Source organism: Pseudoalteromonas sp. SR41-1, from assembly GCF_014164015.1.
In the GTDB taxonomy this organism is placed as follows: domain Bacteria; phylum Pseudomonadota; class Gammaproteobacteria; order Enterobacterales; family Alteromonadaceae; genus Pseudoalteromonas; species Pseudoalteromonas distincta.
Map to the genome: position 1 here is coordinate 57672 of NZ_JACJEK010000003.1, position 57671 is coordinate 115342.

The 57671-nt window shown below is 38.2% G+C and carries 48 protein-coding genes, 2 tRNA genes and 1 pseudogene (2 of these 51 cut by a window edge); 12 read left to right on the plus strand and 39 right to left on the minus strand.

Going from position 1 to position 57671, the window contains the following annotated elements:
- The 7 genes from sucC to sdhC form a co-directional block, all read right to left on the minus strand.
- Window positions 1-1085 carry the 5' portion of an ADP-forming succinate--CoA ligase subunit beta gene (gene sucC / locus H5118_RS03200; protein WP_002961809.1) on the minus strand. It extends 82 nt beyond the left edge of the window, so the window shows 1085 of its 1167 coding nt (coding positions 1-1085); its start codon is at window positions 1083-1085; its stop codon lies beyond the left edge, outside the window.
- A 177-nt stretch (window positions 1086-1262) separates the two neighbouring features.
- Window positions 1263-2780: a 2-oxoglutarate dehydrogenase complex dihydrolipoyllysine-residue succinyltransferase gene (gene odhB / locus H5118_RS03205; RefSeq protein WP_182747778.1), complete on the minus strand. Its 1518-nt coding sequence runs from the start codon at window positions 2778-2780 to the stop codon at window positions 1263-1265.
- Window positions 2781-2783: 3 nt separating this feature from the next.
- The gene (gene sucA / locus H5118_RS03210) at window positions 2784-5603 is read right to left on the minus strand and encodes a 2-oxoglutarate dehydrogenase E1 component (protein WP_033021680.1); all 2820 of its coding nucleotides are present in this window, start codon (window positions 5601-5603) and stop codon (window positions 2784-2786) included.
- A 91-nt stretch (window positions 5604-5694) separates the two neighbouring features.
- Entirely contained in the window at window positions 5695-6411 is a 717-nt protein-coding gene (locus H5118_RS03215) for a succinate dehydrogenase iron-sulfur subunit (RefSeq protein WP_002961804.1), read from the minus strand.
- 10 nt (window positions 6412-6421) lie between these two features.
- Window positions 6422-8194: a succinate dehydrogenase flavoprotein subunit gene (gene sdhA, locus H5118_RS03220; RefSeq protein ID WP_002961801.1), complete on the minus strand. Its 1773-nt coding sequence runs from the start codon at window positions 8192-8194 to the stop codon at window positions 6422-6424.
- A complete protein-coding gene (gene sdhD / locus H5118_RS03225; protein ID WP_002961798.1) occupies window positions 8195-8542 on the minus strand; it encodes a succinate dehydrogenase, hydrophobic membrane anchor protein in 348 nt (115 codons plus the stop codon).
- The gene (sdhC, locus tag H5118_RS03230; protein ID WP_122975019.1) at window positions 8533-8910 is read right to left on the minus strand and encodes a succinate dehydrogenase, cytochrome b556 subunit; all 378 of its coding nucleotides are present in this window, start codon (window positions 8908-8910) and stop codon (window positions 8533-8535) included. Before sdhC ends, sdhD begins: the two co-directional genes overlap by 10 nt.
- A 420-nt stretch (window positions 8911-9330) precedes the next feature.
- On the opposite strand from sdhC, the gene H5118_RS03235 reads away from it, so the two are divergent.
- The 3 genes from H5118_RS03235 (at window position 9331) to H5118_RS03245 (ending at window position 12408) form a co-directional block, all read left to right on the plus strand.
- A complete protein-coding gene (locus tag H5118_RS03235) occupies window positions 9331-10617 on the plus strand; it encodes a citrate synthase (RefSeq protein WP_002961796.1) in 1287 nt (428 codons plus the stop codon).
- A 114-nt stretch (window positions 10618-10731) separates the two neighbouring features.
- Window positions 10732-11958, plus strand: coding sequence for a SufS family cysteine desulfurase (locus H5118_RS03240; RefSeq protein ID WP_182747780.1), 1227 nt, complete (start codon window positions 10732-10734; stop codon window positions 11956-11958).
- 33 nt (window positions 11959-11991) lie between these two features.
- Window positions 11992-12408: a SufE family protein gene (locus tag H5118_RS03245; RefSeq protein WP_182715527.1), complete on the plus strand. Its 417-nt coding sequence runs from the start codon at window positions 11992-11994 to the stop codon at window positions 12406-12408.
- Between the two features lie 6 nt (window positions 12409-12414).
- Here the strand turns inward: H5118_RS03245 and tcdA are convergent, their stop codons facing one another.
- Genes tcdA through H5118_RS03280 form a run of 7 tightly spaced genes read right to left on the minus strand, consistent with a single transcriptional unit; the run spans window position 12415 to window position 19876 of the window.
- Window positions 12415-13212 carry a tRNA cyclic N6-threonylcarbamoyladenosine(37) synthase TcdA gene (gene tcdA / locus H5118_RS03250; RefSeq protein WP_002961793.1) on the minus strand — a complete coding sequence of 266 codons (798 nt, stop codon included), beginning with the start codon at window positions 13210-13212 and terminating at the stop codon, window positions 12415-12417.
- Window positions 13213-13893, minus strand: coding sequence for a TIGR01621 family pseudouridine synthase (locus H5118_RS03255; RefSeq protein WP_182747782.1), 681 nt, complete (start codon window positions 13891-13893; stop codon window positions 13213-13215). It abuts the gene before it with no gap.
- A complete protein-coding gene (gene kdsB, locus H5118_RS03260; protein ID WP_182747783.1) occupies window positions 13890-14651 on the minus strand; it encodes a 3-deoxy-manno-octulosonate cytidylyltransferase in 762 nt (253 codons plus the stop codon). Before kdsB ends, H5118_RS03255 begins: the two co-directional genes overlap by 4 nt.
- The gene (locus tag H5118_RS03265) at window positions 14639-14836 is read right to left on the minus strand and encodes a Trm112 family protein (protein WP_002961789.1); all 198 of its coding nucleotides are present in this window, start codon (window positions 14834-14836) and stop codon (window positions 14639-14641) included. The genes kdsB and H5118_RS03265 overlap by 13 nt, the downstream gene beginning before the upstream one ends.
- Window positions 14826-15806, minus strand: coding sequence for a tetraacyldisaccharide 4'-kinase (lpxK, locus tag H5118_RS03270; RefSeq protein WP_182747785.1), 981 nt, complete (start codon window positions 15804-15806; stop codon window positions 14826-14828). The genes H5118_RS03265 and lpxK overlap by 11 nt, the downstream gene beginning before the upstream one ends.
- Complete coding sequence (msbA, locus tag H5118_RS03275; RefSeq protein ID WP_182715531.1) at window positions 15803-17548, minus strand: lipid A export permease/ATP-binding protein MsbA; 1746 nt, start codon at window positions 17546-17548, stop codon at window positions 15803-15805. The genes lpxK and msbA overlap by 4 nt, the downstream gene beginning before the upstream one ends.
- Window positions 17549-17608: 60 nt before the next feature.
- Window positions 17609-19876, minus strand: coding sequence for a DNA internalization-related competence protein ComEC/Rec2 (locus H5118_RS03280; RefSeq protein WP_182747787.1), 2268 nt, complete (start codon window positions 19874-19876; stop codon window positions 17609-17611).
- Between H5118_RS03280 and H5118_RS03285 the strand changes: the two genes are divergently transcribed.
- Entirely contained in the window at window positions 19856-20362 is a 507-nt protein-coding gene (locus H5118_RS03285; RefSeq protein WP_024595571.1) for a DUF2062 domain-containing protein, read from the plus strand. The two genes, H5118_RS03280 and H5118_RS03285, sit on opposite strands and share 21 nt — an antisense overlap.
- Before the next feature lie 102 nt (window positions 20363-20464).
- On the opposite strand, the gene H5118_RS03290 is transcribed toward H5118_RS03285, so the two are convergent.
- From H5118_RS03290 to H5118_RS03405, 24 genes are all read right to left on the minus strand, one after another.
- Window positions 20465-22222 carry a DUF3466 family protein gene (locus tag H5118_RS03290; protein WP_182747789.1) on the minus strand — a complete coding sequence of 586 codons (1758 nt, stop codon included), beginning with the start codon at window positions 22220-22222 and terminating at the stop codon, window positions 20465-20467.
- Between the two features lie 11 nt (window positions 22223-22233).
- Complete coding sequence (locus H5118_RS03295) at window positions 22234-24147, minus strand: ABC transporter ATP-binding protein (RefSeq protein ID WP_024595573.1); 1914 nt, start codon at window positions 24145-24147, stop codon at window positions 22234-22236.
- A 15-nt stretch (window positions 24148-24162) separates the two neighbouring features.
- A complete protein-coding gene (locus tag H5118_RS03300; protein WP_182715534.1) occupies window positions 24163-24402 on the minus strand; it encodes a glutaredoxin family protein in 240 nt (79 codons plus the stop codon).
- Window positions 24395-26512, minus strand: coding sequence for a bifunctional 23S rRNA (guanine(2069)-N(7))-methyltransferase RlmK/23S rRNA (guanine(2445)-N(2))-methyltransferase RlmL (gene rlmKL, locus H5118_RS03305; protein WP_008133692.1), 2118 nt, complete (start codon window positions 26510-26512; stop codon window positions 24395-24397). The genes H5118_RS03300 and rlmKL overlap by 8 nt, the downstream gene beginning before the upstream one ends.
- Before the next feature lie 91 nt (window positions 26513-26603).
- Complete coding sequence (locus H5118_RS03310) at window positions 26604-27134, minus strand: cell division protein ZapC domain-containing protein (RefSeq protein WP_182695653.1); 531 nt, start codon at window positions 27132-27134, stop codon at window positions 26604-26606.
- Window positions 27135-27251: 117 nt separating this feature from the next.
- Window positions 27252-28262, minus strand: coding sequence for a quinone-dependent dihydroorotate dehydrogenase (gene pyrD / locus H5118_RS03315; protein WP_182695652.1), 1011 nt, complete (start codon window positions 28260-28262; stop codon window positions 27252-27254).
- A 120-nt stretch (window positions 28263-28382) separates the two neighbouring features.
- Window positions 28383-33224 carry an NAD-glutamate dehydrogenase gene (locus H5118_RS03320; RefSeq protein ID WP_002961899.1) on the minus strand — a complete coding sequence of 1614 codons (4842 nt, stop codon included), beginning with the start codon at window positions 33222-33224 and terminating at the stop codon, window positions 28383-28385.
- A gap of 208 nt (window positions 33225-33432) precedes the next feature.
- Window positions 33433-35754 (minus strand): RND family transporter, encoded by a 2322-nt coding sequence (locus tag H5118_RS03325; protein WP_182747790.1) that lies wholly within the window; start codon window positions 35752-35754, stop codon window positions 33433-33435.
- A complete protein-coding gene (locus tag H5118_RS03330; RefSeq protein WP_182747792.1) occupies window positions 35754-36749 on the minus strand; it encodes a YCF48-related protein in 996 nt (331 codons plus the stop codon). Before H5118_RS03330 ends, H5118_RS03325 begins: the two co-directional genes overlap by 1 nt.
- Before the next feature lie 126 nt (window positions 36750-36875).
- Complete coding sequence (locus H5118_RS03335; RefSeq protein WP_182747794.1) at window positions 36876-38240, minus strand: DUF1329 domain-containing protein; 1365 nt, start codon at window positions 38238-38240, stop codon at window positions 36876-36878.
- A gap of 13 nt (window positions 38241-38253) precedes the next feature.
- Complete coding sequence (locus H5118_RS03340) at window positions 38254-40353, minus strand: DUF1302 domain-containing protein (RefSeq protein WP_182674349.1); 2100 nt, start codon at window positions 40351-40353, stop codon at window positions 38254-38256.
- 252 nt (window positions 40354-40605) lie between these two features.
- The gene (locus H5118_RS03345) at window positions 40606-40827 is read right to left on the minus strand and encodes a DUF2835 family protein (RefSeq protein ID WP_010552655.1); all 222 of its coding nucleotides are present in this window, start codon (window positions 40825-40827) and stop codon (window positions 40606-40608) included.
- Window positions 40828-43422, minus strand: coding sequence for an aminopeptidase N (gene pepN / locus H5118_RS03350; protein WP_182747796.1), 2595 nt, complete (start codon window positions 43420-43422; stop codon window positions 40828-40830).
- A gap of 47 nt (window positions 43423-43469) precedes the next feature.
- Entirely contained in the window at window positions 43470-44933 is a 1464-nt protein-coding gene (nhaC, locus tag H5118_RS03355) for a Na+/H+ antiporter NhaC (protein WP_002961908.1), read from the minus strand.
- 181 nt (window positions 44934-45114) lie between these two features.
- The gene (gene prc / locus H5118_RS03360) at window positions 45115-47139 is read right to left on the minus strand and encodes a carboxy terminal-processing peptidase (protein ID WP_165723491.1); all 2025 of its coding nucleotides are present in this window, start codon (window positions 47137-47139) and stop codon (window positions 45115-45117) included.
- 26 nt (window positions 47140-47165) lie between these two features.
- Complete coding sequence (proQ, locus tag H5118_RS03365) at window positions 47166-47816, minus strand: RNA chaperone ProQ (RefSeq protein ID WP_002961909.1); 651 nt, start codon at window positions 47814-47816, stop codon at window positions 47166-47168.
- Between the two features lie 15 nt (window positions 47817-47831).
- Window positions 47832-48110, minus strand: coding sequence for a hypothetical protein (locus H5118_RS03370; protein ID WP_002961910.1), 279 nt, complete (start codon window positions 48108-48110; stop codon window positions 47832-47834).
- Window positions 48110-48568, minus strand: coding sequence for a GAF domain-containing protein (locus tag H5118_RS03375; protein WP_002961911.1), 459 nt, complete (start codon window positions 48566-48568; stop codon window positions 48110-48112). The genes H5118_RS03370 and H5118_RS03375 overlap by 1 nt, the downstream gene beginning before the upstream one ends.
- A 128-nt stretch (window positions 48569-48696) precedes the next feature.
- Window positions 48697-49077: a hypothetical protein gene (locus H5118_RS03380; RefSeq protein ID WP_002961912.1), complete on the minus strand. Its 381-nt coding sequence runs from the start codon at window positions 49075-49077 to the stop codon at window positions 48697-48699.
- Window positions 49078-49250: 173 nt separating this feature from the next.
- Window positions 49251-49496 (minus strand): hypothetical protein, encoded by a 246-nt coding sequence (locus tag H5118_RS03385; RefSeq protein WP_182747798.1) that lies wholly within the window; start codon window positions 49494-49496, stop codon window positions 49251-49253.
- Between the two features lie 13 nt (window positions 49497-49509).
- Window positions 49510-50322 carry a CPBP family intramembrane glutamic endopeptidase gene (locus tag H5118_RS03390; RefSeq protein WP_182747799.1) on the minus strand — a complete coding sequence of 271 codons (813 nt, stop codon included), beginning with the start codon at window positions 50320-50322 and terminating at the stop codon, window positions 49510-49512.
- 119 nt (window positions 50323-50441) lie between these two features.
- Window positions 50442-51338 (minus strand): LytTR family DNA-binding domain-containing protein, encoded by an 897-nt coding sequence (locus H5118_RS03395; RefSeq protein ID WP_259397882.1) that lies wholly within the window; start codon window positions 51336-51338, stop codon window positions 50442-50444.
- A 371-nt stretch (window positions 51339-51709) separates the two neighbouring features.
- A tRNA-Ser gene (locus tag H5118_RS03400) sits at window positions 51710-51800 on the minus strand.
- A gap of 83 nt (window positions 51801-51883) precedes the next feature.
- Window positions 51884-51974: transfer RNA gene (locus tag H5118_RS03405), tRNA-Ser, on the minus strand.
- 251 nt (window positions 51975-52225) lie between these two features.
- Here H5118_RS03405 and H5118_RS03410 point away from each other — a divergent pair.
- The 7 genes from H5118_RS03410 to H5118_RS03440 are packed head-to-tail and all read left to right on the plus strand — an operon-like array spanning window position 52226 to window position 55365.
- On the plus strand, window positions 52226-52891 hold the full coding sequence (locus H5118_RS03410) for a Bax inhibitor-1/YccA family protein (protein ID WP_008133668.1): 666 nt from the start codon (window positions 52226-52228) through the stop codon (window positions 52889-52891).
- 55 nt (window positions 52892-52946) lie between these two features.
- On the plus strand, window positions 52947-53300 hold the full coding sequence (gene tusD / locus H5118_RS03415; protein ID WP_024596911.1) for a sulfurtransferase complex subunit TusD: 354 nt from the start codon (window positions 52947-52949) through the stop codon (window positions 53298-53300).
- Window positions 53297-53653, plus strand: a complete 357-nt coding sequence (gene tusC, locus H5118_RS03420; protein ID WP_182696472.1) for a sulfurtransferase complex subunit TusC — start codon at window positions 53297-53299, stop codon at window positions 53651-53653. The genes tusD and tusC overlap by 4 nt, the downstream gene beginning before the upstream one ends.
- On the plus strand, window positions 53650-53916 hold the full coding sequence (locus H5118_RS03425) for a DsrH/TusB family sulfur metabolism protein (RefSeq protein ID WP_008133664.1): 267 nt from the start codon (window positions 53650-53652) through the stop codon (window positions 53914-53916). The genes tusC and H5118_RS03425 overlap by 4 nt, the downstream gene beginning before the upstream one ends.
- A gap of 3 nt (window positions 53917-53919) precedes the next feature.
- Entirely contained in the window at window positions 53920-54249 is a 330-nt protein-coding gene (locus H5118_RS03430; RefSeq protein WP_007375712.1) for a TusE/DsrC/DsvC family sulfur relay protein, read from the plus strand.
- Entirely contained in the window at window positions 54249-54935 is a 687-nt protein-coding gene (locus tag H5118_RS03435) for a pseudouridine synthase (RefSeq protein ID WP_182747801.1), read from the plus strand. The genes H5118_RS03430 and H5118_RS03435 overlap by 1 nt, the downstream gene beginning before the upstream one ends.
- The gene (locus H5118_RS03440) at window positions 54928-55365 is read left to right on the plus strand and encodes an NUDIX hydrolase (RefSeq protein ID WP_033028398.1); all 438 of its coding nucleotides are present in this window, start codon (window positions 54928-54930) and stop codon (window positions 55363-55365) included. The genes H5118_RS03435 and H5118_RS03440 overlap by 8 nt, the downstream gene beginning before the upstream one ends.
- 1 nt (window position 55366) lies before the next feature.
- On the opposite strand, the pseudogene H5118_RS03445 reads toward H5118_RS03440, so the two are convergent.
- A pseudogene (locus tag H5118_RS03445) lies at window positions 55367-56637 on the minus strand (diguanylate cyclase).
- Between the two features lie 361 nt (window positions 56638-56998).
- Between H5118_RS03445 and mnmA the strand changes: the two are divergent.
- Window positions 56999-57671, plus strand: partial view of a tRNA 2-thiouridine(34) synthase MnmA gene (gene mnmA / locus H5118_RS03450; RefSeq protein WP_002962705.1) — the 5' portion only. The gene runs 428 nt beyond the window's last position; the window shows 673 of its 1101 coding nt (coding positions 1-673); it begins with the start codon at window positions 56999-57001; the stop codon falls past the right edge of the window.

Sequence of the window (57671 nt, forward strand, 5' to 3'; positions counted from 1 at the left end):
TTAAGAACTTCACGACCTAATTCAGCATTAGTACCTTCTAAACGTACAACTACAGGTACATTTACGCCAACTTCTTTAACTGCGCCAATGATACCTTCAGCAATCATGTCACAACGTACGATACCGCCAAAGATGTTTACTAAAACAGCTTTAACATTGTCGTCAGAAAGGATGATTTTGAATGCTTCAGAAACACGTTCTTTAGTCGCGCCGCCGCCAACATCTAGGAAGTTAGCCGGTTTGCCGCCGTGTAGGTTTACGATGTCCATAGTACCCATTGCTAGGCCTGCACCGTTAACCATACAACCAACATTGCCATCTAGAGCAACGTAGTTAAGCTCGAAGCTTGCTGCGTGTGCTTCACGTGCATCTTCTTGAGATGGATCGTGGAACTCACGGATTTTAGGCTGACGGTAAAGTGCATTACCATCAATACCGATTTTTCCGTCAAGACAGTGAAGGTTACCTTCGTCTGTAATTACTAACGGGTTGATTTCAAGTAGTGCGAAATCAAAATCAGTAAACATGTTACCAAGACCCATAAAGATCTTAACAAACTGCTTCATTTGTACTGGGTTAAGACCCAATTTGAAGCCTAGTTCACGTGCTTGGTAAGCTTGAGGACCCACTAATGGATCAATTTCAGCTTTGTGGATAAGCTCTGGTGTTTCTTCTGCAACAGTTTCAATTTCAACGCCGCCTTCAGTAGACGCCATGAAAACTACTTTGCGAGATGCACGGTCAACTACTGCACCTAGGTACAATTCGTTAGCAATGTCAGTACAGCTTTCAACTAAAATTTTAGCTACTGGCTGACCTTTCTCGTCTGTTTGGTAAGTAACTAGGTTTTTACCCAACCAGTTAGCTGCAAACGCTTTTACTTCGTCGATAGTTTTTACTAGCTTTACACCGCCAGCTTTACCACGTCCACCTGCGTGAACCTGAGTTTTAACAACCCACATATCACCGCCGATTTTTTCAGCAGCTGCTGCAGCTTCTTCAGGTGTATCGCAAGCGAAACCCTGAGAAACTGGTAAACCATATTCGGCAAAAAGTTGTTTTGCCTGATACTCATGCAAATTCATGATGCTTTATCCAATTTTTTATACTAAAAGAGCTGAATATTTTTTCAAATAAACAACTATCCCAAATTGCGCACCTAGTATAGATCCCAAGGCTTAACATGAAAACCCCAGTAAGACCAAAGGCGCAAAAAAAAAGCTGTGAATGTTCATTCACAGCTTACATTTCATACAACTAGATTAAACATCTAGCAATAAGCGAGTTGGATCTTCAAGTAACTCTTTAATAGTCACTAAGAAACCAACTGATTCTTTACCATCAATGATACGGTGGTCATAAGAAAGAGCTAAATACATCATAGGAAGTATTTCTACTTTACCATTTACAGCCATCGGACGGTCTTGGATTTTATGCATACCCAAAATTGAAGACTGTGGCAAGTTAATGATAGGTGTAGATAGTAATGAACCAAATACGCCGCCATTAGTAATAGTGAAATTACCACCGGTCATATCTGCAAGCGTTAGCTTACCATCACGACCTTTAAGTGCTAATTCGCGAATACCCTTTTCGATTTCAGCAACAGATAGTTTGTCACAATCTTTAAGTACTGGAGTAACTAAACCACGTGGAGTAGATACTGCAATGCTGATATCAAAATAGTTATGGTAAACAATATCGTCACCATCAATTGATGCATTAACATCTGGGAAGCGTTTAAGTGCTTCAGTTACCGCTTTCACGTAGAAAGACATGAAACCTAAACGAATGCCATGACGCTTTTCAAATACTTCTTGGTACTGCTTACGAAGGCTCATGATTGGTTCCATGTTCACTTCGTTGAATGTTGTTAACATTGCAGTTGAATTTTTAGCTTCAAGAAGACGTGTAGCAATCGTTTTACGCAGGCGAGTCATAGGAACACGTTTTTGAGTACGATCGCCCATCGGTGCTGCAGGAGCAGAAGCTTCTGCTTTTTTAGCCGCTGGCGCTGGTGCTTTTAAGAACGTATCAACGTCTTCTTTAGTTACGCGGCCATTTTTACCCGTGCCGTTAATTTTAGAAGCGTCTAAGCCTTTCTCAGCAATTAAACGACGAACTGATGGTGTTAACACATCTGAACTTTCGCTAGAATCTGCTGCTGGCGTTTCGTCTGCTTTTGCAGCTGGAGCCGCTGGTGCACCGCCTGCTTTAACCGAACCAATTACTTGCTCGCCTAGTACAGTATCGCCTTCGCTGTGAATGATATCACCCATGATGCCATCTTCTTGAGCTACTACTTCAAGAACAACTTTATCTGTTTCAATATCTACCAAGTTTTGGTCGCGTGTTACTGCGTCACCTGGTTGTACATGCCATGTAGCAATTGTTGCGTCTGCAACTGATTCTGGAAGTACAGGTACTTTAATGTCCACTTCTTTACCTTCTGATGCTGGTGCTGATTGCGCCGCTGGCGCGTCTTCTGATTTAGCTGGTGCTGATTCTTCTTTAGATGAACCTTCACTTGCTGGCGCTGCATCAGCATCACCAAGTAAACCCATAACTTGATCGCCAAGTACGGTTGCACCTTCTTCTTGTGATATTTCTGTAATTACACCGTCATGCTGTGCAACAACTTCTAAAACCACTTTATCTGTTTCAATGTCTACTAAGTTTTGATCGCGAGTTACTTTGTCGCCAACACTTACATGCCATGTAGCAACGGTAGCATCTGCAACCGACTCAGGAAGAACAGGAACTTTAATTTCTGTGCTCATTGCTTATCCTTTATTTTCTATAGTAAGCGCGTCGGCAACGAGCGCTTGTTGTTCTTTAGTATGTACTGACATGTAACCACACGCTGGTGATGCAGACGCTTTACGTCCTGCATATTTTAATTTAGCACCTTGTGGGATTGCATCAATAAAGTGATGTTGTGAACAATACCATGCACCTTGGTTTTGTGGCTCTTCTTGACACCATACAAAATCAGTTACGTGTTGGTAACGCTCCATAATTGTTTGCATTTCGTCATGTGGGAACGGATATAACTGCTCAACACGAACAATAGCAATATTATCTTGCTCTAGCTTACGACGCTCTTGTAATAGTTCGTAATAAACTTTACCACTACAAAATACAACGCGTTCAACTTTCTCAGGGTTAATATCATCAACTTCGTCGATCATATTATGGAAAACACCATGCGATAGCTCTTCAAGCGATGAAGTTGCAAGAGGATGACGAAGCAACGACTTAGGCGTCATAACAATCAACGGACGACGTAGTGGTCGAACTGATTGACGACGAAGCATAGCGTAAACTTGTGCAGGAGTAGATGGAACACAGACTTGCATGTTGTGATCAGCACATAGTTGTAGGAAACGCTCTAAACGAGCTGAACTATGTTCTGGACCTTGTCCTTCGTAGCCATGTGGTAACAAAATTGTAAGACCACATAAACGGCCCCATTTTTGCTCACCAGAACTTAGGAATTGGTCAAATACAACTTGTGCACCGTTGGCGAAATCACCAAACTGTGCTTCCCAAAGTACTAATGAAGTAGGCTCTGCAGTTGCATAACCGTATTCAAAAGCAACAACAGCTTCTTCAGATAAAACAGAGTCAAATACTTCAAAAGTACCTTGATCTTCGCTTAAGTGCTGTAGAGGTGTATAAGTAGCGCCGTCTGATTGACTGTGAACAACAGCATGACGATGGAAGAATGTACCACGCCCTGAATCCTGACCAGTTAAACGAATGTCAGTGCCTTCAGTTGCAATTGTTGCATAAGCAAGTGTTTCTGCCATACCCCAATCTAGAGGTTTCTCACCAGAAGCCATTAATTTACGATCATCGTAAATCTTTTTAACGCGTGACTGTGCTTTATATTGCTCTGGGTAAGAAGCGATTTTCTCACCGAGTGCTTTGAGCTCTTCAACAGGTACGCTGGCATCGTAATCAACATCCCATTCATGGCCAACATACTTTGCCCAATCTGAAGAATGTGATGTCTCTGGTTGTATTTCTGAAACAACACAGTTGCCTTCGTCTAATGCATTACGGTACTCATCAGCAAGTGCTTTTATTTCTTGTTCAGAAAAAGAGCCTTCAGCTATAAGTTGATCTGCGTATATTAAACGTGGAACTGGGTGCTTTTTAATTTTTTGGTACATAACAGGCTGAGTTGCATTAGGCTCATCAGCTTCATTGTGACCATGGCGACGGTAACATACTAAATCGATTACTACGTCACGTTTAAACTGGTTTCTGAAATCAAGTGCAATTTGAGTAACAAATGCAACTGCTTCAGGGTCATCAGAGTTAACATGGAAGATAGGTGACTGAACCATTTTAGCAATGTCAGTACAGTAATCTGTAGAGCGTACATCGTCTTGTTTTGATGTAGTAAAACCAACTTGGTTATTTACAACAATACGAATACTACCACCACAACTAAACGCGTTAGTTTGTGATAAGTTAAACGTTTCTTGTACAACACCTTGGCCTGTAACCGCAGAATCACCATGAATTGTAATTGGTAAAGCTTTAATACCAGAACTGTCACCTAAGCGATCAAGACGAGCACGTACTGAGCCCATAACAACTGGGTTTACAATTTCAAGATGAGACGGGTTAAACGCAAGCGCCATATGAACATTGCCACCTTTAGTAGCAAAGTCAGATGAATAACCCATGTGGTATTTAACATCGCCAGAACTTAATGTTTCTTTATGTTTACCAGCAAACTCATCAAATAACTCTGATGGATTTTTACCAAGTACATTTACAAGAACATTTAAACGACCACGGTGAGCCATACCAATAACAGCTTCTTGTTGGCCGCTTTCACCAGCGCGGTGAATAAGCTCTTTTAACATTGGAACTAACGCATCGCCACCTTCAAGTGAGAAACGCTTAGCACCTGGGAACTTAGCCCCTAAATATTTTTCAAGTCCGTCAGCAGCAGTTAATCCTTTTAGGATACGCAGCTTTTCGTCTTTTTCGAATTTTGGCCTAGACTGGACAGATTCTAAACGCTGTTGTAACCAACGCTTTTCCTCTGTTGATGTGATGTGCATATACTCAGCGCCAATTGAACCACAATATGTAGTTTTTAGTGCTTGGTATAGTTCACCTAAAGGCATAGTATCGCGGCCTACGGCAAACGATCCTACGTTAAACTCGCGGTCAAAATCACTTGAAGATAAGTCGTGGTACTCTAGCTCTAAATCTCGTACACGCTCTCGTTGCCAAATACCTAATGGATCTAGGTTTGCATTTTGGTGTCCACGAAAACGGAAAGCATTAATAAGTTGTAGAACTTTAACCTGTTTAAGGTCTCCGCCACTACCCTCTGCTACCACTACTTCTCTATGCTTGTTTTTTGCAAGCTGTGCAAACTGCGTTCGAACTTCTGAATGTTTTACTTCAACATCCACACCATCAACTTTAGGTAATTGTTCGAACACTTCTCGCCATTCATCTGGCACAGAAGTCGCATCGTCTAAATACGCTTCATAAAGCTCTTCTACATAAGCAACGTTGCCGCCGTTTAAATGTGAAGATTCTAGCCATGCCTTCATCACACCTTCGTGCATTTATAAGCCCTTTTCTTTAGCGCAGAAATTAATAGTTATCATAACAAGATGGCTAATAATCTGTATTAGCCATCTTACGTTTACTAAGTAATCAAACCGCTCGGTTTAATAACATAGATTTGATTTGCCCAATTGCTTTAGTCGGGTTAAGACCCTTAGGACAAACGCTAACACAGTTCATGATACTGTGGCAACGGAACACACTGAAAGCATCGTCTAAATCCGCTAAACGTTCTTCAGTTGCTGTATCTCGGCTATCAGCTAAGAAACGGTAAGCATGAAGAAGGCCTGCTGGACCAATGAACTTGTCTGGATTCCACCAGAACGAAGGACACGATGTCGAACAACATGCACACAAAATACACTCATATAGCCCATCTAATTTATCACGTTCTTCAATAGATTGAAGACGCTCGCCTGCTGCAGGCTGATCATTAATTAAATAAGGTTTAACTTTTTCGTACTGAGTGTAGAACTGACTCATGTCAATAACAAGGTCACGAACCACAGGTAAGCCTGGTAATGGACGTACTACAATTTTACCTTTGCCATTTTTTTGTAGCGTAGATAAAGGAGTAATACATGCTAAACCATTTTTACCATTCATGTTAACACCATCAGATCCACACACACCTTCACGGCATGAACGACGAAAAGATAGTGTAGGATCTTGTTCTTTTAAAAGAATAAGTGCATCTAACACCATCATGTCGTGACCTTCCTCTGTTTGCAAGGTGTATTCTTGCATACGAGGAGCGTTGTCAACATCTGGATTATAACGATAAACTGAAAATTGTACTTGTGCCATCGTCTATCTCCTAGTAAACACGTGCTTTAGGTGGGAAAGCTTCACGCGTTTTAGGCGCATAGTTTACATCACGCTTACTCATTTCATCCGTTACAGGATTGAATACTGAGTGACATAACCAGTTTTCGTCATCACGATCTGGGTAGTCAAAGCGAGAATGTGCACCACGGCTTTCTGTACGGAAGTTTGCAGCTACTGCAGTTGAGTAAGCTGTTTCCATTAAGTTATCTAGTTCAAGACATTCGATACGCTGCGTATTGAAGTCTGACGATTTATCATCAAGACGAGCATGTTGCAGACGTTCACGAATTTCTTTAAGTTCTTGAAGACCTGAAGCCATTGAATCGCCTTCACGGAATACCGAGAAGTTAAGCTGCATACATTGTTGTAGGTCTTTTTTGATTTGAACTGGATCTTCACCTTGGCCAGCCGTTGAATTTTCCCAACGGTTGTAACGTGCAAGAGAAGCTTCTAAATCTGATTCTGAAGCTGCTTTTGATACTTCAACATCTTTAAGGTATTTACCTAAGAAGTTACCAGCAGCACGGCCAAATACAACTAAATCTAGTAATGAGTTACCACCTAGGCGGTTTGCACCGTGTACAGATACACATGCAATCTCACCAACAGCAAATAAACCTTCAACTACTTTTTCGTTGCCTTGAGCATCGATTTGTAGTGCTTGTCCATTTACGTTAGTAGGAACACCACCCATCATATAATGACAAGTAGGAATTACTGGAATTGGCTCTTTAGCTGGATCAACGTGAGCGAAAGTTTTAGCTAGGTCACATACGCCAGGAAGACGTAGGTTAAGCGTTTCTTCACCTAAATGGTCAAGTTTCAGCTTGATATGAGGACCCCAAGGACCATCACAACCACGACCTTCACGGATTTCAGTCATCATTGAACGCGCAACAACATCGCGAGACGCTAAGTCTTTTGCATTTGGTGCGTAACGTTCCATGAAGCGCTCGCCATCTTTATTTAAAAGATAACCGCCTTCACCACGACAACCTTCAGTTACTAGCGTACCAGCACCTGCAATACCCGTTGGGTGGAACTGCCACATTTCCATGTCTTGCATAGAAATACCAGCGCGTGTTGCCATACCAACACCGTCACCGGTGTTAATGTGAGCATTTGTTGTTGATGCGAATATACGACCAGCACCACCAGTGGCTAATACAACTGCTTTAGATTTGAAGAAAGTGATTTCACCTGTTTCAATCTCAATTGCTGTACACCCTACTACATCGCCATTGTCGTTTTTAACTAAGTCAAGTGCATACCACTCAGAGAATACATTTGTTTTGTTTTTAACGTTTTGTTGATATAGAAGATGAAGTAAAGCATGACCAGTACGGTCAGCAGCAGCGGCAGTACGTGCGGCTTGTTCACCACCAAAGTTTTTCGATTGACCACCGAAAGGACGTTGGTAAACACGGCCATTTTCAAAACGAGAAAATGGTAGTCCCATGTTTTCTAATTCAGTAATAGCTTCTGGGCCAGTTTGACACATGTATTCAATAGCGTCTTGGTCGCCGATAAAATCGGAACCCTTAACGGTATCGTACATATGCCATTCCCAGTTGTCTTCGTGTGAATTACCAAGCGCTACTGTAATACCACCTTGAGCAGATACAGTGTGTGAGCGCGTTGGAAATACTTTAGATATTAATGCACACGTTTTGCCAGATTCTGTAATTGCTAAAGCGGCGCGCATACCAGCACCACCTGCACCAATTACTACGGCGTCAAATTCACGAACAGAATATTTCACTTAAACACCCCATAATACGATTAGACCAATAGCTACGTAAGCAACGGCCATTAGGTTTAAAACAAAACCTAAAACAGCACGCAACTTCGAACACTTAACATAGTCTGTAAGAACTTGCCAAAGGCCAATGCGGGTATGAACCATAATGCAAATAAGGGTAATTAAAGTAAACCCTTTCATTGCTAGGTTAGAGAAGAGGCCTGTCCAGGCTTCGAAAGTGACTTCTGGCGTCGCTAAAAAATAGCCGATAATAAAAATCGCGTACGCGCTGATTATTAATGCCGTGGTACGTAAAGATACGAAATCTTGTACACCATCACGTTTTAGAGTTGCTTGATTTAAAACCATATCCACACCCCTGCCAATACGGCAAACACAACACCAAGAGCCATTGATACTTTAGCGCTGAGGTTACCTGATTCAAGTTCTTCCCAATGTCCCATATCCATAATCATATGACGGATGCCACCAATAAGGTGATAACCTAATACAGAAACAGTGCCCCAAGCTATAAATTTGGCAATGAATCCGTTAAACAGACCCTTGACGAATTCAAAACCTTCAGCTGAAGAGAGAGACTCAGACCAAGCCCAAATGACAAACGTTAAAGCAAAAAACAATGCAACACCGGTGACGCGGTGAAAAATTGAAGCTTTAGCCGTTGCCGGCATAGATATAGTTGTTAGATCTAGATTTACAGGTCTTTGCTTTTTCACAGTTACTTGCCCATCTTTGCTCACAGTGGAGCTCATCTACTTGTTTTTCTAAAAACCCACCAAATATTACTGATGGAACTATCAGAATAAACGTATCAAAATAGTTAAAGTTCACAAAACAGTAAATTTTAAGCTGTTAAGAATATGTTTACCCAAATACAATACGGTTTAAAACCACCGTTAGTATATATACCCATAGGACTTTTTACAATTCTTGTTTATTTAGAGATGTTTGCGAATTAGCCAATAGTATTATATTTAATTAATACCGAATATTTATTATACATATATGCATAATGTTTATAAAAATTGACTTTAACCCCCTCTTTCACGTTAAAATGCGAAGATGTGCTTAAAACAGATTTCAGAACTTTAAAATCTAAAAATCAGAATAGATATCTTAATAGGAGATACATAGCGATGGCAGATAAAAAAGCCACAGTCCATATTGATGGACTAGATCCAATCGAACTTCCAATTTATCAAGGCACTGCTGGCCAAGATGTAATCGACGTACGTACGTTAGGTTCACATGGTCACTTTACTTATGACCCAGGTTTCATGTCGACTGGTTCTTGTGAATCTGCAATCACCTATATTGATGGTGGTAAAGGTGTACTACTTCACCGTGGTTACCCAATTGAGCAATTAGCTGAAGATTCTAACTATATTGAGCTTTGCTACTTACTTTTAAATGGTGAGTTACCTTCTAAAGAACAATACGAAGTTTTTAAGAATGAAATCACTACAAGCACTATGCTTGACGAGAAAATTGCTAACTTTTTCCAAGGTTTCCGCTTTGACGCTCACCCAATGGCAATGCTTTGTGGCGTAGTGGGTGCATTATCATCTTTTTATCATGAAGACCTTGATATTACTGATGCAGAACAACGTAAAACAAGTGCAGTTAAGCTAGTTGCTAAGTTACCAACTATTGCTGCAATGGCTTATAAAACAAACATCGGCCAACCGTTTGTATACCCACGTAACGATTTAAGCTACGCAGAAAACTTCTTACACATGATGTTCTCTGTGCCTGCTGAAGAATATAAAGTTAACCCTGTAACTGCTAAAGCTATGGATAAAATCTTTATGCTTCATGCAGATCATGAGCAAAATGCATCGACTTCAACAGTTCGTCTTGCTGGTTCATCAGGTGCTAACCCGTATGCATGTATTGCAGCTGGTATTGCTTCTTTATGGGGACCTGCTCACGGCGGCGCTAACGAAGCATGTTTAAACATGTTAGAAGAGATTGGCTCTGTGGATCGTATTGATGAATACGTTGCTAAAGCTAAAGACAAAGCTGACCCATTCCGCCTTATGGGCTTTGGTCACCGCGTTTACAAAAACTTCGACCCACGTGCTACAGTAATGCGTCAAACGTGTCATGAAGTTTTAGCTGAGCTTAATATCCAAGATCCACTTCTTGATATTGCTATGAAGCTTGAGCAAATTGCCCTTGAAGACCCGTACTTTGTAGAGAAGAAACTATACCCTAACGTAGATTTCTACTCTGGTATTATCTTAAAAGCGATTGGTATTCCAACAAGCATGTTCACTGTAATTTTTGCAATGGCACGTACTGTTGGTTGGATCACTCACTGGGATGAGATGCTATCTCAACCTGGTCATAAGATCAGCCGTCCTCGCCAAATGTATACTGGTTACACTCAACGTGATTACGTATCAACTGACAAGCGTTAATTGACGCTGGTTAGTTTAAAAGGCCGCATTTTGCGGCCTTTTTTATTAACAGCACTTGAGAATTATCATAAACCGATTACAATCCCTGCCTTAAAAACACTATGTAGATGAGCTATGCCTACTTTAAAGTTTGATATAAATAAAATTAGAAAAAACTTCCCGACATTAAATCAAACAATAAACGGCTGCCCGCTTGTTTATTTAGACTCAGCAGCAACCTCACAAAAGCCTCAATCAGTTATAGATACAATTACTGAGTTTTATACGTCTCAAAATGCAAATGTACACCGTGGACGCCATACACTTAGCGAACAGGCCACTTATTCTTATGAACAAGTCCGGGATAAAACTGCAAGGTTTTTTAATGTCTTAAGTAAAGAGATTGTATGGACTAAAGGTGCTACAGAAGCCATAAATTTGGTCGCTAACGGCTTAAAAAAGCGTTTAGATGAAAGTCATACCATAATAATATCTCCGCTTGAGCATCACGCAAACATAGTGCCTTGGCAACTAGTAAGCCAACAGACGGGAGCTAAATTAGTCTCTCTGCCGCTTAATAGTAACGGCACGCTAAACACACAACAATGCTGTGAATTTATAAAAGAAACAAAACCTGCCTTAATAGCTATTACACAAGCATCGAACACACTGGGTAATATCACTGATTTAAAGCCACTAATTGTAGCTGCAAAAGAGGTAAATTCGCTTGTTTTAGTGGACGGAGCCCAAGGTGCACTGCATTTAAAACCCAATTTACGTGAATTAAACTGTGACTTTTATGTCTGCTCAAGCCATAAAATGCTCGGTCCAACAGGCTTAGGTGTACTTTATGGCCAATATGAAGAGCTAAATACGCTAGATATTTACCAATCCGGCGGAGAAATGATTGATAAAGTTTACTTAACTCATAGCACTTATCGCCCTGCGCCTGCAAAATTTGAAACTGGCACACCAAATATCTCTGGAGTTTTAGGCTTTGGTGCCGCATTAGACTATTTAAATGAATTGGATCACGTGCAAATACAGCAATATGAACAAGAATTGTTTAGTTACGCGGCACAAAAATTGGTAAAGGTGGATGGCATTACCATATTCAGCAACCTATCTGACAATATTGGTACACTCTGTTTTAATTTTAAAGATGAACATCCTTATGATTTGGCAACTTTACTTGACGGATATGGGGTTGCAGTCAGAAGCGGACACCATTGTACACAACCGTTAATGACACATTTAGGGCTTAATGGAACGTTAAGAGCGAGTTTTTCTTTTTATAATACCTACAAAGATGTAGATATATTCATTGATTCACTTAAAAAATGTATCGCTTTATTAGATTGAACGCCAGTTTAATAGAATTAATTAGGATAACTCATGACAAATACGTTTAACAAAGTCACAGAATCTATAAAAAATGCGCCTGCTTGGCAGCAAAAATATCGTGAAATAATGCTTTTAGGAAAAACATTACCGGCTTTAGCTGATGTTTTGAAAACTGATGATGCACTTGTACCAGGCTGTGAAAGCAAAGTATGGATGTTCGTTGAATTTGACTTAACCGAAAATACACTTGTTGTAATAGGTGACTCTGATACTCGTATAGTAAAAGGATTATTAGCCATTATTTTAGCGCTTTACAACGGGCTTACACCAGAACAGGTAGTGAATAAAAATGCGTATGAAGAATTTGAAAAGCTCGGCCTTATAAGCCACTTAAGCGCATCACGTGGTAATGGTATTAAAGCCATGGTTGATAAGATACAAACCATGGCACAACACAAGCTTAGTTAACGAAAACTAAGCTTGTGAGCGTTGTTTTTTATCTAGATATTTACGCACCGCTTTTGCAGCAACAAAAAAACCAAAGCTTCCTGTGATCATAGTCACAGAGCCAAAACCATTATTACAGTCCATATTCATTGTGCCATCAGCACTTTGCTTAGCATGACATACGCTGCCATCGCTTCCTGGGTAAACCAATTGCTCTGTTGAGTAAACACAATCAATATTAAACTTACGTTTAGGATTATTACTAAAATTATATTGCTTACGCAAAATATAGCGCACCTTTGCAAGTAATGGGTCTTGCGTAGTTTTAGCTACATCACCAAAAGTTATTTGGCTAGGATCTGTTTGCCCGCCAGCACCACCAGTTGTAATTATAGGTAGTTTATTACGTTTACAGTGAGCAATTAATGCTGCTTTTTCTTTAACTGCATCAATACAATCAATTACATAATCAAAACCTTGAATATGCTCTTGAATATTATCAAGCGTAATAAAGTCATCTATTACACTAATTTGGCATTCTGGGTTAATAAGCTCGCAGCGCGCTTTCATTGCATCGACTTTAGCTTGACCAATAGTGCCCGTTAACGCATGAATTTGCCTATTTACGTTAGTGGCGCAAATATCATCCAAATCTATAAGTGTTATTTTACCAACACCAGTACGCGCAAGTGCTTCTGCTGTCCAGCTTCCTACACCACCAATACCTACTACACAAAAATGTGCTTCTTGAAGCCAATCAAACTGTTGATGACCATATAAACGTTTAATACCACCAAAACGTATATCTGTAACTTTTTCGCTCATTTACCAATCCAGTTGCCATGGCGATTGCCATGCTTGAAAATCTTGATGTTTAATTAACGCCAAATACTCATCACCACTATCGGGTAATAAAGTTAGCTGTATTTGTTCACCTTGCCATAAAAAGCTTAACGCATATGCATGTAAATAGGTACGATTAGAAGGCGCGCCTGAATACATTGCATCGCCTAAAATAGCTGCGCCCACACTTTTTAGTGCCACTCTTAGTTGATGTGTTTTGCCAGAGTAAGGTTTTAAAATATACCCTCTAAATCCTGGCTTATAACTCAGAGAATAGAATCGGGTGATTGCAGGGTTAAGTGTACTCGTTAGTAACTTAAACGAGCCACGGCGAGACTTAGCCATATCGCCTTTTATCCACCCCTGCTTCTTTTTTGGTTTAGTATCACTAATCGCTAAATAAAATTTAGCAATCGCATGCTCAGTAAACATAACAGTAAAGGCGGCTGCAGCGGCTTTGTTTCTTGCTAAAATAATAAGCCCTGATGTCACTTTATCTAAACGATGAACGGCATAAAGCTTTTGCGATAATTTTTGTTCGGCTAAAACAACAAAGCCGGGTCCCTCTTCAGAATGAAAATTAAGACCCGCTGGCTTTTCTAAAATATAAAAGTCGTTATGTGTATAAACAACTTTTATTATCTTACTTAATTGCTCACTCACACGTTTTTACTTTTAATATGCGCTATCACTTTAGCTAAGTCATCAGGCGTATCTACACCTGCATGAGGGGCTATTTGAGCTTGTTCTATTTTAATTTTATAACCGTGATACAAAACACGTAACTGCTCAAGTGATTCAAGTAATTCTAGTGGTGATACACTCAGCTCTATGTATTGTTTAATAAAACCCGCTCTGTACGCATAAATACCTACATGGCGTTGAAACGGGGCTAAATTAAGGGCAGTGCTATCACCCATCATCGTATTTCTATCAAACGGTATACTTGCACGAGAGAAATACAGGGCATTTTTATTTATATCGCTAACCACTTTAACGGCATTAGGATTAAATACTTCATCACGTTCTTCAATAGCAACACTTAACGTTGCCATTGGTGCTGTTGAATCACTTAATAGTGCAGCAACTTGAGATACGTTTTCTGGTGCAAGTAATGGCTCATCGCCTTGTACATTAACCACAATTGTATTGCTATCAAGTTTAAGCAAATCAACCACTTCAGCTAATCGTTCAGTACCCGACTGGTGTTCTTCACGCGTCATTACTACATCATTAGTAAACATACTTACTGCATCAAATACTTTTTGATGATCGGTTGCTATAACTACTTTACTAGCACCTGATAAACATGCTTTTTCGTAAACGTGTTGAACCATTGGCTTGCCACAAATATCAGCAAGCGGTTTACCTGGTAGTCGGGTCGATGCAAAACGAGCAGGAATTACAACTACGAATTCCACTTTTCAACCTCTTCTAAAGATAACTCACGTGCTTCATTTTCAAGTAATACTGGAATATCGTCTTGAACAGGATAAGCAAGCTTAGCTGCTGTGCTAATTAGTTCGTTGTTTTCTCTATCAAAGCGTAATTTTCCCTTACAAACAGGGCACGCAATTATCTCGAGTAATTTTGTATCAAAGGCCATTGAGTATTCCTTTTTCTTTTAATATTGAATTTAATGTGTTTATTACGCTATCGGTAGGTTGTGCATCTACTGGTAAATAATACCAATTAGGCTTTGCAAAGGACTTACATTTAACGGCATCTTTTTCGGTCATTATAATGCAATCATCACCAAATTGGGCAAAATCATCTACTGTATAAGCATAATGATCTCTAAAATGATGAGTCGATAATAACGTAATATCTTGTGCTTCTAATGAGTTTTCAAACCGTTTAGGGTTCCCAATTGCACTTATTGCATGTGCTTCACTTACGTTACTTTTTGCATAATCGCTTGAATTAACCAAGCGAAGATTACTTACTTGTAATGTGTAGCTATTATTAGCCTCACCACCATTTTCAATTACTATATCGACACTTTGCAAACGTTTAGTTGTTTCACGAAGTGGCCCTGCTGGCATAACAAAGCCATTACCAAAACGACGCTCACTATCAACAATACAACACTCAATGCTACGAGGCATTTTATAATGCTGCATTCCATCATCAGAAATAATAACGTCGAGTGTATAATTATTTTCTAATAAATCGATATTGTGTTGTCTATTAGGCCCAACCGCTATTGGGCACTTTAAACGATGGTATAAAAGTAATGGCTCATCTCCAGCCTGCTGAGCATCTACAAGCTCAGTAACTAAAAGCGGGTAATTTTTTGATTGCCCACCATATCCTCTACTAATAATTCCCACTGATAAACCTTGCTGTGTTAAATGACCATACAGCCACAAAACAAAAGGCGTTTTACCATTACCGCCAACACTTATATTGCCAACTACAATTACAGGCGTTTTGCACTCAAAGGGTTTAAGTATTTTAGCGCTGTATAAGTATTTTCGAAATGACGATACAACCCAAAACAAAGCACTTAATGGTAATAACAGTAAAGTAATTAGACCAAATGGTTTATACCAGCTTTGTTCTATTTTACTCACGCCTGATCACCAAACTGCATTTTGCAAAGGGCTGAATAAGTACCGTCATTTGCTAATAAACTATTGTGATCGCCACTTTCTATTACACGACCATTATCAATAACATAGATTCGGTCACTGTTTTCGATAGTAGATAAGCGATGCGCAATAACAATTGAGGTTTTATCTTTCATTAGCGTTTCTAATGCTTGCTGAATAAGCTTTTCAGATTCGGTATCAAGTGCTGATGTAGCCTCGTCTAAAATCAAAATAGGTGCGTCTTTTAATATTGCACGTGCTATCGCTATACGCTGGCGTTGACCGCCGGAGAGCATTACACCATTTTCACCTACCATGGTGTTTAATTGCTCTGGCAGGTCTTTAACAAACTCCCAAACATGCGCTTGTTTAGCAACTTGCTCTAATTCTTCCTCAGACACATCATGCTTTATGCCATAACAAATATTGTTAGCAATCGTATCGTTAAATAACACGACCTGCTGAGACACTAAAGCAAATTGGCGACGCAAATCTGTTAATTTATAATCCTGCAGGGCTATACCATCAAGTAATATTTCACTCGGTAACTCTAAGTCATAGTAGCGTGGTAATAAATTAGAAATTGTTGATTTACCCGAGCCTGAGCGCCCAACTAAGGCAATACTTTCACCCGCTTTAATCGTTAGCGACAAATCGTTTAATACGGCTTCATCTTTTGTTGGGTACTTAAAGGTTACATTTTTAACTTCAATTACCCCTTTAACTTTATCGACTGAAACGGTGCCAGTATCTTTTTCCATTTCTTCATCTAACACTAAAAATATACTTTGAGCTGCAGAGATACCACGCTGCATATCGCTATTAACATTGGCGAGTTGTTTTAGCGGTCGCAATAGCATCATCATTGAGGCAATCAATGCCATGAAGTCACCTGAGGTAATCGTATCAATCATTGATGGAAGAGATACAGCCCATAAAATAACAGCCATGGCACTGGCAGCTAATATTTGAATAATTGATACACTTAAAGCTTTTGTCGCATCCATTTTAATGCGCTGCTGGCGATTATGATTATTAATCTTTGAGAAATGGTTTATTTCTTGGTCTTGTCCGCCAAATCCATGAATAACTTTATGTCCGCTAAGCATTTGTTCAGAGCTACGTGTAACCTGCCCCATAGCTGATTGAATACTTTTAGAAATATGGCGAAAACGTTTCGATACAACCGCTACAATAATGGCAACGAGAGGGATGATGACTAAAAATATAAGTGAGAGCTTCCAACTGGTATAAAACATTACACCAAGTAAAAAGACAACAAAGGCCCCTTCACGTACAACAATAAGTAACGCTTTAGTAATTGCTTGTTGAACTTGCTCTGTATCAAAAGTGATTTTTGAAATTAAATCGCCTGTAGAGTTTTTGTCATGAAAAGAAACGGGTAAATGCAATATGTGCTCAAATAACTCTTGGCGTAAAGAGCGTACAACTTGAGAGCCCACATAACTTAAACAGTACGAAGACATAAAGTTAAAAACACCACGCCCCAGTACTAACGCGATAACAACAAAAGGAGCGTACTTTAAAACTTCTGTATTTCGCTGGTTTAAACCTTGATCAATAAACGGCTTCATTAATTGAATGAATAAAGCATCCATTGCTGAATAGCCTATCATCCCAACAATTGCGATAAAAGCGACGCTTTTGTATGCGCCAACATACGAGACAAGACGTTTATAAATTTGTGCAGTACTTTGATCCATAACACTCTCTAAATACAGTAACTCCCTGTATTGTATCCTTCGATGAGATAAAACTAAACGTCAATCTTTGATAAACCAATAACTTTCCTGCCCTCTTGCTGTTTCTATGACCAAATTGTTTGAGTAGAATTTAATACTAATTTGTCCTTCAACGCCTGTTGTAAATTGCTCGGCGCTTATTGCTTTGTAACGCTCGACAACAACGGGCTTGGGAAATTCCCACTGTCCTTTATAAGCACTTGAATGAATCACAACTTTAGGGCCAACATAACTAATAAAATTAACACTTGAGGATGTATCACTGCCATGATGCGGGCTTAACATGACTGTACTTTTCAACGATGTATTATTAGCTAATAATGAGGCTTCACGGGATTTTGATATATCACCTGTAAATAACACACTATAAGTATTACTCGATACTCTAACAACGCATGAATCGTCGTTTTCATTTCCATACCCTATAGTGCTAAAGCTTTCTACTCTTAAACCGACAAAATCAACACTTTGGACTTCACACACATTAAGTGTATTTTCAGGATGAAATTGCTTTAATGTTTCCCCAAATCCAGCTTCAATAAAATGCTGTATTCCTCCAGCGTGATCGCTGTCTTCATGACTTAGAATCGCTGTTTTTACTGTGAAATTATTTGCTTTTATATAAGGCAATAAAATACTTCGCGTACGGCTAAAACGATTAAAATAACTTGGACCAAAATCATAGATAAGCACTTGGTTATCTTTTTCAATTAATGCCATGAGACCATGCCCAACATCAAACACATGAAGTTGCCAGTTAGGCTTTTCTTTTAGAAGATTATTCAATAAAAGTACTGTTAAAGGAATGAAAGAGAACAATTTATAGGGGAGGAAGTAAATCATCAACATAGTAATATAGGTAAAAATGACGAATATTAACTCGATTCTTCCTGTTGTCAGCCATCTTAACGACTCGGGTATTTCATAAAGTAATTTAAATAACGCATATAACCCTGTATCAAACAAATGTATTAAATTACCTATATCTAAAAAAGTACTCAGTAATGTAAAAACAATCAAAAATGGCAAAATAATGATGGAAAGAAACGGTATCGCAATTAAGTTAATGACTAGGCCCGCAATACTTACGCCATTAAAAAAATAAAGTGAAAGTGGTAATAAACCGATAAACAATGCTACTTGAATAACAAATAACGCAATAATTTTGTTTTTGATTCGTGTATTTAATATTGGTAATTTATTAATAACAGTAAAAATTATAGCGACCGCTAAAAATGAAAAATACAGACCTGGATTAAGTAAATTAAATGGGTTAACAGCAAGCACTATTACCAAGGCAAATAAAATACTCCGCCATCGCAGCGGCTGCTTAGCAAGAAAATAAAGTAACAAATAACAACCCAGCATAATTAGTGCTCGCGTTGCTGATACTAAAAAGTCACTAAAATATACGTAAACTAATGCAGCTATAAAACCGAACGAACTGTAGTAAAGTGTAAGGTTAAATGATTGACCAATTGAAAAGTTTATTTTCGTACAGATAAATCGAATGAATAAATAACCAAAGCTAAAAATCAAACCAATATGTAAACCCGATATAGCCAGTAAATGACTTAACCCAAGTGATTGCATTAATTGTTTATCTGTATAGCTCATTAACGATTTATCACCACTGAGTAATGCATAATAGAGCCACTGCAATCTTGTATTTGTATAGGTATTTTTAATGAAGTTTTGATAATCTAGTACGATGCTTTGTTTATCGCTGTGTATTATATTAAGCTCTTTATTGAGAACTTTGCCTTTAAATAATATTCTATTTATAAATGCATAACGTTCAGTATCAAACACATTAAAATTTTTATTACTGCGAAAATATTTTAAATGGATTAATGCAGAGAATTCATCCCCGACTGTAAAAGGCTGTGCAGAATTAACACTGAGCATTGCTTTGGGTGCTCTAAAATTCGAAAAGCTACTCCCATCTAATGCCACTATTTTGGCTTTGATATACTGAGGTTTTTTATCAGAAATAATCTCTTCAACAACTAATGTAGAATCAAGTGCATACTTTTCGTTCGGTTTTGGTATTTCAAAACTATAAAAAAGGTAAAAATGCATACCAACAAAGCAAATTGCACAAATAAAGCCTAACAATACGTTTAAAAACGGCTTAAAATAAGCGCTCACTATTACAATGAAAATTGTGAAGACTGTAAATTCGAGAGTTTGATAATAAAACACGGTTGCTACACAGCCAATTACAAACCCAAGACTTATCCACACTGATGTAAATGGTTGCTTTAAATGGCTAAAAAAACGATCCAAAGATTTTTACCTGATCCAAATAAAATTAGACATCATAAATCACTAAAAATATTTGGACGACTTTTGCAAGACGCAAATCTTTGGCATTTAAATAGACGTTCAGCTCGAGGGGCCTTCGCGGTCGGGTTATTTTTTGCTTTCATCCCTGTTCCTTTTCAAATGGTTTTAGCCGCAGCAGGTGCTATATTATTTAGGGTTAATTTACCCATATCAGTTGCTTTAGTATGGCTTACGAATCCATTAACCATGCCACCTATCTTTTATGGCTCATACTTAGTGGGTACGTTAATACTTAATCAGCCAGAACAACACTTTGTATTTGAAGCAAGTTGGTCTTGGTTTTTAGAAAGTATAGAAACAATTGGTCCTGCATTTTTATTAGGTTCATTAGTATGTGCTTCTATTGCATCAATTATAGGATATTTTGGTATTGATATAATTTGGCGCCGCTCTGTGAAAAAAGCATGGTTATCACGAAATAATTAGTGGCGTTAAATCTAAATAATCGCTGCAATTCTAATCTAATAAAATATTATAGACGAAAAAAAACCAACTTTATCAAGTTGGTTTTTTTATAATCAATAAACTTTAAAAGCGAAATACACGCCTTAAGCCAACCAGTGGTAATAACAATAATGTATACCAAGGGAAGCTAGCAGAGTTACGCTCATAAACTTCAGCTTCTACTGGAGCACAGCTTTCTACTTCACCATTTGCAATTGGCGTTAGTTTAACTGCTATTGCAATACTCTCATATTCAATTTCACCATTAATATCAGTTACTACACCGCCTAATGAATCTAGCTTTTTAACTGTTTTAGTCGCAGTACCAAATATTTCATTATTTTCGTTGATAGCAGTCGCTTCAACCATAGTATAAGCGTAATCAGTTTCACCGTCGGTGTCATAGCAAGGCAGTAAATCGTTTAGATTAGTGATTTTGTCTTCACCAATTTTGTAAATAAAGGCCTCTTTGAGTCGCGAGCTATCAGAAACACCCACTTCCCCTTCACCTACAATATAACCTTGGTTGTTTATATCGTTACCGTAAGAACTTGAGCTTGAAAAGTAATCAGTAGGGAAAACCGTACTACCCGTTGCTATATCATGGTAAAAGAATTTATTACGAAGAGTACCTTCAATACGTTTAGTTGCATAACCTGTAATTACATCGTTATCATTAATAGCAATTGATTTACCAGACTGCCAGTCATCTTCTTGATTAATAAAATCAACAACCGCACCGTCTTTAAAATAAACTGGCATTGTAAGAATTGTATCGTCATTTTTGTAATAACGTGTATTCGATGAACCTACAATTGTCCCGTTGCTGTTCACTGCTAAAGCAGTACTTGTAAATGCATCATCTTCCGCTTCACCTTCATCAGGTGTCAGTGCCATACCAAGCTCTTCAACAGACGTGATATTAAGTGATTCATCAAGTTCCCATTTAACAGCGCGCTTATTAAATAAGCCTCGTGTAATATTTGAATTTAACAAGTTGATACATACTGACGTAGGTTCGTCTTCATTATCACAGTTATCATCAATATTATCTTGTCTGTCATCTGGAATGCTTGTAGACATATTACCTACAACGGTATAACCACTGTTAGTTTTAACAATATCGTTAGCGCGGCTTGTGCCACCGTATTCATTAAACTCAGGCTCTAACTCAACACTTACACTGCCATCAGCGCTTATTACAATCCCACGTTCTATAAATTCATGAGTAAACCACGTTTCTGCATCATCTTCGCCATCAGGTGTAAAAGATACTTTATCGTATGGGGCGCTACCCCAACCGACTGTAACGCCATCTTCACTTACTGCATTTAAAAGATTGACAGTAGAACGAGTTAATCCATCATAATCAACAGAAGCTATATCAAAAATCGGTTGTTCAGTAATCTCTGATTCGTTAAATTTAATCCCAACTAAAGAACTCATTTTTTGATATTCAAAGTTAGACGGAATTCCTAAATTCGAATTTGCCAAAAAACTAACCATAAAAGCATGAGCATCAGGATTAGTGCTTACGGCATCATTATTTTCAATGTCATCAAGTGTGAAAGTAATTTCTTTATCACTTAATTCATATGCTGCTTCTGTGCTGTCGTAAGCACTTTCAATAACATTTTCAGTAAAATCTATATAGCTTGTATCAATAGGTAAATTGTATAAACCATTTGCGAAACCAATAATATGCCCGCTTTCGCTTACATCTGTTACATAAGAATATTTAGCGTCTTCAAGAGTCCCTAATTCACTTAACTGGTACGTCGCACTTGTTGCTGAAGTGCTTAATGTCGCTAAAATACTGGCAGCGAGTAATTTATATTTCATTTTAGTCCTTACTACTGATTCTGTAATTCTTCAAGTTCTTCCCAGCGCTCAAGGGCAGCTTCAAGGTCAGACTCAAGTTGTGCTAAATGGTTCAATGCTTTAGTTGTTACATCACTCTCTTGTTTAAAAAAGTTTGCGTCACTCACTACAGCTTGTTGAGCTTCAATTTCAGCTTCTAGTTTTTCCATTTTATTCGGTAGTTGCTCTAATTCAAGTTTTAATTTGTAAGAGAGTTTATTTGTCTTAGCTGCTGGTTTTGCAGCTGGAGCGGCTACTTTTTCAACTTTTTTTACTGGTTGTTGCTGAATTTTTTTTTCTTGTTCAGCTAAGTAACCTACATAAGCTTCATAGTCGCTATAACCACCGACGATATCTGTTACTTTACCATTGCCTTCAAATGCCCATACACTAGAACATGTATTATCAATAAATTCTCGGTCATGGCTTACAATCAGCACTGTACCTTGATATTGATTAATAATGTCCTCTAGTAACTCTAACGTTTCAATGTCCAAGTCATTCGTTGGCTCATCGAGAACAAGTATATTAGATGGTTTTAAAAACAGTTTAGCTAATAGCAGTCTATTTTTTTCACCACCAGAGAGTGCTTTAACCGGGGTTCGAGCGCGTGCTGGAGGGAATAAAAAGTCTTGCAGGTAACCTAAAACATGGCGTGAACGACCGCCCATCATCACTTCTTGTTTACCTTCGGCAACGTTATCTTGAACAGTTGCTTCTTCGTCAAGTTTTTCACGGTATTGGTCAAAGTAAGCAAACTCTAAATTAACACCTTGCTTAGTAATACCACTATCAGGTTTTAAATCACCAAACATTAGTTTTAATAGTGTTGTTTTACCAATACCATTTGGGCCTACTAGGCCAATTCTGTCGCCACGCATTACAAGTGTCGAAAAATCATCAGCAATAACTTTGTCTTTAAATGCATGGCAAAGGTTCTTAGCTTCAAATACCAACTTACCTGAGCGATCAGCTGTTTCAATATTAAAGTCAGTTTTTCCAACTTGATCAACACGTTGCTTGCGCTCATTACGTAGCTGTTTTAGCTCTCGAACGCGCCCTTCGTTACGCGTTCTTCGCGCTTTAACACCTTGGCGAATCCACGTTTCTTCTTCAGCTAAACGCTTATCAAACAATGCATTTTGCGCTTCTTCTACTTTTAAATCATGCGCTTTTTGCTCTAGATAAGTCGCGTAATCACCTGGGTACGAAATAAGTTTACCGCGATCTAAATCTAAAATACGCGTAGCAACAGCGCGAATAAACGCACGGTCATGCGATATAAATACAATGCCGCCTTTAAATTCTTTTAAAAACTGCTCAAGCCACATTACACTAGCCATATCTAAATGGTTTGTTGGCTCATCTAGTAATAATAAGTCAGGCTCACTTACAAGTGCACGCGCAAGTGCTACTTTACGTAACCAGCCACCAGAAAGGGACTCAAGTTTAGCCTCTGGTGTTAATTCTAATTGTGTCAAAACTAATTGAATTCGGCTATCAAAACGCCAACCATCAGCGGCTTCAAGTTGGTTTGATAAACGTTCAAGCTTGTTTAATAACTTATCAGTACATTGTGTTTGCAGTTCGTTGCTAACATGATGAAAATCAATGAGTAGGTTAGCAATTTCCGGCATACCCTGCGCAACGTAATCAAATACAGTTCCGCTTGCACCTTTTGGTGGATCTTGCTCTAAACGAGAAATTCGAATGCCACCAAGCTGATTTATTTCACCATCATCTAAAACAACTTGTCCATCGAGCACTTTTAATAACGTTGACTTACCCGCTCCATTTCGACCAACTACACACACCCTTTCGCCACTTTCTATAACGGCGTCTGCTTTGTTAAGCAAAGCATGTGTACCAAAAGCAAGTTGTGCTTTTAAAATTCTTATTAAATCCATAGTTCTTATTTGCTCTTATTCTGCTTGTGCTGAAAATTCGCGCACAGAGTGTAAAGTAAAAGGCCAATATAATTTCTCGCCTTTTTCACTTTTTAATACAGGAATAGTAATTTGATACTCAGCAATAAGCTGCTCATCAGTCATAATATCGATTAGTAATAACTCACTGTTGTCATTTAGTACATCAGTGATAAGTTGCTCAGCTTGTTCGCACAAGTGGCAACCATCAGTATGATATAAAATCCATTTAGCCATGCGTGATTAGCCAGCTATTATGGATTTTTTTATTACGTTTGAAGTCTGGTGATAGCGTTTTATCTGAGATATTAACGGCTTTTAAACCTAAACCAATCAGGCCAACTTCATCCATTACAAAACCACGTTTGTTATTAGAGAAAATCAAAGTACCTGATGGACTTAAGATCTTTTTAACCCACGTTAATAATTTAATGTGATCGCTTTGCACATCAAACGCGTCTTTCATACGTTTTGAGTTTGAGAACGTTGGAGGGTCTAAAAATATCAAATCATATTGTGCTGTCGCATGCTCTAACCACTTTAAACAATCTGCTTGTTCAAAACGGTAGCGTGTATTACTGATATTGTTTAAATCGAAGTTATCTTGGCCCCATTTTAAATAGGTTTTAGATAGATCAACTGTTGTAATTGCTTTAGCGCCACCAAGTGCAGCATGCACAGAGGCAGTACCTGTGTATGCAAACAAGTTTAAAAAGCGCTTATCTTTCGCATTTTCTTGAATATAACGACGCATTAAACGGTGATCTAAAAACAAACCTGTGTCTAAGTAGTCAAATAAATTAACTTTAAACTTAGCACCAAACTCTTCAACTACCATAGTTCGGTTTTGTTTAGACATGGCCGTATACTGGTCTTCGCCCTTTTGCTTTTTACGCACTTTTACAGCAATATTTTCAGGTGAGATATCAAGTTGTTGCGAAGTCAATGTTATTACGTCTTGCAGGCGTTTTTCTGATGTTTTTTCATCAATTTCTTTAGGCGCTGCATATTCAAAAATAACCGCAGAATCACCGTAAATATCTACAGCAACATTGTACTCAGGGATATCCGCTTCATAAACACGATAAGCGTCTACTTTATTTTGTTTAAGCCAGTTTTTTAAGCCTTGCTTATTCTTTTTCAATCTATTTGCGAATGACGTAGAGCCCTCAAAATTAAGCGCTTTTTTATCATCGGTAGTCAAACTTACTTGCTTATCATCTAATTGATATAAGTTAAGTTCAACATCAAGTGGGCCATTTTTAAACTTATAACGCTTAAGGCGCACAAGTTTTAAAAGTTTAAATAAGCTCTCGTCCATACCTAGTAAGGCAAGTTTCCAATGATTAAAGTGCTTTTTAAAGCCAACACCTAAATTACGGTGTAAATCAACAAGCTCAGCCATAGAACCAATACGTTCACCATAAGGTAAGTTTGAAATTACAACACCCGGTAATTTTGCAACAGCAGTAAGTTTAGTTGCATCGCTTTGCTTAAACTTAATAACATCATCAAGCTCAGCACGTTTGGCATTATCAATCGCTTTATTTAAAACTTGTTCATCGTAATCGTGGCCAATTAACCACAATTTAGGATCGGTAATGTTAGCAAGTAACTCTTCTTTAAGTTCTTTAAACTTAGCGGCTCTAAAACTGGGTAAACGCTCAAAAGCAAAGCCTTCACGAAATAATCCCGGTGCTTCGTTTCGTGCCATCCCAGCCGCTTCGATTAAAATAGTACCCGCACCACAACATGGATCGAATAAAGGTTGTTTTACATTATCAAGCCAACCACTTCGTTTAATTAATGCAGCAGCTAAATGTTCTTTAATTGGTGCTTTACCTTGACCTTGACGGTAACCACGTTCAGACAAACGAGGGCCCGAATAATCAATATACATAGAAACGCCGTAACGATTTAATCGTGCAACAACACGCACATTTGCATCTTGCTTATCAACGTTAGGACGCTGCTCGTATAAATCATTAAAGTAGTCAACAATCGCATCTTTTATTACAAGACCCGAAAATTGTGTGTTTTTTAATGAGTCATTGGTACCGTTGAAGTCGACAGCGAATGTTTGAGTTGGTCCAAACCACTCTTGCCAAGGTTGCGAGCGAGCAAAATTATACAGGCTATTCTTGTCATCTACGCCTTCTTTTTCTTCAATAAGCATAAGCACACGCGTTGCAAAACGACTTGATAAACAAACCTTTTGCGCCAGTAATGAGTCAGCCTCAAAACGAACAGAACCAACAGTTTGCTTAGACACAGTTGCGCCAAGTTCTGTTAGTTCATCAACCAATAAATTTTCGATTCCGATAGAAGTAAGTGCGATAAATTGCAAAGTAATAACCCTTAATAGCTAATTGCGCAGGATTATAACATAGGTTGGGCGACAAACACGCCATAAAGACACGCTTAAGACTTAAATTTGGTTAGGCGGTTTGACTTTGATATTGCTGATTTAAGATGGGGTGGACTCGATTATTCAAAATACGGATTACTTCAAATTGTGCTAAAGATAAATTTTCGTCTAATTTAAAGGTTTCGCTTAAATTTAAGCAAATAGATGCATCAGGGCAATGCTCTACAATTAAAAAATCGCCAGTCTGCGATTTAGATATTAATTTTACTATTGCTTCTACACTTGGCTCTGTTCCAGTGTACTCTTCAAAAAACCAGCTTTTTGATAAAACGGGTTTTAAGTGATACTTAACGGCGGTTGCATTTAGCGATATTTGACAAATTTGAGCAGCAGACCACAATTCAAACCCATCTAAATAGTTATAAACTTGTTCATAAAATGCAGCATCTTCTAAACTAAAACGTGGATTTTTAAAAACAGAATCGGTGAGTTGTCTTAACTTATAGGGCGTACATAATTGCATGTCGTCATTTAAATCAAGTAACAAACGATTTTTATTAGGACAAGTAATCCACTGCCATTGCTTTGATGCTTGTAACATTTACTCCTCCTTGGGTATGTTGAATAATTATTGCTCACAGTATAACCGCTTTTGACCACTTTTAAAATGCTTGCTTAGAACATTTATCGAACGATCAAAAGCTTAGATAACTGATCCTTATAAGCCGTTAACGATCGACTTTACCAATTGTGGACCTTTGTAGATGAACCCAGTATAAACCTGGACTAAATTTGCGCCTGCATCGAACTTTTCTTTTGCAGATTGCGCATCATCTATTCCGCCAACTCCGATGATTGGTAATTTACCTTGTGTTAAGCGTTTCAATTCACTCACTATCTCTGTAGAGCGCATTCTAACAGGGTGACCTGATAAACCGCCGGCTTCTTCTGCATATTGCTGGCCCATAACTGCAGCTCGCTCAAGCGTGGTGTTGGTGGCAATTACACCATCGATTTTATTATTTAAAAGTGATTCACTTACTTGTTGAATTTGAATTTGATCTAGATCCGGTGCAATTTTTACAAGCATAGGCACTTGTTTATTGTGCTTTGCAACTAAATCTAACTGTTCGTTTTTAAGACTCTGCAGTAAATCATCAAGTGCAGCGCCATATTGCAAATCACGCAAGCCAGGTGTATTTGGTGATGAAATATTTACCGTAATGTATGAGGCATGCTCAAACACTTTACGCATACAATGAATATAGTCATCTTTACCTTGTTCATTTGGCGTATCTTTATTTTTACCAATATTAATACCGAGTATGCCGCTGTATTTTGCTGCTTTTACATTTGCAACTAAGTTATCAACGCCTTTATTATTAAAACCCATACGGTTAATAATAGCGTTTGATTCTGGCAACCTAAAAATACGAGGTTTATCATTACCCGCTTGAGCACGCGGCGTAATAGTGCCAACTTCAATAAAACCAAAGCCCATTTGGCTGAATGCATCAATACATTCCGCATTTTTATCAAGGCCAGCTGCTAGCCCTACAGGGTTTTTAAATTTCAGACCCAAAAAGTCGACTGGCTTATCAGAAATATTTTGCGACCAAGCTAAATTTAAAGGTGTATTGGTAAAACGACGAAGATTATTAAGTGCAAACTCATGCGCCCACTCCGCATCACGGGTAAACATAAAACGGCGAGCTAAATCATAAAACATCAATATAATCCTCTTTTTAAATTTTAGACAAAAAAATACCTCAGACAAGGCTGAGGTATTGTATAACAATTTTAACAATCAGTTATTTATTTACTAAACAATTAACTGATTAAAGCTAAATTATTTTCCTGACGTATCACAATTGTGGCTTAACAACATAAGTTCACGAAGTGCAACCGAGAACTTAGCAAAGTCGTGGCTTTGTGATGTTTTAAACTCAGCCAGCATTTGTTTCCAGCGTTGAAGTAATAAATCTTGGCTATCCATCCACTCGTCTATTTGACTATCAACATCGCTCTCATCACCTTCAAAGCTATTTAATACAACTTCAGATAACGTACGTTGCTGCCAATCAAGCTCTTCTCGATAAGACGAGCGAGCAAGTGCTTGCCAATGATTTGCTACTGGTTGCTTAGTTATTTGCTCTAAGAACCAATGCAGACCCATTCTTGCACCTAGTTTAAAGTAAGTATTGGACACCATCGAAATACTCTTACCTGAACTATTCGCAACTTCTGCTAAATCCATCACAGAGAATAAGCTTGATAAAGAAACAATACGATTAGCTATATCTGTTGGAACGCCCGCGTCAATTAACTTATTGGCCTCAATTACAATACGATCATTTTCTTTTTCAATCATATACGTATTTAAGTTATCGCTTAAATCTTTAAAGGTTGGCGCAAAGAATTCAATTCCTTGTTCAATCGTTTGTGACTTATTACGATGACGTAAGAACCAACGCGTTGCTCGGCGCACAGTACGACGAAGTTGGTAAAGCATTTCAGTTTGAACTGCTGCTGGTATTTTATTATCAAGTGCACTAATAGAAGACCATGTTTCACGCATTTCAAATATTTCGCTAGCAATTGAGTAACACATTGCTATCTCAGCTTCATTAGCACCAGTTTCTTCATGCATACGTACCATGAAGTTTAAACCCATATCGTTAACGATACTGTTAGCAAGTTTAGTTGCAATAATTTCTTTGCGAAGGGGGTGGTTGTTCATCGCATCGTTAAACTTCTCACGCAATGGACGTGGGAATGACTTAACAAGCAATTGGCGATAATAAGGGTTTTCAGTAATTTCATCACTTACTAAAGACTCTTTTAATACCATTTTTGCGTAAGACACTAGCACTGAAAGCTCAGGACGAGTTAAGTCTTTACCTGCAGCGGCGCGTTCTGCCAATTCTTCATCACTTGGAATAAATTCGATAGCACGGTTTAACTTGCCTTCTTTTTCAAGCGCATGAATAAAGCGAATCTTTTCTTTGAGCGTTGAAGTTCCTTTAGACTGCGTAATTGAAATAGTATGTGTTTGACGGTAACAGTCTTTTAGTACTAATTCAGAAACTTCATCTGTCATTGAGTAAAGTAGCTCATCACGTTGTTTACGTGTTAGGTCACCTTCAGCGACTAAGCCATTAAGTAAAATCTTAATGTTAACTTCGTTATCTGAACAGGCAACACCCCCTACGTTATCAATGAAGTCAGTATTAACACGACCACCTTTAGCTGCAAATTCAACACGACCTAATTGCGTTGCACCTAAGTTGCCGCCCTCACCTATTATTTTAGCGCCTAAATCTCTACCATTGATACGTAGTGCATCGTTTGCACGATCCCCTACATCTGCATCAGTTTCTTTAGAGTGTTTAATGTATGTACCAATACCGCCATTCCACAGTAAATCAAACTCCATCATTAATGAGGCTTTCATTAACTCATTTGGTGTCATACTAGCTTTTTTAGTGCCCAACATTTTTTTCATTTCTGGGCTAAGCGTAATTGATTTAGCTGCACGAGAGAACACACCGCCACCGGCAGAAATTAGCTCTTTATTGTAATCTTCCCAAGAAGAACGCGGCATATTAAATAAACGTTCGCGCTCAGGGTAAGATGTAGCAGCATCTGGATTAGGGTCAACAAAAATGTGCATATGGTTAAAGGCAACTTGTAGACGAATATGCTTAGATAACAGCATACCATTACCAAATACATCACCTGCCATATCGCCAATTGCTACTACTGTAAAGTCGGTAGTTTGACAATCAATATCCATTTCACGGAAATGTCGTTTAACTGACTCCCATGCGCCTTTTGCTGTGATACCCATTTTCTTATGGTCATAACCAACCGAGCCACCAGATGCAAATGCATCACCTAGCCAGAAATTGTATTCGTTAGCAATGCCATTTGCGATATCAGAGAAAGTAGCAGTTCCTTTATCCGCTGCAACTACTAGGTAAGCATCATCTTCATCATGACGAACAACATCGCGCGCTGGTACTATTTCACCACGCTCAATATTATCAGTAATATCTAAAAGACCACGGATAAAGATTTTATAACACTCTTGGCCTTCTTTGATAAACGCTTCACGCTCAGTCGGTAGTTGTTTACATACAAAGCCACCTTTAGAACCAACAGGTACGATTACCGTATTTTTAACTTGTTGTGCTTTAACTAAGCCAAGTACTTCAGTACGGAAGTCTTCACGACGATCTGACCAACGCAGACCACCACGTGCTACTTTGCCGTAACGTAAATGCACACCTTCTACGCGCGGAGAATAAACAAAAATTTCAAACGCAGGTAAAGGAAGTGGTACATCAGGAATTAAGCTAGGTTGTATTTTAAACGACACATAAGACTTAAACTGTCCGGCATCGTCTTTTTGGAAATAGTTAGTACGCAGCGTCGCAACAATCATATCAACGTATAAACGTATAATACGGTCATCATCAAGGTTTGCTACATTTTCAAGCTCTAAATAAATTTGCGTGCTTAGCTTTTCAAGTGTTTTAGCACTTGCAGGGCTTTTAACTGAGAACTTTTTAGCAAACAAGTTAACAATTTGCGCTGCGATATTTGGATAATTTGCAAATGTACTTTCTATGTAACTTTGTGAGAACGTTACACCAATTTGACGCATGTATTTAGCGTACGCACGTAAAATAGAGGCTTCGCGGCCTGTTAGACCACCCATTAACACTAAACGGTTAAAACCATCGTTTTCAAGGCGGTTGCCCCAAACATTTGTTAATGCAGCACGAAAACGTGCTGAAATTTTATCAAAATCCGCCATCCCTTTGCTGTCAATAAGCATCGAGAAGTCCATGATCCAGTTGATACGACCATCGCTAGTTTTAACTGAATATGGTGTTTCACCAACAACACGAAGGCCAAAGTTTTCAAGCATTGGCATGACATCAGATAAGTGAATCGGCTCATCTTTATGGAATAAGCTTAATCGTACAATATTGCTGTTTGCTTCTTCTTGAGGACGATAAAACAGCATTTCTAGTTTGTTTTCATCGCTAAGTAGTTCTAACTTTTCAATATCAACAACCGCAGCACTTGGAAGCACTTCATCTTTGTATGAGCGTGCAAACGCGTTACAGTATTTACGATTTAAATCGTTACCACGAGCTTCACCCGCAGACTCTAAAAGAGCAGATTGAAGTTTATCTTCCCACGTACGTGCAGCTTCTACTAAATTGTTTTCGATGTCTTTCACATTATATTCGATCTTGTTGTCGGTCACACGAACGGTGTAATGAGTACGCGCCAGTGTTGACTCAGAGAAATAAGTAGTAAATTCGACTTTATCGTCAGAATTAAATGCATTAGCTAATATATCTTGCGTTTCACGACGAAGAGCCGTGTTATAACGCTCGCGAGGTACATAAACCATACAAGATAAAAAACGACCATACGCATCTTTACGTACAAACAAGCGACACATATCGCGCTCTTGTACTTGTAACACACCCATAGCAACTTCAAGTAGCTCACCTTCGCGCGCTTGAACTAGCTCATCACGTGGGTAGGTTTCTAAAATATTTAAAACAGCTTTGTAAGCGTGAGTACCTTTAGCAAAATCACACATTTCCATAATGCGATTAATTTTACTTTTTAACACAGGTACATCAGTAGCACTGTTATTGTAAAAGCTTGATGAAAATAAACCGATAAAGCGGTCTTCACCAATTACATTGCCTTCATCGTCAAAACGCTTAATGCCTACATAATCGATGTAAGCTGGACGATGAACACGAGAAACAGAGTTAGTTTTTGTTAAAATCAGTAGGTTGCTGCTACGAGCTTCTTGACGTGCAACTTCAGGTAATTCTGATAATAAGCGAGTGTGTTCTTCAGTCGAGTTTTTCATCAAGCCTAGGCTTGTATCCATTTTACCTTTTAGTTGGTAATCACCTTGAACTGGGCTTAACTCATATTCACGGTAACCCATTAGGGTAAAATTATCTTTAGCTAACCAATCTAAAAACTCAGTTGTTTCTGAAACTTCATCTTTACTTTTATTATGATGACGTTTAGGTAACTCTTTAGTCACTGCAATCAATTTTTTACGGATTGGTTGCCAATCATCAACAGCAACTGATACATCAACAAGCACAGACTCTAATTCTTTTTTGAAAGACTCAATCACAGAAGAATCTGTTTGACGGTCAATTTCAATAAAAAATACTGTTTTAGTAGATGAAGATTCTTGCTCTGCTTTTAAATTTGATAATCCAGAAATTTTAGCGTTTTCATCACGCTTAATTTTTAATGGGCAGTGAAGTAATAAGTGAGAGGCGATATTTTCACGAGTCATGGCCATACGAACAGAATCAACTAAGAACGGCATATCTTTAGTGATAATTTCAACGATTGTATGTGATGACTGCCAGCCATCTTTTGCCACTTCTGGATTGAAAACGCGGATAACAGCGTCGTCAGTAGTATTTTTTTCTAGCGAGTTCCAAAGGCTTAATGCTGCGCCATATAGGTCACTATCGTTGCGGTTTGCCAAATCCTCTTTAGACATATTGCTGTACAAGGCTTTGGCGAATTTCTCAACGAGTAACACATTATCAGCGCGAACTTTTTTCTGGATTAGCTTACAGACATTATCTAGGATAACCGAGGCTTGGCCTTCATTTCGTGTCATTGTATGTTCCTTAATCTATTACTGCTAAAAGCAGAATATTTGTACAGCGTATTATTAGCGTGGAGTCAGTTAAATTCTAACCCTTTTACAGCTAATAAACAGCCTTTTCGATGAAAACATTTTAAGCATTTCAGCTATTTGGTCATCTATTCACAAAATATAGATATAAATGGCCATTACTGGCCATTTAGGAGCAAAAGTATTCACATTATTTTTTCTGGTCAGTCCAGAGAAGGCTACCAATTGCGGGTAATAACAACACTGCACCTAACATATTCACTAAAAACATGAAGGTTAATAGTATACCCATATCAACTTGGAATTTAAGATCTGAGAATATCCAAGTGCTCACACCAATAGCTAATGTAATACCAGTAAATAGAACCGCGCTGCCACGCTCAACAAGCGCATTTCGATAAGCAACACTAAGCGGTACGTTTTGCTTAAGCTGCCCCATCATCGACGACAGTATATAAATACCGTAATCAACACCAATACCTACACCTAATGCAATTACAGGTAAAGTAGAAACTGTTAAGCCTATTTCCAGCTGTACCATAAGTGCTTGGGCAAGGGTTGATACAATATAAAGCGGTAATACCACGGCTACTGTTGCTTTTACGCTTCTAAAGCTCATTAAACATAAAATAATAACGGCACCATAAACGTAAAGCATCATGGGTATTTGTGCTTCTGATACAGACTCATTAGTAGCTGCCATTACGCCCACAGGTCCTGACGCTAATTTAAATGCTAGTTTTTCAGTGCCCTCTTCTTGGGCAAATTGCTTAACACTCTTAATTACGGTATCGATAGTTTGTGCTTTATGATCATCTAAGAATATAATCACTGGCATAACTGAACAATCACCGTTAAGTAAGCCTGTACTAGTTTCAACTCGAGACGTTGACTGTACTAAGCTTGCTGAATTTCGTGGCAAACTCTGCCATTTTAAATTGCCTTCGTTGTAGCCCGCGTTAACCGATTGAGCTACAGAGCTCAAACTTACAGCAGACTGCACACCGGCCACATTCTCAACTTTGTATTGAAAACGGCTTATACGCTCCATCACATCATGCTCAGTACATGCTGCAGGATACGCCTCTACAATTACTTTTAAAATATCAGACGAGATAGTGTACTTATCCGAAATTAAAAACGTGTCTTGGTTATAACGGGCATCTTGATGCAGAGATGGCGCGCCTGCGTGTAAGTCACCTATACGCATTTTATCTGCTTGCCAGTAGCCTAGAGCAAATAAAACAAGGGTAAAACCGATAATCATTTTAGCGATTTTAGGATCGGTTGCTTTTACTAAAATGTCTCTGATCTTATCAAGTATATTAGGCTTCTCAGCATCACCAGATTGAATATGTACACTGTTTTCAAAGTTCATGTACGACGCCCAAACTGGCAGCAAAATTAAATTTGTAAATATAATTACTGCCACACCTAAACTCGCTGTAATAGCAAGTTCGCGAATAATACCAATATCAATAGTAAGTAATGTTAAAAAGCCTACGGTGTCTGAAAGCAGTGCAATACCGCCTGGCACTAATAAAGCCCTAAAACTTGACTGACAACAAATACGTGTTGTTTTACCTTCACCTACTTTTTTACCAATCGCATTTATCATCTGCACACCATGGCTTACACCAATAGCAAAGACTAAAAACGGCACCAAAATAGACATAGGGTCTAGTCCAAACCCTAAACTTGAAAGCAGGCCTAATTGCCAAATAACGGCAATAATAGAACACGCGATAGGCAAAATAGTTAGCTTTAAACTGCCACAAAATAGCCAAACCATAATAAAGGTAAAGGCGATAGCAATGGCAAAAAATACGACTACCCCTTTTGCGCCTTCAGCTATATCACCTGCCATTTTTGCAAAGCCAATAATATGAATACTTACTTTGTCTGTACTTAAAGGCTCTCTTAAATCACTTTCTAGCTTTTGTGCAAATGCTAATGTGTCTAATTTTTGTTGTGTTTGAGGATCTATTTCTAAAAGTTGAGCCGTTACCATTGCACACGAGTAATCGCTGGCAATCATACGCCCTACAACTTTTGCTTTTTCAATGTTTTCCTTTACTACACCTAATCCACGCGTATCTGCTTTAAAGTTTGCAGGAATAATTGGACCACCGGCAAAGCCATCCTCTACTACTTCTACAAAGCGAGCACTAGGTGAAAATATAGAATTCACTAAAGGACGATTTACACCAGGAATAAAATAAAGCTGATCGTGAACCGCTTTTAATTGAGTAAAAAATTCTGGATTAAATATATCTCCGCTGTCGTCACATACCGAAATTAAAATGCTGTTTGCACCACCAAACTGTTTTTCATGTTTAGTGTATACCTTCATGTAATCGTGATTTAACGGAATATTTTTATTAAACGATGCATCAAGTTGAATTTGAGTCGCTTTAAATACAAGTAAACAGGTTATAAGTGCAAAACTTATAAGCATAATTAAGCGATGTCTAAAAATCGCCTTTTCAATAAAATCGAGTAACTTATGCATTAAGGGGTTAACTCCTTCACTTTAATGCCATCTTCTGTAGCCATGATCAATCTGTTATCTAAAATTACACCATCAAGAATCGCTTTACCGTCAGCAAGCTGCTCATGGGTGAGTAACCCATCTTGAAGATGAAAAATAACGCCACTATTAGCGAGCATGAGCCATTGTTTGTTATTATAATTAATGATGTTGTTAATCGTCGCTGTTTTAACATTTTCAAAATGCTGCCACTGCTTTTCGCCACTTTGCTTTGCAAAAACATTACCTCGAAGCCCTGCCACAATTTCTTGTGTGCTATCAGAGGCAACTGCAAAGAATGAACCGGGATAAACTTCTTCTATTCTTTGCCAAGTTTGACCATCGTCAACGCTTCTGGCCATTAAACCCATTTCACCAACGAGCATTAATCCATTGTCTGTTTTTTCTATGCGATTAAAGTGCGGTAAAATAGAAGCAGTTTCCGCTTCGTATCCTTGTGGGTCATTTTCTTTTAAATCGTTTAAGTAATCACGATCATCACTAAAAAGTAGCGAATCTAAAAAGCGTTTTTGCCAATGTTGACCACCGTCTGTAGTTTGATAAAACATGCCATATGCGCCAACTGCAAAACCTTTTAAGTCATCTTCAAATAAAATATCTAAACATGGTTTGTCTAATTCAGGTAATGCTTGTTGTAGCTGCCAATTAACGCCACCGTCAGTAGTATTTATGATTGTTGCATCGTGGCCACACGCCCATCCATTATTTTCGTTACTAAAATCAACGGCAGTTAAGAGCACTTGAGTTGGAACTAGCTCAGCTTGTTGCCATGAAACACCCGATGTACTTTTAATAACAGTACCGTGTTTACCAACAGCAATTAAGCCATTACCCGTGTTAGTTATATCAGTGAGTAAGGTTTTAGCTGCATTTGTTGCACTGATTGCATAGTTAGGGGCTTCTTGTGCAACACTCGCACCGCTTATTATCAGGCTGGCATATACCAAATACTTCATAAATTTTAATCGCCTTGTACGAGAGAGTTGTTTGTCTTTTTACTAGGGAGTGCGTTGCGCGCTGTAAGACAAACGCGATGAGAAAGGAAAAGGCACTTAACATATTGTTAAGTGCCTAGTTTAATACTATCTACCTGCGCGACGTAAAGCGCTTGAAGTAAATTCGTTATCGTTAAACGACTTTGAAAAATCGTACATTTTTTCTTGGTTATCTAAACCAATTGCTAAATAACGACGAGAATTCAAATCATGATAAACCTCAAGAGTACTCCACTGTGTAGGAACTTCGTAATAGTTAAGGCCATAAGCCATGGCTACACGGTAAAGTTGGTCGCGGTTATCATAAATATCAGTTACCTGTACTTGCCAGCTATCTTCATCAATGTAAAACACACGCTTTTTATATATATGGCGTGTATCATCTTTTAAGTTAGCTTCAACAACCCAAACACGATGTTTTTCGTAACGTGTATGTTCTGGGTTAATATGGCCAGGCATTAAAATATCATCGTACTCTAGCTTGTCGCTATGAAGTTTATAGCTGTTGTAAGGTATGTATAACTCTTGCTTACCTTTTAGCGTCCAGTTGTAACGATTTGGTGAGCCATTAAACATATCAAAATCATCGGTAGTGCGCAGGCTATCTGCAGCTGTGCCTGGTGCATCATATGCAACATTAGGTGCACGACGAACACGACGTTGCCCCGAGTTATAAGTCCATGCTTGGCGCGGCGTTAATATTTGGTCCATTGTTTCATGAACTAATAATGCAGTACCAGCTAAACGTGCAGGCTCTGTAACGCTTTGTTTAAACTTAAACAAAATGTTTGAGTCTTGTAGCTCTGCTGGTGTAGCGCTTGGGTCTGAGTATTTAACTAATAGCTGCTCATCAAAACCAACATAGTTGTAAGAGCCAGATGCAGTCGGTGCAGCTTGACCACCAAAGCGCTCAATAGACTGGCCACGGTAACGTAATAAGTGATTCCAAATTGCCTCTAAACCTGTTTTAGGAATAGGGAAAGGAATACCTATCGCGGTATTTTTAATACCGTTACCGCCTTCGATTAATTCAGCAGTCGGTGCAAACTTTTTAGTCGCGTCATAAACAAACTGAGGGTACGAAGCTGAGCGGCGTGTTTCATACACTGGCATTTTAAATGTGTCTGGGTATGCTTCAAATAAAGCAATTTGACCCGGACTTAAATTGGCTTTGTACTTTTCAATATTACTTTTATCGATAGTGAAAAGCACTTTATCAGCTGTAAATGGGTCAAGATGATGCATACCAGCTTCATAACCTGCAGGCGCTGTTGTAATTCCGTTATTCCACGCTGGAATAGAACCATCAGCATTCGCAGCTTTTTCTGCACCCATTGGCGTTAAGTTTTGACCTAATTGAGCAACTTCATCAGCGCTTAATTTAGCCAAAGCTGCGCTGCTTGCAAACAAACTACAAAATGCTGTAGCGATGAGGGTAGGTTTTTTAATCATAGTAATGTTACCCCTAAATAGAATATTTTAAGTTAAAAGAAACGTAATCGCGGTCTGAGAATGTATTAACACCGCCACCGCCCCAAAACGAGTTATAGCTCACATCAAGTGACCACGCATTTTGGTAGTTAAAGTTCATCGTAGCACCTAAAGATTTACGATCTTCAATAAATAAGAACATAGGATCTGGTGTATTACCGTTTACGTCATGAGAAAATACAAAACGTGGTGAAAAGTTAATACCTTTGTAAAAGTTGAAGTAATCGCCTTTCGCAATTAGGCGGTAACCCCAAGAAGATGCTGTAGCGAATGATTTTTCTTCAGCGCCATTTGAAAGACCAAGTTGCAATGTTGAATAATCAGTAGTACCTGGGCCTGTTATTGTGCCACTACGGCCAGTACCTGATACATTTAAACGCATTTCGTCATAGTCAGGCATATCGTGAATTTTAACTACACCCACTTCACCAACTACAGCCCAACTATCAGCACCTAATGAAGGGCCAAATAAATGTGTTGCTGTAAATTGAATTTGTGATGTGTCGCGTTCAATGTAGCCTTTGGCAACTTCACCTGCACCAACTGAGCTTACCGCATCGCCTATACTCATTTGCGAAATACCCGCAAAATCAGGACGAATACCAGCGACCGCCAATTGCTCAGGCATAGCTGTGTAAAGTAACTCTACGTCATCAATTTGTAGCGGTTCATCTTGGCGAAAAGCAAATTCACCCGCGAAGGCTGTTTCGCCGATAGTCGTATTAAAACTTAAACCATATAACTTAATATCTTCAGGGTACTCGTTTTCAGCTTTAGAAAAAGCAGTTAAATCAGCAACATTATCTGACGTGATTTCTGTTGTCATGATCATCGCTAAATCTTGGGCAATTGCAGCTTGTGAAAAGTTTGATACGCGACCAGATATAAGCGGTCGACGGCTATGATAATTCACGTGATAGAGTGCAATTTCAGTATCATTAAATTCAGGTAAAAATACACCTAAACGTAAACCATACTGACCGCCATCTTCAGGCTCTGTTTTACCATTATCCCCTTTACCTTTTAAAGCAACTTTAGTTGGGTATGCAAGATACATTTGAGCTAATAAAGCACTTCCTTCTGCACTTGAAGGATCAATACCTTGTGCTGCTGCGGCTAATGCAAAATCAGATGTTAAGTTATTCAAGCTATCTGTTAAAAAAGCAACATCAATATCAGGATTAGACGTAAAACCTAATTGAACATTCTGCTGATAACCATTTTCTGCTGCAAAGTCATTAGTCGAAAAATACGTACCAGCTGCGGGTAAACGCGTTTCTTGCCATTGGTATTGGTAGAAACCTTCAAGGGTAATGTTGTCAGTAATGCCAAGCGATGCCCAAAGCATGCCTACAGGTATGAATGCTTCTTTAAGCTCAGCACCTGGCGCTTTCAAACGGTCAATATCAACTGGGTTTACGTTAATACCATGAGATATAAGTGTACTCTCACCCCAGTTAACTACTTGTTGACCTAAACGGACAGATAAAGGGTTATTACCATCATTTAAATCAAAATCAGCCCACACAAACGCATCTAATAAACGAATATCTGCACAGCTTTGCGCTTTAGTGTCTTTATCATCACACGGATCAACCCCCTGCCCTGATGTAGGATTTGAATATGCATGATAGCCATCCATCAACGCAAAGTCATAAAAATACATGAAGCGAGTGAACAAACCGTAGTTATCTTTATTTATTGAAAGGTCGTGTGTTCCCTTCAAAAGTTTTGAAAATGAGTCACCACTGTCAAAATTTAAATTACCAGCATCACCATTATTTGAATAAGAGCCAGGTTGAGCCCATACATCTTGAGATGAGTAAATCGTGTTGTTTAGCGCAGGGTTGTAACCTGTCCAATCAAATGCCGGATTGTTACTTTTACCAATTAGGCTAAAGTCTCTGTCTTCTACGCGAACACTTTGCCCATATGAAAAGGTTGAATCGAAGGTAATGTCAAAACCTCCAGCTTCAAATGTTACAGCTTGTGTACTTGCTGCAGATAAACCTAAGCTAGCGGCTGCTATACCTATAGCGATTCTATTTTTAACAAAAAGCGATCTTCTTATCATTTTGGTTCCCCCCTGTCGCGGGTCATTTTGTGTGATCAAGTTATTGTTTTTAGTGTAATCATAACGATAGAAGCGAATCAGTGAAATTACAAATACTCGCTCTAATCTTCCGTATACTTTATATTTTGGTTGACGCTTACGTATTGGTAAGACGTCGTACCAGATAATTTATACACGTAATTTAACAATAGGACAAATTGAAATTAACAAAAATACAATATTTTTATGTATATATAACATAAAAACCGAGTGTCAGGCCACTCGCTCTAGGCGGATAAACTTGTTTTCGGGGGTTAATAAGAGTCTAAAACGGCCACGTACACCTAAACTTGAAATGAAGGGCCTCAAATGTGTAGCAGCAAAACGAATCGTTTTACCGCCATCTTCTACAACTTGTAAAGAGCTAAAACGGCCATGGTAGTAATCCATGCACTCGTTATAGCTCAATCTTAAGGTAAAATAATACTCAATCATTTATGCGAGCGCTTTTTCAACCTTTTCATACAAATCAGCACTTAACCCATCTAGATTAGCTAAGCGTTGTAATTGCAGTTTCATTGCTTGAGAGCGAACATCATCGTAACGCTTCCATGACATGAACGGTGTTAGCATACGAGACGCATTTTGTGGATTAATTGCATTAAGTTTTATTAACAAGTCACCTAATAACGTATAGCCTTGGGCATCTGAGCGATGAAATTGTGCTGTATTAAAGTGACTAAAGCTTCCTACAAGTGCACGTACACGGTTCGGGTTTGAAAAATCAAAACACGGATGTTCGTAAAGTGCCTTAATATTATCTATAGCTTTATTGCCTGACTGCATAGCTTGCAGTGCAAACCACTTATCCATCACTAAAACATCATGGCGCCATTGACTATCAAAATGATTCAAAAGCTCTTCTTGTATAGGGTGGGATGCTTTTACCACTGCGCTTAGTGCACCAAGTACATTGGTCATATTAGTCGAACTTGCGGCTTCTTTAATAAAGCTTACAGCCTCTGGCTTTTGAGTTTTAGCCAAATAATGCAAGCATATTTGTTTTAAAGCGCGTTTAGCAACGGAGCTTGCACTTATACTGCCATCATCTTCAAGAGATTCGTAACAAGCAAGCAGTTCATCAGCAAGTTCGTCAGCAATTTGTTGCTCAAACTTTTCTGTTATTTCAATAATCTCATCAACAGGTATTACTTCAAATTCAGCGGCTAATGTATCAAAACTTGGCAGTTTAAACAGCTCTGCAATTAAGGCTAAATCACCCTCTTTGGTGTTTATAAGTACACGTAGCGCATTTATAGTTTCGCTGCTTAACATGCTATTAGTCGTGTCGGTAATCTGAGACTTAATCGCTTTAATAAATAGCTGCTGTTGTGCATCCCAACGTGAAAAATCACTGCGTGCAAAACGCATAATATGCAATAGTTCGGGCTCTGTTGTTTGCTGATTTAAAATACAAGGTGCAGAAAAATCTTCGAGTAAAACCGCAACAGGCTTTTCTAAGATATTATCAAAGCTAAATGTTTGAGTCGTACTTGTTACATCAAGCACATGATCTAGTTTTTTACCTTTACATTGCAGAGCAATACTTTCCCCATTCGCATCAAGTAGTTCAATAGCAAAAGGTATATGAAGTGGTTTATTGTCTGGCTGATTGTCCGGTGCTGCTTGTTCTATTGTCAATGTATACGTATTTGAACTGCTATCAAAATGTTGTATTGCATTTAAGCGCGGTGTACCCGATTGGCTATACCACAGCTTAAATTGCTCTAAATTAACACCTGATGCATCGCTCATTGCACTGACAAAGTCATCACATGTTACTGCTTGTCCATCGTGGCGCTCAAAGTAAAGTGTCATCCCTTTTTGAAAATTAGTTTCACCTAGTAACGTGTGCATCATACGGATAACTTCAGCACCTTTATCGTATACTGTTACAGTATAAAAGTTATTCATTTCAATAACTTTTTCAGGACGAATTGGATGCGCCATAGGGCCTGCATCTTCGCTAAACTGATGCGTACGCATTACTTTAACTGCATCAATTCGGTTAAGTGCACGAGAGCCTAAATCACTACTAAACTCTTGGTCTCTAAATACGGTTAACCCTTCTTTTAGCGATAACTGAAACCAATCTCTACAAGTAACTCGGTTACCTGTCCAGTTATGAAAGTACTCATGCCCTACAATGGATTCAATCGTATGGTAGTCTTTGTCTGTCGCTGTTTCTTGATTAGCTAATACACATTTACTATTAAAAACGTTTAGCCCTTTATTTTCCATCGCGCCCATGTTGAAAAAATCGACGGCTACAATCATATAAATATCAAGGTCATACTCTAAATTAAAGCGTTCTTCATCCCATTGCATTGCTTTTTTAAGTGAAGCAATAGCATGAGGTGTTTTAGATAAATTACCCTTATCAACAAATAATGCTAACTCTACGTCTTTGCCGCTTTTAGTCGTGTAGGTATCTTTCAAAACATCAAAATCGCCCGCTACAAGTGCAAATAAATAGCTCGGCTTTTTAAATGGGTCTTGCCATTTCACAAAATGACGACCATCTGATGTTTCACCGCTATCTACTTGATTACCATTAGAAAGAAGTTGTAGATACTTTTTATCCGCAATAATAGTTACATCAAACGTGGCAAGTACGTCAGGGCGATCCATGTAATAGGTGATTTTTCTAAACCCCTGCGCTTCGCACTGTGTGCAATACGCACCGCCCGATAAATATAAACCTTCTAAAGAAGTATTCGTCTCAGGTGATATCTCGGTCACAATACTTAATTGGCAACTATCCGATAGGTTATTAATTATTAGCTGCTCACCAACAATTTCATAATCCGTTATATCAACTGTATCAACAGATAAAGACAGTAAACGCAAATCAATACCATCAAGCACTAAAGGTGCTTTTTTATCACCAACTCGGGTAAGTGTTAGTAAAGAGCTTACTTTGGTTGATAAAGGCTGTAAGTCAAATGTTAGCTCTGTGTGGTCAATTAGAAAGTCAGGAGCTTTATAGTCTTTAAGATATTGTGCTTGGGGTTTACTTGATTCAGTCATAGATACTCCAAAGCAGCTCCTTTTAAGTTAAAAGGAGCTGCTTAAAATTAGGCAGATTGTTTTGGCTTAATACGTAAAATTTTAATGCCTAAGTAGGCATAAACAACCGCTAAAACAGGGTTAATTAAGTTAAAGAAAGCGTAGAGTGCATAATCAAAAGGGTTTATAAGTAAAACGCTTTGCATGTATGCGCCACACGTATTCCATGGAATTAGTGGGCTAGTAATTGTACCGCCATCTTCCAATGTACGAGATAAGTTAACAGGCTTCAAACCACGTTTTTCGTATTCATCTTTAAACATACGTCCCGGTACAACAATCGCTATATATTGATCGGCCGCTATTACGTTAGTTCCTATACACGTAGCTATTGTCGCCGCAATTAACGACCCCGTGCTTTTAGCTATTTTAAGTATGCTTTTTACAAAAATATCCAAAAGACCTGTTTTTTCCATAATGGCACCAAACATCAGTGCAGTCATAATCAGCCATGTAGTTGTAAGCATACCAGCCATACCGCCACCGCTGAGTAAGGAATCCATCTTATCATCGCCGGTACTTATGCTAAAACCATCAAAGAAAGTAGTCCAAACAAGTTTGAAGTAGCCAACTAGCTGTCCTTGAGAAACATCAATTTGGCTAGCAATTAGATCAGACTGAAACAACATAGCCCAAACCGCGCCCACAACAGCACCAATTGAGATAGCAGGAAATGCTGGCATTTTTTTAATAGCTAAAACTAAAAGTACGATTAACGGGATCAGCATTTCAAAACCAATATTAAAGTTTTGCTGTAAAATAGCCGTTATTTCATCAATGCGCCCTGCTTCGCTTGAAGCTGTTGCATTAAAGCCCATGAATATAAATATAATTAGTGCAATTACAAAACTCGGTACTGTCGTCCACAGCATATGTTGAATATGCTCAAACAAATCAGCGCCAACAACTGCTGGTGCTAGATTGGTTGTTTCTGACAGCGGGCTTAGCTTATCACCAAAGTACGCGCCAGATATAACTGCACCTGCGGTTACTGTTTGCTCAAGTCCAAGACCCGTAGCAACACCCAATAAAGCAACACCTATCGTAGCAGCCGTGGTCCAAGAACTACCAATACTCATTGCTACAATGCCACAAATTAAACAACTCGCTGCATAAAACCAACTTGGATTTATAACTTGTAAGCCATAATAAATTAGAGTTGGTACAGTCCCAGAAAGTAGCCAAGTACCAATTAATGCACCTACCATAAGTAAAATTAAAATAGCACCAAGTGAAAGCGTTATGCCTTCTATCATAGCTTGTTCTAATTTTTTCCATGTGTAACCGTTTTTAAGACCAATTAAAGCCGCTGCAAAAGTGGCAAATAAAAGTGCTATTTGGTTAGGACCGGATGAAGAGTTGTCACCGAACAAGTATACAGCCGCGCCAAGTAAACAGATTAATACAGAGATAGGAATTAATGCATCAAAAAACGAGGCAGGTTTGATTGGTTTATCTTCCAATGGCTTCAAAATAGAGACTCCTACACACACTTGCTGTGTGTTTAATTATTATTTTTAGCACGTAAAGCGCATTAATTGAGCGTCATTAATCCAGCTCAACTTTATGTAATCGAAGATTATAACAATTTAGTAAATTTTAGGTAGTAAAAAAGGCGCCAATGCGCCTTTTTTACAGAGGTAAAACCAGTTATTACTTTTTAGCTATACGACCATAATTAATATAATCTTGAGTAATTAATGCAGCCTCTTCCAAAAATGGGTCAAGCTCTTCGATTACTTCTGGTATATCGTCTAAGTTTTCTACCGGATCTTTACCTAAACGCTTAAGACGTTCGTTAGTACGTACAAGTGCACGTGCTTCACCTTCATCTTTTTCTTTAATACGGTCTGCTTCAACTAAAGAGATAGTTTTACGGTCTTTCTCTTCGTTGTATAAGGTAATGTCATTAAATACATAACCAAATTCTGGCTCTGATTTAATTCGTACTTCGTGTTGTTTTTCAAGGTACGTAATAATAGGTGTTAAATTACCTAGTTTTTTATATTTCGCTTTAACAATGCTGTCCCAAGGAAGTGCATTATCTTGCTTACTTTCGCCCCACTGTGCAGGATCAATTGCTGATGGAAACGAAATATCAGGGATAACACCTTTATGTTGCGTGCTACCACCGTTAATACGATAAAACTTAGCAATAGTATACTGTACACTGCCTAGCGCATTATCGTATAGGTCATAAGCACGGCCTAAGCCTTTGTGCTGCTGTACAGTACCCTTACCAAATGTTTGCTCACCAATAATTACAGCGCGACCGTAATCTTGCATTGCTGCTGCGAATATTTCAGAAGCAGATGCACTGTAACGATCAACTAACACAGTTAAAGGGCCGTCATAGTAAGTTATACCATCACGATCTTTTTGCTCTTCTATACGGTTATTTAAGGTATGAATTTGAACAACTGGGCCCTGGTCAAAAAATAAACCTGACAATTGTGTTGCTTCATATAATGAACCACCACCATTTTGGCGCAAGTCGATAATAATACCATCAACCTTTTCTTCTTTAAGCTTAGCAAGTTCTACTTTTACATCTTTCGAAAGATTATTGTAAAAGCCAGGAATTTCAATCACCCCAATTTTACTTGTTAAATCAGAATATTTTGCTTCAAATACTTCTGATTTAGCCGCTCTATCTTCAAGTCTGATTTTATCGCGAGTGATTTCTACAACTTTCGGAGCGCCGTGAGCATCAACACCTTTTAAATACTGTAGACGTACTTTAGTCCCTTTAGGGCCTTTAATTAAATCAACTACATCATCTAAACGCCAGCCAATTACATCTACAAACTCTTCGCCATCTTGAGCAACACCAATAATGCGATCATCAGCTTTAATTTGATCTGTTTTATCTGCAGGGCCTCCCGGCACTAAGCTGCGAATAACGGTGTAATCTTCATCAGGGCTTAATACGGCACCAATGCCCTCAAGCTCTAAGTCCATATCCATTTTGAATTGCTCTGCACGACGTGGCGATAAATAAGACGTATGCGCCTCAATACTGCGTGCTAGCGAATTCATAACAATTTGAAAAGCATCTTCTGAATTTGATTGTACTAAACGTTTTTCTGCATTTTTGTAGCGTTTGGTCAGCACCTCTTTAATGCCTTCCCAATCTTTACCCGTCATTTTTAAACGCAGTGCGTCGTACTTTACACGCTCACGCCAAATTTCATCAAGCTCAGCTTGTGACGCAGGCCATGCTGAATCTTCACGGTCAAAAAAGTATTCATCTTCTTTATCAAACGTCATCTCTTTTTCAAGCAGAGTAAGTGAATACTCGTAACGTTCAAAACGGCGTTTAAGACTTAAGTTAAAAATATCAAACGTAAAGTCTAATTTACCGGTAGTAATAGCGTTATCAAAGTCATCACGATATTGCTCAAATGAGGCTATATCGCTGGCTAAGAAAACGCTTTTATTAAAATCAAGGGATTCGATATAACGATCGTACACTTTACTAGAAAGCTCATCGTTAAATTGAACCGGTGTATAGTGTGAACGAGCAAATAAGCTAGCCACTCGTTTGCTAGCAGTACCATGTTGACTCTCTTGCTTGAGCTGGGGTAAATCGTCAATAGTGACGGCTTCTACAGCAGCAAATAATGAACCTGAAAACAGGGCAGCAACTAACGGAATGAGCGTAAACTTTTTACTCATACACAACTCCTTAATTTATTTACAACTTAAACAATGTATAAGCTGTCAGCTTTGGTTTTAACTTGCATACCTGTTACTAACTCAACATGAACATCATCTTTGTTCACTTCAGTTATTACTGCATTTACAAGTGCTTGGCCAAGTTTAACCTTAACCTTATTATTAACCTTGACCTCAGTTGCTGGCAAAGGTTCAATTTTTCCTGAACGCTTAGCCGGCGCTGCTTTAGCAGGTTTGTTAGCTGCAGGAGCGTTTTTATCGCCTGGTTTGCTAGCATGAGCTGGTTTTTTCTTGAAAGATTTAGAATCAGAATCTTGGCGAGGACGCTGTTGTTTTTTGCGTTTAGCCATTTTAGCGCGGCTTTCTTCCAATGCTTTTTGTGCATGGTCGATATGCTCTTGCTCAACTTTTTCACCTTGATTACCATCAAGATCAATACGAAACTCTGACTTGGTCACAGCTTCTAAATAACGCCAGTTAGACGTGTATTTTCTAAGCGCTTGACGAACTTGAGTCTTACTTACTTTTTCAGACCCTTCAATACGCTCAGCAATATCTTTAAAAATACCTACTTTAAGCGGCTTGATGCCATCTTTTTGTTTAAAACATTGTGGGAATTCTTGATATAAAAATTCCAACACTTCATTAATATCTTTTAGCTTGTTTGTGGTTTCCATTTTAGAACCTATTTTTCACATCTTTTCATCAAGGGACGAATCGACGTAGTGTGTTACCCAGTCGACCAACTCTTCGAAATCGGCTTCTATAACAGCCATATCACCTCGAAGGTGTTCCCAAATACCATTAATTGTTTCATCAATAAATTCACATTCTGAATCATCTGGAAGACGATCCCATGCAATATGAATCAAATCATTGAGCGTTTCCGCTACATGTTCTTCTTCGCCTTCCCAATCGCCGACATCTTGTACAGCAAATAAGTAGTCTTGAACATTTAGCAAATCTTTCATTACAAGCTCGCCTCTAAGCATTTTACTAATGCTTCTAGACCGGCTTTATCGTCAGCATCAAATCGACCAATACTCGGACTATCAATGTCTAGTACAGCAAATACTTTACCATGTTTCATGATAGGTACAACTACTTCAGAATTAGACGCTGCATCACAGGCTATGTGGCCGTCAAAAGCGTGAACATCTTCAATTAATTGTGTTTCTACGGTTGCCGCAGCAGTTCCGCATACACCCTTTCCTACTGGAATACGAATGCATGCAGGGTTACCTTGAAACGGACCAAGTACTAATTCAGTAGGAGAATCCATAAAGTAAAAGCCCGCCCAATTTACATCCTCTAAAGAGGTAAATAACAGCGCGCTTATGTTTGCCATATTGGCAATTACATTGGATTCACCAGCTATCAGCGATTCAGTTTGCTTAACTAATGACTGGTAAAAATCGTGCTTTTGCATACCAAACTACTTCTTATTAAACATACAGTAGCTAAAGGTACTCTTTGTCGTGAAAAATTGGAACCTTTTGGAGGTAAAAAAAAGGAAATCACACCGTTTATCAGTGCGCTTGGTTAATAATGCTGCGATTATTTTTTTGCCGTTTTACGAAGACCAAACAAAAACAGCCCTGCAGCGAATGCTGACATTACACTATTGATCAAAAATATCTCGCCAGTTGTGGCACTTAATAAGTAACTAAATATCGCTCCGCCTAGTAATCCAAGAGTTAATACCCCTGAATAATTAACTTTAGAATACTTAAACATGAGTAAATACCCAGGCACAACAAAAGCAGCCATTGTTAAGCCTACTATGTGTGCATTTGATATAGCAGTCATTAATAAGGTGAGAAATATTGATACAAACTCGCCTTCAAGCGTAAGTGAGTAATAAACACCAAGTAAACTGCCTACAATAACAGGCGATAATAACGAAAGCCCTACGCTTTTTGCTAGCTGATGTTTCATTTAAAATCCTTAATACACAAATCTAAATTCTATGTATAAAGCATGCACCAAGATCTAAAGGTTAGAAACAGAGACTATGGTCGTAATTTATGATTAAAAATAAACCTTATTGCAGTTTGAGCCTATTACTTTATTAATAGGCTCATAAGTTTGGGTTACACTTATCAAAATGCTTATAACTTAGCTATTTTATTTGATAACTCAAAGTGGCGAGATGTTACTATTTCCTCAAGCACTGCTACCCTTTTGCTCAACATCGCTGTTTGTTCCTCTAATTTTGTTATCTTGTTATTATTTAGTCCTTTAAATTTTGCGTGCGCTGCCATTATTGTAGTTTTATTGGAGAAATAACGTTTAGTAATAATAAGAATCAAAAAGGGTGAGCTAAATATAATTATTACAATAAATAATTCTAGCATGGTCGTTTCCCACTCAGTTTAAGTTAGCTTGTTGCGTGTAAAGGCCATTTATAGTGCATTGAAATAATTTTGATAATGTAACTTCGCGCTGCTTTCCTCGTCGAATTAGCATCTCAACATACACAATACTTAACACAATGGCTGTTGCTTTAAATAAGTTACCTTGTAGATCACCTACTGCGCCACCCGACATACCAAATATTCCGTAAGCTGCATTCATAAAAATATGCATCCACATAGGAAACCAAATACGATAACCACATTCACAATATAGCCACGCAAACCATGTACCTGCTACAGTAGTGATTGCAACCGCCATCAAAGCAGAAATCGCATCATTGCCTTGATAAATATGGCCCAGACCAAATATTACTGAACTAATTAATGCCGCAGGCACAAAGCCCCATCTACAATATTTAAATAAAACACCAAACAATGCAGCCCTAAAAATTAGCTCTTCAAAAAAACCCGCATAAACTGAGCCGGTTATTATTGCTGGTATTGATAGGTTAAGTTCATCACTCAAAAATCCATAACCTATTGCCATAGGAGTACAACAAATAATTGCTGCAAGTGCATAGTTAATAAAACCAGAGGAATTGAGCCCTATAGTTTCAAAAGGCTCACTTTGTTTAAACAAAATAATAGCCGCAATAACTAACGGTCCATATAAAAAAGTATATTTAGCGGGGGTAAATAAAATGCCAGTTAGATTATCAAGTTCAGACAACCAGCTAGACCAACCTTCTCCCCAAAACTGCCTCATTACATAGTGGCAAAATACAAATATAGAAATTATTACAAATGCCTTGATAGCGTATTTCATATCTACTTTTCTCGTTAAGTTGTAAATTTCAACTTAATCTTGGCAATAGTAAAAATACAAAGCGACCTATTAGGTCTCAATTACAAGACGAGGTATAAAGCCCATGTTTTAGGGGGGGATTAACATGTTTTTGGGATTAATGACAAAGCATCTTTTATTACTTTTACATAAGAACGAGACACAGGAATTTTAATATCAATTGTATGTAGCGATAATTGCAACCCTCCAGCATTACCACTGTAGTGTTGAATGTTTTGCAGGTTGACCGCATAAGAACGGTGGCATCGTAATATAATTGTTTTTTCTGGAAGCTGCTTTAATAAACCGCTAAGAGATACACGTAATAGTTTACGTGAAGTTGAAGCTCCTTCTTGTATTGTTATTTCACAATAGTTGTCTGAAGATTTAATAAATAAAATATGGTGAGGAGCCGTATTAATTTCGTCGTTTTTGTTATCGCCTTTGAAAGTAATTGTCTTTAACTCAACTTCTCTCAACTGCTCTTGAGCAACGCTAACTGTACTAGGCTTAGTTAAATCTATTACATGCCTATTTACCACAAGTAAAAAAATAAGAGGAAATACACCAATACAAAAAATATACCCTACAAAAAGTAATTGATTCTGCCAATGCCAAGATCCAAGTACAGCAACCACAAAATACCCATGATTGAATATCGCAGTAATTAAAATATATGTGATAGGAATAATAATTAAACGGTTTAATTTACTTAGCTTAAACTTAAGTAACACTATTTCTATGAAACCTGACAATAGCAAAGCACAAAAGGTTACTAACCCATAGCCAAAAAGCCGCAGAAACTTGTAAGACTCGGTATCGCTTGAAGTGCCAAAAGGTTGAAACACAAAAAGTACAAAAAGCGTTATAAACGAAAACATGACGGCACGATATACAACTAACTTTCTCGAATCTAGATCATCTTTGAGCCACAACATCCTATTTTGCATACCTTTAATCCACCAATATTTAAAAATAACACACATTAATATGTGCATTCCAACTCATTTAAAGTTTTGTGTGATGGTCGTTTTATTAAAAACAAAAATAGGAAGAGAACATCAACGTTTTTTAACATCAGAAGATGATGTGTGAGCAATTCTATCTGCTTTTAAGGTTTTACTAATAAGAGATAAGAGATGTAATACCAATTCGCTTAATTAAGTGATCTATTTAGAGGGCGGATAAACGTGTTTACAGCTAGCCAATAAATTCGCTATTTAGTTGTTCAAAATGAGAATTTTTTAACGCAGGGAGCGACACGTTTAGCCACGCAAAATGATTAAGTATTATTGCGGGTTGGTATAAGTGTACTGATATTGTTCCAAACACAAAAAAACCCGCTAAGTTAGCGGGCTATTCTGTTATATGGTGGAGAGATAGGGATTTGAACCCTAGATGGGCTATAAACCCATGCCGGTTTTCAAGACCGGTGCATTCGACCACTCTGCCATCTCTCCGATACTGCTAAGTTAAAAGTAAGAGTGTACTAATAACTATTTAAATGAATGATATTTTAATTACCACACACTTATTAAATAAGTGGTGGAGAGATAGGGATTTGAACCCTAGATGGGCTATAAACCCATGCCGGTTTTCAAGACCGGTGCATTCGACCACTCTGCCATCTCTCCGCACGGCCTGCATAATAGGGAAACCCATCCCTTTTGTGAAGCTTTTTTTTAAATTAATTGTTTAAGTGCCTAAAAAACAATTGATTTGTTTAAAGTTAAAACAAAATGTTTTTAATTTAGCCATCAATATACTTTTATTTAAATATTTAACTCTATTGATCTACAAAGGTTTGCCCAAACATATAAGAGTTGGTAATCTAATTTTAGTTAAATTATCGAAACACACACGTTTCACTTAAAGGAGCTCTACAATGGCGTTTAATCAATCGTACAATACCGCGAAACCGGTAATGTCTACCATTGAAACAAACAAGGTACTTAAAAACACCTACTTTTTACTAGCTATGACACTTGCATTTAGTGCAGTTACAGCCGGTATTTCAATGGCACTACAATTACCTTACTTTATGGGAATTGTGTTTACACTCGTTTCGTTCGGTTTATTATTTGTTGTAAATAAAAAAGCAGATACAGCATCTGGTGTATTTTGGGTGTTTGCTTTCACAGGTTTAATGGGTGCAGGCTTAGGTCCATTGCTTAACCATTATGCCGCATTACCTAATGGCCCAATGCTTATTATGCAAGCCTTAGGTTCTACAGCGCTTATCTTTTTTGGTTTATCTGCTTATGCACTAAATACTAAAAAAGACTTCTCATTCATGGGTGGCTTTTTAACTGTTGGCTTAATCGTTGTGATTGTAGCAAGCATCGTTAATATTTTTATTGGCAGTTCATTGATGTTTATGGTGCTTAATGCAGCAGTTGTACTGATTATGTCTGGTTTGATTTTATTTGATACAAGCCGAATCATAAACGGTGGTGAAACTAACTACATTCGCGCAACAGTGTCTTTATACCTAAGCGTATATAACTTATTTACTTCTTTGCTTGCTCTACTTGGCGCAAGTGATGACTAATTAAATAGTTCTGTTAAAATAGCCCCTTTATTGGGGCTTTTTTATTGGAATTGTTTTGGCACGCTTTGTTCTTTCATTACATACACCACCATCCGATCACGATACCACGCAACGCATAGTTAAATTTGCGAATGCATGTTTAGCCCAAGGGCACACCATTGATGCTATTTTTTTATACCAGCAAGGTATTTATCATGCATCTACCCACTTTGATTTATCCTCAGACGAACTTCAAATTTCAGCACTTTGGCAGCAACTCGCTGATCAAAAACTAAATTTAATGCTGTGTGTTACCGCCGCGCAAAAGCGCGGGTTAGATATTAAAAACACAGGTGTATTTAAAGTCGCAGGGTTAGCTGAATTTGCAATGCTTGCAAGCGACGCAGATAAATGGGTGCAATTTAAATGATAAACGTATTAGTAATGAGTCAGTGCAGCCCATTTGACGATTTAAATATTCGTGATGCACTAGATATGACATTGATTTTTGCTGCTGTTGACCAAAATGTAAGTTGGTTGTTTAGCGGCCCCGCCGTTTTAGCTTTAAAAAAGCATCAGCAACCAAACAATATTGGCTTAAAAGACCTTTTTAAAAATATTAAAACACTCGAAATTTATGATGTTGAAAACATTTTCGTGTGTGAAAAATCATTGCTTGATTATGGTTTAAATAAACATGATTTACTCATAGAGGCAAAAGCTCTTAACTTTAGTCAACAACAAACACTAATTAAAGCGCAGCAACATGTGGTGAACCTATGAGTACGTTACATATTTTTTCAAAGCCGCTTAACTATTACTCGGCAAATCAGCTAGAGAACTTAATTTTATCAGGCGATAAGGTACTACTTGTTGGTGATGCCTGCTTTGCAAAAAAACAATTTAGGCAATTTGCAGATACACTGCTAATACTTGAACAAGACGCGCAAGTACGTGCAATAAAATTAGCAGATAACGATAAAGCAATTAGCTATGAAGACTTTGTGGCACTCACTTTATCAACTAACCAATCCATTACGTGGTAACTCATGCTTGAATTTAACAACCAACAGATTGAAACCGACAAACAAGGCTACTTGCTCGACCATACTTTATGGTCAAAGGAGCTGGCGCCTGTAATTGCTACTCAAGAAAACATCACACTTAGTGAGCAACACTGGGAAGTCATTAATTTTGTTCGTGATTTTTACATTGAATATAACACCAGCCCAGCAATTAGAATGCTTGTAAAAGCAATGGCTAAAGCACTCGGTGAAGATAAAGGAAATAGCCTTTATTTATATAAATTATTTCCTAAAGGCCCAGCCAAGCAAGCAACAAAAATTGCCGGATTACCAAAACCAGCTAGGTGCATATAATGAGAGCTAAATCAGGCAATAATCAAGCAACACAAGCCAAGCCAAAAAGAAGTACTGGGCGTACTTATTCACGCAGTGCACTTAACAAAACGCCATCTGGTAAAAGAGAAGTAAAGCCGCAAATAGCATCTAAAGACAGAAAAATTGTGTTATTCAACAAGCCGTTTGATGTGCTATGCCAATTTACAGATGACGCAGACAGAAAAACGCTTGCTGAATTTATTCCTATTAAAGAAGTTTACGCAGCAGGAAGGTTAGACAGAGACAGTGAAGGTTTATTGCTTTTAACAAACTGTGGGAGACTACAAAACTCCTTAACTGCTCCTGATAAAAAAACGAATAAAACCTACTGGGCACAAGTTGAGGGTGAACCAACGAATGAATCAATTAATGATTTATGTAATGGCGTAGAACTTAAAGACGGGCTTACACTTCCCGCTAACGTTAAAATAATTGATGAGCCAACAATTTGGGCGCGTAATCCCCCTGTACGCGAGCGAAAAGCAATCCCTACCACTTGGCTAAGTATTACCATTAATGAAGGTAGAAACAGACAAGTTCGCCGAATGACCGCGCATATTGGACACCCTACACTTCGCCTCATCCGCTATAGCATTGGCAACTATACGTTGGATGATATTAATTGTGGTGAATACAAAGTAATTAAGGGCGTAGTTGATGCATAAACCGCATGTCACGGTTGCAGCAATAGTAAAAAAGCAAAATGAGTTTTTACTTGTAAAAGAGCGCGATAAATTTACAAAGCAAATTTGTTACAATCAACCTGCGGGTCATTTAGAGCAAAATGAGACACTTGCACAAGCTGCAAGCAGAGAGCTACTAGAAGAAACAGGCTTAGCGCTTGCGCCTATTGGTTTTTTAGGTGTTTATAATTTGCATGCCGATAACGCAGTGCACTATTTGCGATTCTGCTTTTTATTTGAAGCACCTAATAATATAAAAGCACCAACACCAATAGATTCTGACATTATCAGCGCTAACTGGCATACATTAGAGCAAATAAAATCATTACCGCTTAGGAGCCCTTTAGTGCTCAAGTGTATTAACGACAGCCTGAATCGACCAGCGTTAAGCTTAGAAACTATTTATAATTGATTTACTCAGAGCTTAGCGCTATACAATTACGCCCTTGTTTTTTAGCATAATACAGGGCGTTATCAGCGGCTCTAACAAAGCTGACTTCATTGCTATTTGTATAGTTGCTGATGGTATTAATACCCATACTTATAGATAAAAATCCGGTAAAGCTATCCTGGTGAGCAATAGCTAAGCTTTCTACAGCTTTTTGTATTTGCTCAGCTATAAACAACGCTCCTTGCCTATCCGTTTGTGGAAGTAAAACAACAAATTCTTCTCCACCATAGCGAGCCACAAAATCTTCTGGGCGACTAACCGTTGAAGCAATTTTTTGAGCCACGTCATATAAGCACGTATCGCCCGCTACATGCCCATACCGGTCATTAAATTGCTTAAAATGGTCAATATCAATAATAATCATCGATAGCATGCCTTCGCATTCTTTTGCTCGTTCAAACTCATGCGTTAGCTTTTCATCAAACCGACGCCTATTCGCAATTTTGGTTAATGCATCCAAAAAGGCCATATCCCTGAGTATATCTTCTGCTTCTAAGCGCTCTGTTGCATCATTAAAAACAGCTAAAAACTCTTCACCTATATCAATCCCTGAAATTTCCATCATCACTTGTGAGCCATCACGACAAGAAACTCGATAGTTATTTGCGGGTATGTCGTTATTGTTACTTAGTGCCTTTTCAAGTGAGTCTTGCCACAGCTCTTTTGCAAATGCTCTGTATTGGGGATCTGGATACGCTTTTTCCCACCATGATTTAAGATTTGGCACATCTTCTACTGTATAACCAAAAACATCTACAAAACGTTGATTAACTTTCAAAATATCACCCGTCTTGGCACATACATTACATACTGGCATTGGCAAAACGGTAAATAACCTAGCGTAGTGACTTATCTCATGTTTGCGCATAGGGTTGAGTGTACTTTGAGGTAAGTAACTCATTGGCATATCATTTTTTTCTATACTAAGCTTTTCGTCCATTTCTAAAGCGAAATACCATTCAAGCCACCAGTGCTCTACATGATCAAGCACCTTTAATTCAACGTTTTTTTAACTGTTGAACCTTTTATTAAGCTAAATAACTCATGTACATGGTTTGGCTCTTGGTAAATATGAGGGTTTTTGAGTTTTATTAACTCATAAAAAAGATGATAGGCTGATTTTTTAAACTCTGTCGTTTTGCTAGAAAGTAATTCGCTATCCACAAAATCAGGTTTTCGTGTGTAATGCTCAACTAAAGAATTTATCTTGTTTATTTGATAGGCATAATTCATATATTCATTCCATTGACTATATTTTAAGCGGCTTTAAAGTGGTTTACATTCATATACTCACCACTATTTTATTTTTATTAAGTGTATATTTACTCTAGTAGTTTTAAAAGAAAATACTATTAATAAAACTCAATAACTACATGAATTATTCTATAGTCTTAATTTATTAGTAAAGATCACTTTAATATTACTAAAGTTACAGCCTGATAATGCGTTTAAGTCTAGTTTGCTATTTGTTATACAAATAAAATAGTGACAAATTATGTCCTTTGCCGCCCTACGCTCTTTAAGCACAAACAAAATACATGCTATAATCGCGGCCTTTCCAAGTTAACAGCAATCTGTATAAGCGAAATTATTCATGAGCGAAAATAGTCACATTAAAGTCATTGTTGGCATGTCCGGCGGTGTTGATTCTTCTGTATCTGCATATTTATTACAACAACAGGGCTACCAAGTAGAAGGCCTGTTTATGAAGAACTGGGAAGAAGACGACAATGATGAATACTGTGCCGCCGCTGATGACTTAAAAGATGCACAAGCCGTGTGCGACAAATTAGGCATTGAGCTTCACACAGTAAACTTTGCTGCTGAATACTGGGATAATGTATTTGAGTACTTTTTAGCAGAGTACAAAGCGGGTCGTACGCCAAACCCAGATATAATGTGTAATAAAGAAATTAAATTTAAAGCCTTTTTAGAATTTGCGGCTCAAGCACTCGGTGCTGACTTTATTGCAACCGGACACTACGTTCGCCGTGAACTTCGCGATGACAAATACGTAATGTGTCGCGGACTTGATAACAATAAAGATCAAAGCTACTTCTTATATACCCTAAGCCATGAACATATTGGCCAAACGTTATTCCCTGTAGGCGATATCGAAAAACCAGAAGTGCGCCGCATAGCAGAAGAACAAGACCTAATCACTCACGATAAAAAAGACAGCACCGGAATTTGCTTTATCGGTGAGCGTAAATTTAAAGACTTTTTACAAAAGTTCTTACCAGCGCAACCTGGCGTTATCGAAGACA

Excerpts from the sequence above, each read along its gene's own strand:
- odhB (WP_182747778.1), bottom strand. The coding sequence starts at position 2,780 with ATGAGCACAGAAATTAAAGTTCCTGTTCTTCCTGAGTCGGTTGCAGAT.
- sucA (WP_033021680.1), bottom strand. The coding sequence starts at position 5,603 with ATGCACGAAGGTGTGATGAAGGCATGGCTAGAATCTTCACATTTAAAC.
- H5118_RS03215 (WP_002961804.1), bottom strand. The coding sequence starts at position 6,411 with ATGGCACAAGTACAATTTTCAGTTTATCGTTATAATCCAGATGTTGAC.
- sdhD (WP_002961798.1), bottom strand. The coding sequence starts at position 8,542 with ATGGTTTTAAATCAAGCAACTCTAAAACGTGATGGTGTACAAGATTTC.
- H5118_RS03235 (WP_002961796.1), top strand. The coding sequence starts at position 9,331 with ATGGCAGATAAAAAAGCCACAGTCCATATTGATGGACTAGATCCAATC.
- H5118_RS03240 (WP_182747780.1), top strand. The coding sequence starts at position 10,732 with ATGCCTACTTTAAAGTTTGATATAAATAAAATTAGAAAAAACTTCCCG.
- H5118_RS03245 (WP_182715527.1), top strand. The coding sequence starts at position 11,992 with ATGACAAATACGTTTAACAAAGTCACAGAATCTATAAAAAATGCGCCT.
- tcdA (WP_002961793.1), bottom strand. The coding sequence starts at position 13,212 with ATGAGCGAAAAAGTTACAGATATACGTTTTGGTGGTATTAAACGTTTA.
- H5118_RS03265 (WP_002961789.1), bottom strand. The coding sequence starts at position 14,836 with ATGGCCTTTGATACAAAATTACTCGAGATAATTGCGTGCCCTGTTTGT.
- msbA (WP_182715531.1), bottom strand. The coding sequence starts at position 17,548 with ATGGATCAAAGTACTGCACAAATTTATAAACGTCTTGTCTCGTATGTT.
- H5118_RS03285 (WP_024595571.1), top strand. The coding sequence starts at position 19,856 with ATGGCTAAAAAAACGATCCAAAGATTTTTACCTGATCCAAATAAAATT.
- H5118_RS03290 (WP_182747789.1), bottom strand. The coding sequence starts at position 22,222 with ATGAAATATAAATTACTCGCTGCCAGTATTTTAGCGACATTAAGCACT.
- H5118_RS03295 (WP_024595573.1), bottom strand. The coding sequence starts at position 24,147 with ATGGATTTAATAAGAATTTTAAAAGCACAACTTGCTTTTGGTACACAT.
- H5118_RS03300 (WP_182715534.1), bottom strand. The coding sequence starts at position 24,402 with ATGGCTAAATGGATTTTATATCATACTGATGGTTGCCACTTGTGCGAA.
- H5118_RS03310 (WP_182695653.1), bottom strand. The coding sequence starts at position 27,134 with ATGTTACAAGCATCAAAGCAATGGCAGTGGATTACTTGTCCTAATAAA.
- pyrD (WP_182695652.1), bottom strand. The coding sequence starts at position 28,262 with ATGTTTTATGATTTAGCTCGCCGTTTTATGTTTACCCGTGATGCGGAG.
- H5118_RS03320 (WP_002961899.1), bottom strand. The coding sequence starts at position 33,224 with ATGACACGAAATGAAGGCCAAGCCTCGGTTATCCTAGATAATGTCTGT.
- H5118_RS03325 (WP_182747790.1), bottom strand. The coding sequence starts at position 35,754 with ATGCATAAGTTACTCGATTTTATTGAAAAGGCGATTTTTAGACATCGC.
- H5118_RS03330 (WP_182747792.1), bottom strand. The coding sequence starts at position 36,749 with ATGAAGTATTTGGTATATGCCAGCCTGATAATAAGCGGTGCGAGTGTT.
- H5118_RS03335 (WP_182747794.1), bottom strand. The coding sequence starts at position 38,240 with ATGATTAAAAAACCTACCCTCATCGCTACAGCATTTTGTAGTTTGTTT.
- H5118_RS03340 (WP_182674349.1), bottom strand. The coding sequence starts at position 40,353 with ATGATAAGAAGATCGCTTTTTGTTAAAAATAGAATCGCTATAGGTATA.
- H5118_RS03345 (WP_010552655.1), bottom strand. The coding sequence starts at position 40,827 with ATGATTGAGTATTATTTTACCTTAAGATTGAGCTATAACGAGTGCATG.
- pepN (WP_182747796.1), bottom strand. The coding sequence starts at position 43,422 with ATGACTGAATCAAGTAAACCCCAAGCACAATATCTTAAAGACTATAAA.
- prc (WP_165723491.1), bottom strand. The coding sequence starts at position 47,139 with ATGAGTAAAAAGTTTACGCTCATTCCGTTAGTTGCTGCCCTGTTTTCA.
- proQ (WP_002961909.1), bottom strand. The coding sequence starts at position 47,816 with ATGGAAACCACAAACAAGCTAAAAGATATTAATGAAGTGTTGGAATTT.
- H5118_RS03370 (WP_002961910.1), bottom strand. The coding sequence starts at position 48,110 with ATGAAAGATTTGCTAAATGTTCAAGACTACTTATTTGCTGTACAAGAT.
- H5118_RS03375 (WP_002961911.1), bottom strand. The coding sequence starts at position 48,568 with ATGCAAAAGCACGATTTTTACCAGTCATTAGTTAAGCAAACTGAATCG.
- H5118_RS03380 (WP_002961912.1), bottom strand. The coding sequence starts at position 49,077 with ATGAAACATCAGCTAGCAAAAAGCGTAGGGCTTTCGTTATTATCGCCT.
- H5118_RS03385 (WP_182747798.1), bottom strand. The coding sequence starts at position 49,496 with ATGCTAGAATTATTTATTGTAATAATTATATTTAGCTCACCCTTTTTG.
- H5118_RS03390 (WP_182747799.1), bottom strand. The coding sequence starts at position 50,322 with ATGAAATACGCTATCAAGGCATTTGTAATAATTTCTATATTTGTATTT.
- H5118_RS03395 (WP_259397882.1), bottom strand. The coding sequence starts at position 51,338 with ATGCACATATTAATGTGTGTTATTTTTAAATATTGGTGGATTAAAGGT.
- H5118_RS03410 (WP_008133668.1), top strand. The coding sequence starts at position 52,226 with ATGGCGTTTAATCAATCGTACAATACCGCGAAACCGGTAATGTCTACC.
- tusC (WP_182696472.1), top strand. The coding sequence starts at position 53,297 with ATGATAAACGTATTAGTAATGAGTCAGTGCAGCCCATTTGACGATTTA.
- H5118_RS03425 (WP_008133664.1), top strand. The coding sequence starts at position 53,650 with ATGAGTACGTTACATATTTTTTCAAAGCCGCTTAACTATTACTCGGCA.
- H5118_RS03430 (WP_007375712.1), top strand. The coding sequence starts at position 53,920 with ATGCTTGAATTTAACAACCAACAGATTGAAACCGACAAACAAGGCTAC.
- H5118_RS03435 (WP_182747801.1), top strand. The coding sequence starts at position 54,249 with ATGAGAGCTAAATCAGGCAATAATCAAGCAACACAAGCCAAGCCAAAA.
- H5118_RS03440 (WP_033028398.1), top strand. The coding sequence starts at position 54,928 with ATGCATAAACCGCATGTCACGGTTGCAGCAATAGTAAAAAAGCAAAAT.